The organism is Streptomyces sp. NPDC032745, from assembly GCF_055579465.1.
Map to the genome: position 1 here is coordinate 1 of NZ_JBVING010000027.1, position 51405 is coordinate 51405.

Genomic DNA, 51405 nt, shown 5'->3' on the forward strand with positions numbered 1-51405 from the left:
AGCCCGCACCGCCGCAAGTTCCCCAGCCCTCATACAGCCAGCGAACTACCAGACACCCACCGTGACAAGACCAGCTAACAAAGCACTACTAGGCGTTCAAGGGCCAACCATCTTGCTCAGTGTCCCGTGCCAGCGAAGGTCGCGCTTGTGCAACCGAGGTTTGAGCTGCCCAGTCTCCTTGGCGGTGGCTTCAGCGGTCGGGGGAAATCGAATCGGCCCGGCCGACGGCTCCAAACCTGGTGAGCAGGGCAGTGGTCTCGGGGTGGGGGCCGTTGTTCGCCCACTTCAGCGGGGAACGGCCTGCGCCGTCGCCTTCTCGGAGGTTCGGATCGGCACCATGGGCCAGCGGTTCGCGCACCGTCTCCACGTCTCCCCAGCACGCAGCCGCGCACAGCGGCGTGCCGTCCGCACCGACGCCCCGGCTCTCGGCGTCCGGGGACGCCCCAGCTTCCAGCAGCAGGCGGACGATCTCCGTCCTGCCGCTGACCGCTGCCTCGTACAGCGGGGTGGTGCCTTCAGTGCCTGGCCGCTGCGGGTCGGCACCGGAACGCAATGCCGCACGCAACCGCGAAACATCGCTCTGCATGATCGCTGCGAATAGGTGGCGAGAAAGCTTCTTCTGGCGGCGTCGCTTCACGGCCACGGAGGTTACCGGCCGGGCGTGGGACGTGCCAGCAGGTGGTCTGGCTCCCGACACCGGACACCGGACACCACCAGCGAAATGACCTGCAGGCCAATGGACTGCGGAGAGAAAAGTGGTACGCAGGGTGCATGAGTTGCGGCGTATTCCGCTGGGTGAACTCAGTCCGGCGGATCTGTGGACTCTCATCTCGCAGCAGGTGGCGCTGCCGTACCTCCTTCCGCTCGCGGTGCGCTTGTTGCTTGAGGAGCCGCTGGTCGACGCCTACTTCTACGAGGGTGACCTACTGCTTGCCACGGTCATTGTCCCCGCCTCGGCGTGGTACCTGCTACCAGACCTCGGCGCGCTGCTGCGTACCGTGATCACGACGTTGCCGGAGGCAGCAGTCGCCAGCCTGCCCCGCGGCGCCGCCGAGGACTTCGCCCGCTTCGTCGCTCGCCCGAATCGCTTCGCTGACCGGCTGAAGGCATGGGTGAAGAAACCCGCCATGGGCTCATGATCCGAACCAGAGACTCGCTGGCAGTAGGCGGCGACCTTGTCAACGATCTCGTCGGCGGGATTCGTCCAGACGAAGGGCCTGGGGTGTTCGTTCCAGTCGGCGAGCCATGTCTCCGCAAATCCCAGCCCGGCTGCGACTCGCGGATCTGCTCGGCGGTCAGGCCCTCGTAGCCACCGTAGTCCCACTCCAACAGGTCGGGATCGGGCTCGGCGCCGGTCAGACCGGCGAGCCCTGCCGTCCGCATGGCGCGGCTCAGCGGGCTGCTGAACACGGCGACCAGGCGGCGGTTGACCAGCCTCGGGACAAGACACCTGGCCGCCGCCTCCCTCGTGTCGGCCAGCCAGACGTCACTCCGGCCGACGTGCCGATCCGACAGGCTCCGCTCGGTCTGGCCGCGCCAACCTCACCCCTGACCAGCAAGAACGACAACAACCTGCGATGACAACTACCACAGCAGCCAGAGACAATCACCCTCGGCGTCGCAACCAGGCTCGGGCCTAAGAAACTCCGCAGGTCAGACGGCTCAGACTCCCGGAACCTCCGCAGATCCGGTGGGCGGTGTCAGCCTTCATCTCCGACAAGCTGGTGGGCATTCAGCTGGATCATGCTGCTGCCCTCGGGGACATTGGGCATATCACCGCCGCCGGGCAAGCTCGAGGCCAGCAGGCTCCAGCCGGACTTCCGATAGGTGAGGATGTTGCCTTCCACCCGGCCCGGCTTCCAGCCCGCCCGCTCCAGTTCGGCCCCCATCTTGGGAAGGGCCTGCTCCGCCTCGCCGGACTTCACGACGGCGAACCAGTCGACCATGTCCGGGCGCTTCACGCCGTTACGCTCGGAAGTGGTCATCCCCCTCGCAGGGTCCAAGCCCGCCTTGGCAAGCGCCTTGCGGAAATCCCCGTCCACGGCATCCCGACCGAGGACCGCACCGCCCTTCCCCAAATCAGTCTTCCCGGAACCCGAACCGGATCCCGAAGACGAGCCCGGGCCCGCCGGCTTCGCGCCGGCCTCCCCACCCGCGACGCTGCATCCCGCCAGCGCCAGGACCGCCGCAATAGCGATCGCCGCAACCACCGCCGAAGACCTCATGCGTACGTACATGCGGAACCCCCAATGATCAAAGTGAGATTCTCGCACGCATGGACCAGCACGCCGACTGCGTTTCGAGTGCGCGACCCGGCCTGTGCCAATCGGCCGTCGAATACCACGCGAGAAGCCGCCTACCGGACGGGAGTGGACGCCATTTCAGTGCCACGGCAGTCGGCCGAGGCGGGTGTTGCCTCAGACCCGTCGAGGGTTGATGTGGCTCGTTGGAACGGCTACTCCCTGCTTGGGTATGACCCCATACCCGCTCACTGGATCTCGCCATCGATACGGCACTTGACCTGCCGCCGGGTGCCACAACGAAGGGGCTGCCCAACAGCCAGCAAGTGATCGCTCAAACCCGCCGATCCCCCACAGCCACCACGGCCAGTACACGGCCGACACCGGATCACACCGACCGCCCCCACGGCGAGGCACTGTGAGCATCACGCAAGGTGCTGGACGCCGGAGCGGCCGAATCGTGATCCACAAGATCTTCGATCACTCATACGATGCCTCGTGTGATCACCGCTTCCGTGGACCCCACCTCGCACGCATACGCTGCCGGCCAAGTAGCCGGAACCTTGCTCGTTGCCGTTGTCGCCATCGTGCTGCTCTGGCGGCTGACCCGCTCCTGGCGCTCGCCGTCAACCCCGGCCGGCAGTGACCCTGCCCAGACCCTCCGCGAGGAAAGCAAGCGGCGCCTGCTCATCATCGGGGTGACGGTGCTGATCGCCGTCGGTGCCGGGGTGAAGGCCACTGCCTCGTACGACCCGGAACTCCCCGCCTCCGAAGACGGCGGGGGTGCGGGAGGCAGCGCACCGCGCAGCGTCGTGCTGCCGGACAGCTTCGCGGACTTCCGGCAGCTGACCGGTCTGGCCGCGCAGCAGGCCGAGACCGAGGTGTTGGGGGGCCGCAAGCTCCCTCCTGAGGCGAAGGCCGGCTACTACGACAAGGACGGGGACGGGAACGTCGACCTCTTCGTCGCCGTCCACAGTACGGAGTGGGACCCCAAGATGTACGAGGACAAGGCCACCAAGTCGATCTCGCAGGAGTTCCGCAACTTCTTCGCCGGCGCGAAAGCCCACGGCGTGACCTCCTTCGACGCGGGCCAGTACGGCGGGGGCCTGAGCTGCGGCTCCGCACCAGGCGAGGACGGCGACCAGGCCATCTGTGCCTGGAGCGACGCCACCACCTTCGCCGCGGTACGGCTGCTGCCGCAAACCCGCCTCGCCGACGCCGCACAGACCACCCTCACACTCCGCAACGCAGCCGTGCACTGACCACCTCACCGGCAAGAAGTCCGGACGCGGACCATGCCCTGAGGCAAAGCGCCTCCGAAGGCGCTCAGGAGAGCCGGATGCCCCGAAAACCTCGCAGTGTGAATGTGCTCAGCTGACGCATTGAGGCGGAAGCGCAGAGCCGTACGCGGGTCCCTCTCCGCCGACAGGTGACCGAAGGGTTCATGCAGCCCGCCCACAGGCGGCAATAGCTTCCCTACCAGCCCAGTCCGTCGCACGCCCGCGAGGCTGATTCGGAGTGGAAGACAGGCTCCACCCGCTGCTCCAAGTGGCTCTGGGAAGACCAGAGACCGGCAGACCGAGGGATCGCGCCGAGCGGGCATGACTTCGCGCACTGGTGCAGGAGTTGACTCGAGCGCACCAAAAGGACATCTGATCAACGTTCATGCGGTTGTGAACGAGAAGTCCGTTTCAATTCGCCAGGTTGGTGACGATTCTCCGGTGAGCTCACGGCTCATTTTGTTAGCCATGGCCAGTGGATCACCGTTCGGGATCTCTGCGGCAGGGCTTCGTAGTCACGCGCCAGACTGCGGTGCTGCATCAACCAGCCGAAAGTTCGCTCTATCACCCACCGCTTGGGCAGCCGCTGGAAGCCCTTCACGCGCGGTCGCTGGACTACCTGAACATCGATCCCGAGGCCGACGCCATGCTGCATCGCGCTGGTCTGGTACCCGCCAGTCGGCCCACACCGTGATCACGCTCGGATGGGCTGCTGCCAACTCGGTCAGAGCCTGCTTGCCGCCGACGGAGTCGTGGACCGAGGCTGCGCTGACGAGGACGGCCAGGACCGGTCCGAGGGTGTCGGTGATCAGGTGCCGTTTACGTCCTTTGGTCTTCTTGCCGGCATCGATGCCTTGACTGGCTTCGGATACATTGCTCGAGGTCTTCACGCTCTGCGCGTCCACCACCGCCGCGGACGGCTCCACGTTTCGGGCCTTGGCCCGGCGGGTTCTGTCCCGCAGCAGGTCGTGGACCTGCTTGGTGGGTTCCGTCCGCCCCCCACTTAGCGTGGTAGTCGTAAACGGTCTTGAACAGCGGGAAATCGTGCGGCAGGTAATCCCAAGGAATCCCCGTGCGGTTGACGTAGAGGATCGAGTTCACGATCTCTCTCAGGTCATGCACCCGCGCCGCGGCCCCGGGTCCTGAGCGGGCAGCCCGCCAGGCAGCGAACACCGGCTCGATCAACGCCCACCGGGCGTCAGAGACATCACTGCGATACGCACGCCGGGCTGTCATAACCCTGAAAACGACCACCGACGCTCGCAGTCACAAGAGCATCCCAAAACACCAACTGCCTAGATCAGATGCTCTCTAAAGCGTCTCAGCGAAGCCCCGCAGGGCAGCACTCTCTCGCAGAACACCCGGCCGGACCGCAGCGCGGATAGCCTCGATCACTAGGCGTTGGTCACCCGGCCGCATTGCGGTCAGCGAAACCTTGAGCTCCGGTTCGCCGGTCTGACGACAGCGGATCACATACCCGTGGCGCCCCAAGTCCTCCACGTCGACGCTGTCGAGGCCGGACAGCGGTAGCCGCCGTATCGTGAAGCCCCGGCGCACGACGACCCACCCGTCCGCCACCGAGACGGCGACAAGCCAGTACAGGACGAAGAAGAAGACAGCGGACGCGGCCCCGAGGACAAGCCAGACCGACCTCGGCAGCAACTTGCCGTGGCCGCTGAGACCCTGCGTGAGCGCCACGAGAACGGCGGCCACGGAAAGGACCAGAAAGCGACGCCAGTCGGGGCGGACCAACACCGCCTCGCCGTGTGCATGCATGAAAGGGCTCTTCCCTCGGTGGTCTGGTGCGAGACCCACTCTGGGCCGACCGGCCCAACCTTCCGCTACACACAGGGCCTGGTCAAGATCTCACCTGTCATCGGGACCTCCCCCGGCCCGCCCGCATCGCAGTCCCTCGCGGGGAATCACAAGCTTGATCGCCTGACCCGGACCTGCCGCCTCCGCAGAGACCTACCGAACACCCCTGTCGGAGGAAACGCTCCTTCAGAGGCGCGGCATACGCTGCACGGGCGGAAGGGGGGAACCGTTCACGCATGGATGCGTGTCTCCGAGCACACAGCATGACGTGTCCGGGCGCGCCCGGCTCGATCCTCAGGGGGGATCTTGACTTCATCGCACCGCGGACGACTGCGTGCACTGGCCGCCGGGGGCGTACTCGCCCTGGCCGTCGGCGCCCTCTCCGCCGCACCGAGTTCCGCCGCACCGCAGCACCTCGCACCCGGATCCGCCGTCGCACCGCCCTCGCCCGCCCTGGCACCGGAGTCTGCCTCCGAGGCCGCGCCGGGCCCCGTCGGCGAGCACCCGACCGTTGTCATGCCCGGCCGCGCCACGCCCTTCGCGGGGGCGGCCGCCGCCGCCAAGCCGCGGCACGACCTCGACGGCGACGGCATCAGCGACATGATCGTCATGGAGTACGACCAGAGCACGGCCGTCTACCTGTCGTCGAACTCGTCCTGGAGCGACTACGCGATCTACAAGACCGACCGCGAGGCCTCGTTCAAGGACCTGCTGCCGATCGGCGACGTCGGCGGCACGACCAAGGCCGAGCTGCTCTCCCTCTCCTTCGACGGCGTGCTCACGCTCTACGAGACCGGCTTGCAAGGCACTTCCGCACCTCTGTGGTCCGGCAGCGGCTGGCAGAAGTACAACCACCTCGTGGCCACCGGCGACGTGACCGGGGACCACCACCCCGACCTGCTGGCCCGCGACCACGCCGGCGACCTGTGGCTGTACACCGGCACCGGAACCGTCAGCAAACCCTTCAACACGCGGGTCAAGGTCGGCTCCGGCTGGGGCGTGTACGACCAGATCGTCGGCGCGAGCGACGTCGACGGCGACGGCCTCGGCGACGTCCTCACCCGCACCCTGACCGGCGAGCTGTGGTTCCACAAGGGATCCGGCAGCGCCACCGCCCCGCTCAAGCCCCGCGTCAAGGTCGGCACCGGCTGGAACACGTACAACGTGATCAGCGGCCCGGACGACGTCGACGGGGACGGCCTGAGCGACTTGATCGCCCGCAACCGCGACGGCGTGCAGTACTTCTACAAGTCGATCGGTGGCGGCAAGTTCGCCGCCCCCACCTACTACGGCAGTGGGTGGGAACGGAACAAGTTCATGGTCGGCGCCGGCACCACGCAGCTGTACGGCAAGTCACAGAACCTCATGACCGAGGCCAACAACACCCTCGCAAAGTACTACGCCCTGGCCAACGGCACCTATCTGACGCCGCCGACCAACGTCGGCACCGAGACGCCCGGCTCCCGCAACACCTACGCCACCGGGCTCAACAGCCACAACCACGCCAGTTACGTGCAGAACATCGGCAGCGACCTGTACATCCGCGACCAGAAGGTCAGCACGACGTGGAACTACACGCTCATGGTCGGCCCAGGTGACCTCACCGGCGACGGCAAGGGCGACCTGCTCAGCCGCGACTCCGCCGGCGCGCTGTGGCTGCACCCGGGCGACGGCGCGGTGAACACCAAGCTCGGCGCGCGCATCAAGGTCGGCACCGGCTGGAACGCCTACGACACGCTCGTCGGCGCCGGCGACTACTCCGGCGACGGGCGCCCCGACGTGCTCGCCCGGGACACCAGCGGCCGGATGTTCCTGTACAAGGGCACGGGGACGTCCACCGCGCCGTTCGCCGCCCGGGAGCAGGTCGCCACCGGCTGGAACGTGTACGACACGCTGCTCGTGCCGGGTGACATCGACGGCGACGGCAAGGGCGATGTACTCGGCCGCCTCCCGAACGGCGACATGTACCTGTACACCTCAACGGGCAACGCCGGCACCGCGACCTTCACCGCCCGGGTGAAGTTCGGCGTTGGCTGGAACATCTACAAGAACATGATCTGAGTCCTGCGGCCGCCCGTCGGCCAGTCCGTGATGAGCGACGGCGCGGGCCCGTCCACCGGCACCAGCCGGTCGGCCGGGCCCGTGTCCGCCGCCGGCACCGCACCCAGGTATGAACAGGCAGCCCAGGAGTTGCCGCAGTGGCAGTCGCCGGGCAAGCGTGGCTGCTCTTCCGCGGCCTGGCGGCCGCGGCCGGTCCAGGCCACTGCTGCCGCGTTCCCGCCTTCTGCCCCCGAGGCCTCGCGCGTGACCACCCCGCCTCCTCGCAGCCCGAAAGCCGACCGCGAGGCCGCAGGTACCGTCCCGAATACCTGCCATGCGAGCTGATCGTGGTCCGCCACATCGGCATGCTGCCCGCCGGCGACTACGCGGCAGAAGCGTTCCACCGGATCGTCGACGCGCAGAGCGACAGCTGGCCACGAGCGCGTCAGGACGCATGGGGCTTCGTGAAGGGCATCGGTGCTGGCGGCGCCGACGCCTGCCTTCCGGCCCATACCAGGCCTGCGAGCAGGCAGGCGAGCCCGAAGCAGACCATGGGAAGCACGGCCCCGAACTCCACGTCCATGCAGAGCAGCAGACCGAGGTTGACGAGGGCATGGAAGCCGCCCGCGAGCAGCAAGCGGTACGTACCGCCCGTGCCGTCGAGCGCAACACCCAGCACGACCGACATCGCCACGGTGGCGACGAGGAACCCCGCGGCGTAGGCCGGGGCCTGCGCAAAGACCGGCACGTGCCAGGCGCCCCACACCACACCCACCGTCACCGACGAGACGAGCGTCCCGACCCGGGTCCGCAGCAGCGGCTGGAGGAAGCAGCGCCAGCCGATCTCCTCACCGCACGCCCCCACCAGTTGCGCCGACGCGATCAGTACGAACGGGTGGTGCAGGGCTCCGGGGTGGATGAAACCCACATCCCCGGAAGCCAGCCAGTACGCAAGGACGCTGACCGCGACGATCAGCCCGGCCGTCGCGAGGAGGGCCACCGCACGGCCGGCGCGCCGTTCGCCCCCGCCCCGCAGCAACTCGCGGGTCTGCCTGCGCCAGTACAGCGCGACCACGCCCACCCCGACAGCAGGCCCGAACTGGGTCAACTGCACGACCTCCGGCGGCACACCGGCAACCGGCTGCACCGCCCCCAGTGCACCGGCCGCCACGAAGGCCACCGCGGTGAACACCATCGCCGCACCCCACGCCTTGGGGCGCTCCGCCCGTTCCACGCCACCTGCAGTCCCCATGACCACCTCGCCCGTCTGCTCGAACCCGTATGCAGACGACGATGCCGGGCCGGGCACCCTTGGCCAATGCATCTGGCAACCGGGCACGCTACCCGGATACACCCCTGCTTCCCGGCCCGGGGGAGGGGGCTGCGGCGGGGCCTCATCACGCCCAGGGGAATATCCCCTCGGGCCGGGTCACAACGCACCGCTCTCCCCTGTTCGTTCGTGATCGGTCCGAGCGATGGGTTCGGTCTCCACGCCGGAGAATGGGTGCCGCTGCACGCCAGGCATCGAAGGATCGGTGGAAGCCCTGGCGCTGGCGGACCACCGCCCGCAGGTATGCACAACACCAGCGCCAGCACCGCCCCGGCCACTGTCCGCCCACCAACGACACGTATCCGAACCGAACCACGCGATCCCAGTCAGAGCGCCGTACGCCGAGCCGCTGCGCGGCCTGGTCCGGCCCCATCGGAACGGCCTCGGCCGGCAGCCGGGCCAAATCCGGGTGCGCGGCAAGGGCGGCGACCGGGTCCGGCTGGAGCGCCGGCTGCGCCGGATCGCCGGAAGGGTCGGTGAGAAACCCGGCCTTCACCATCTCCCGCACCGCGAACACGGTCACCACCGCCGAACCCGCCCCCACGCTCGGATTCGAGGTCCCCAAGGCCTCCGCGAGGGCGTCGGCCGCCCGCGACCGGACAGCGAGTCATCCGGCAGCCCCGCCCGGATCGCATTGGCGTCCATCGACTCCATCGCGGCCCGGGACCACAGCCCCGGCCCGGCGTCGGGGTCGGTACCACCCACGTGCGCACGGCCCACCGGAACACGGGCCGGGTCACCCGCAGACGCCCCGCAGCCTGGCCCTCGTCGCACTCCAGTCGCTTCCCACAGCTGATCTCCTCCTCGGCACGGCCCCCCTAGGCAACACCTGAAAAATGCTGATTGATTGCGAAAAGTGTCAAATATCCATTGATTAACCATAGTTGGGGCGTATGCACCCCGGCTGCGCCTGCGTACGCGAGGACGGATTCACCCGCCCGGAGGACAGCCGGCACCCGGCTTCGGACACAGCGACGCGGGGCCGTCACCGGTCGGTGACGGCCCCGCTCGAAGTACTCACAACACCCAGCCTGCAGAACGAGTGCACCGTCCTGACCTGGGAAGACAGGCTGTGAGGCGCACAGCCCCTTGGTGATGATCTCGAAGAGCTTCTCGATCTTGCTCTCCATGGCGAAGATCGACGTGCGGACCTCAACTCTTGACGGCCTCCGCGATCTGCAGGGCGGCCTGGGCGGGCGTGAGGTGCGTGGTGTCGACGACCTCGGCCTCACCGTGCAGCCACGTGCGGGCCGCCTCGGCGTAGGGCTCGAGGTGCGCGAGACGGAACGGGGAAGGACCAAGGTCAGTGTCCCCCTCGATGCGCCCGCGGAGGGTGTCCTGGTCAGCATGGAGAACGAAGTGCCGTACCGGAATCGCATGCTGGGCGAGGCCCGAGCTGATCTCGCGCCAGTACTCCTCGACCAGGACAGTCATGGGCATCACCAAAGCGCCACCGGTGTAGTCGAGTACGCGGCGGGCGGTCTCGACCACGAGCGGCCGCCACGGCGACCAGTCCTGGAAGTTGCCCGTCCAGGGCAGCCCCGGCTTGATGTCCATGAGCGTCTCGCCGACCTTTTCGGCATCGAACACCCGTGAATCCGGGATCAGCTGCTGCACGAGTGCACCGGTCGTCGTCTTGCCTGCGCCGTGGGTGCCGTTGAGCCATACGATCATGGAACCAACGCTAGCGCCGCGCGAGACGCAAGTGGTCTCAAACCACCAAGATCAGGTTCCACCTGTCACGAAAAGGTCGCATCGACTGGGCATGCCGCCCAGTCGATGAGAAAAGCCTGCCCCAGTGCCAACTATCGTGTTTCGGCTCAACCGGGGTGGTGTCTTCTCCACCACCTGGTTCGGATCAGAGGTTCACGTCGATGTAGTCGATGTCCGTCAACTCCACCAGCAGCCCCTAGGCGCGGCCGCCGCTTTCATTGAAGTAGACCTCTTGCAGCCCCTCAGCGGCGATCTGCTGCAAACTCGGCCTCGGAGGCTCCGGCGTCCTGGGCGGCCAGCGGCCGCGGCCGGACCCGCCCGGTCTACCGCCCGGTCGGCGCTGGTCTCCGCCACCAGGTCGGGCCGGACCAAGAGCGCGGCAGAAGACGTCGCGGGACCCCCACGCCGCGGCAAACCGCACTCCCGTCCACGGGTGGGCGGGGCCGGCCGCGGCCAAGTGCTCGGCGACCTACCGGGACGCGTCGGGGCGCAGCGGTACCCTCCGGCCGACCGCGCACAGCTGGCCCGCGGGGTCGTGGCAGCCGAGGACGAGGAGCTGGGGGCGGGGCAGGGTGCCCGTGATAGCGCCGATGATCGCTTCGGTGGTGTCTCTGCGGCGGATCTCGTACCTTCTCTGCACCAACACGCGGGGTGTGACGGACTGGTCGACCGAGTGCCCGCGAGGCACATGACCGCCGCGTTCGCCCACCCCGGCATGGCACGATGCCTGGGTGGAGAGTAGAGAACGTGCAGAGAGCCTGTCTGAGCTCGGCGACCTGTTGAAATCGCTGTCGAACAGGCCCGTCGTCTCCGTGCGGTACGGCCGATTCCCGGGTGGCGCGACGCCTGGTCATGGGCTGGGGACCCTTGCCGGCCAGGTGCACGACCTCGTCGCCGAACTCCACCCGAAGTGGAAGCGATACCTCCCCAGCGGGGCCGAGCCCCCGAGCGCTTCGCAGATCGAGGCTCTCCTGGAGCCACTCAGCGCCGACGCGGCCGTGGAACTGATGACCACGCTCGCCGCCGACGACCTGGTATGGCCCGGCTCGAAACTCATGAACCGCGAGATCGCCCACGACACGGTGACGCGCATCGTGAAGTGGCTCGGGCCCGGCGCGACTTGGTGGACCAACCGGCAAGGCAACTCCTGGGATCCTGTCACTGCCTGCACTTTCGATGGCGTGGTTGCCGGAAGCGACGGCGAGTACCTTGCGATCCTGATCCAGGTCGGGGAGGACTGAGCCCACAACCGCCCCGACATCACTCGAGCCGATCATTCGTGCTGATGGCGGGTTTGGGCATCCCGGAATCAGCACTCCGCAGTCCTCGACACCAGCCGCCGCCGAGTCGAACCGCTCGACGGCATAGTGCAGTCAACTGACCAGCCGCGCGCCGAGGGCCGGTAGGGCTGGCTCATGCCCTTGACCACCACACCTTGTGCACATTCGGTCACCGACCATATACCTGGCGCCATGATTGTGAACGCGTGGCGCGTGCGGGCCACGGCGGAGGAATTCGGCATCCCTCCTGACGGAGTGCCCTTCGATGTACGGCTGCTGACGGAGGGACGGGAGGAGTGGCTGCGTGAGGTGGGCATGGAGGCAGGGACACCCTTCCTCGTCTCACCGGTGTTCGAGTACGACGTCGTCCTGAACCGCTTCTTCCAGCCACCGGGGATGTGGATGCACGCGGTGAACACCCAGTTCGGCTACGCCCGGGACCTTGCGGCGTTCCTGACGTTGCTGTGGGTGTCGCGGCGCAGGAAGGGCTGGCGGGACGCGGCCGATGAGGACCATCTCGCCTACCTGGCCTGGCGGCGCCGGGACGACGACGGGCCGCGCATCGCCGGATCCACGTGGAATCGCGAAGTCTCGGGGGTGAATGCCTTCTATCGGTGGGCGTTGCGTGCAGGCACGTGCCGACGAGCCCGGTCCCGCAGGTGGTCAGGCGCCCGCGGGTTGGCGGGCAATTGTCGCGCCGGACGGCAGACGAGCAGCGGCCGGCGACATACGCGCGGGACACCGGGGCAGTGCGGGTGGAGTGGCTGCCGCCGGTCTCCTACCGGGTGTGGCGGGATGTGGGGGTGCGGGGTTTCGATGGGGCGGGCCTGCCACGGCAGCGCGGTGGCGCAGGCCCTGGGTGGTGGAGGAGCCGGGGAGGCCGTGGGCGCGCCGGGTCGGCTCGGCGTCCAGGGTCAAGGTGGAGCAGCCGGGCGCGCGCGAGCGGCGCCTGCTGTTGGTCGAAGTCCCGGCCGGGCTGGAGCCGGCGATGTCGTGGCTCGGCGAGGGCGGGCAGCCGTTGTCGGTCTCGGCGTGGAAGGAGATGTTCGCGGCCTCGAACCGGCGGTGCATGGCGGCGGGCGTGCGACTGGCCTGTCACGCGCACATGCTGCGGCACACCTTCGCCGTGGTGACGCTGGAGCAGCTGCAGCGTGGGCACCTGGCGGCTTTGGCCGAGCAGCACCCGCGCCAGCGCGAGCACTACACCAGGGTGTTCGGTGACCCGCTGGACTGGGTGCGGCGCCGGCTCGGACATCGTTCGGTGATCACTACGCTCGTCTACCTGCACACTCTGGCGGAGCTACCGACAACACCCGGGCCCTCGCCAACCAGGCCGAGTGCCTCGACACCCGGCTTCGGGGCCGCCCCGTCCTGCCTTCCCTGCTGCACGCCGACCTCGAACGACGCCGCGACGCGATCCGCACCTTCCTCCCCAAGGCCGCCGGAGGCAACGAGTGAGCGCCCACCACCGGCCAATGCCCGGCCGCGCCGACGTCCGAGTCACTGCTGCCGACGCCCTGGCCTCGGAGACCGGCCGCAGCCCGAGCGTGCTGGCACTGGCCGCCCGGCTTGGCCTCGCCAACACCACCTTCCGCCGCAACTTCCCCGACATCTGTGCAGAGCTGGCAGCCGCCCCGATGATGGCAACCGCCTCGAAGGCCGTCGACAACTTCACCGCTGTGAAGGCCGACAATGCCCGCCTGCGCCCCGACAAACGCCAACCCGAGCAGCTCGAACTCGGCATCGCCGCCGTTCAGCGCCATTCAGCGTGGACAACGACCGGTTGCGAACCGCACCGCACGAAGCACGCTCCATCGCCCCACTACCCCGGCGTCCACGCTGACCGCCCAGTTTGCCGTTTGACCGGCTGCCCATCCTCACCGAGGGATTGCAGGTCCCCGATCAACTCGAAGCGTGGTGCTCAGGCTGGGCCCGCCGAGCCTCGTTTGTCCTCAACGTGGACGACGTGAAGCTCGGTGCCGTCCCGGTGGCGCTTGGAACGTCCGAACAGCCCTACAGCGATGTGTGACTGGTCCTGAGGCTCATCGGGGCCGACATAGGTAAGGACGTCGTTGTGATGCCCGGTGACGACCCATCCCTCGACGTCCTTGAGGTCGATCACCCCAAAGTCTCCTGCCGAAGATCCGGCGTGCGCCGGGCCGAACTTCTGCAGGAGGTCGGTGGCCTGTTCGGCAAGCTCCCCGTCCGGAGCGGTCAGCACGACACAGGTGCCATGCTCGAACAGCACCCACGACTTGCGAGGGTCGGCGAGAAGCTGCTGCCAGACGTCTATCAGAATCTCGGTGTTCACGCCGATCATCATGCCGCAGGGCACCGACACAGGGTGACGATCGGCCGACGGCTCCAACGAATACGCGACTCCTGACCATGCGGGCCTACCAGTCCCAGGCCGGGATGGCGCCCCCACAGTCGGCTGAACCCGGTCGAGCGGTCAGCCGCGAACCCTGTCCACAAGATCCCTTGTCGCTGGTTGTCGTCGGTTGTCCTCCTTAAGGGGGAGGGGACTACGAGTGGACGGGCGGGTCCGTCCCGGAAGCCCCGGCGGATACGCGGATCTTGGGGAAGAGTCTCGGCCACGTGTCCGGATTTCAGGTGGTACGTGCGGGGGACGAAAAGTTGTTCTTGGGAGGGATCCGGTCCGACCCGCTCGTCGAACACAGTGGAGGCGCAAGCGATTTCACCCGACGAACGAACGGGACCACCCGCATGAAACGTCTCGCACCGCTGCTCGCCACCGCCGGACTCCTCGCCACTGCCCTTCCCGGGCTGGCGGCGACATCGGCCTCCGCCTCCGCCGCCCCGACCCCCGTGTACCTGCGACAGACGCCGGCCTGGCACCGCTGCAGCCCCGATCGGCCGGCGGCGTACGAGTGCGCCACCCTCAAGGTGCCGCTCGACTACCAGCGTCCCGAAGGGCGCACCCTGAACCTCGCCATATCCCGGATGAAGAGCGAGAACCCCGCCAAGCGGCGTGGCGTCCTCCTCCTCAACCCCGGCGGCCCCGGGACCTCGGGTCTCTACCGGCCGATTCGGACGGATGCTGCTATGCCCAAGGACGTCCGCGACCGCTACGACCTCGTCGGCTTCGACCCGCGCGGCGTCGGCGAGAGCAGCCCGATCGGCTGTGGTGACCTGAGCGAAGCAGAGGTGGGCGTCGGCGGGGCGTACCGGCCCGAGACCTTCGCCTCGGACGTGTCCTGGGCGCGCGGAATCGCCGACAAGTGCCGTGAGAAGTCGGGCGATGTGATTCCGTACATCACCACCCGCAACACTGCGCGCGACATGGACGTCATCCGCGCCGCACTAGGAGAGCGGAGGGTCTCGTACCTGGGCTACTCGTACGGGACGTACCTCGGCGCGGTGTACTCCCAGATGTTCCCGGAGCGCACCGACCGGTTCGTCCTGGACAGCGGCGTGGACCCGGGGCGCGTCTGGCGCGGCATGATCCAGGCGTGGGGGACCGGAGCCGAGCCCGCCTTCGAGCGGTGGACGCGGTGGGCGGCGGAGCGCTCGGACGCTTATGGGCTCGGCGCCACGCCGGAGGCGGTCTCGGCCACCTTCTGGGCGCTGGTGGCGCGGGCCGACCGGGACCCGATCATCCACTACGGGGAGAAGGTGACGGGTGACGACATCAGGGCCGACCCGTCGCTCTTCTTCGATCCCTACGGTGCCTCGGCCGTCGTCAAGTCCATCAAGGCATCGGCCGACAAGGCGCCCCAGCCGCCGGGTGGCACCGATCCGGGCGCGAGCGGGAAGGGCGCCGACAGGAAGGGGCCCGGCTCGCAGTCGCCGCTCGGCGGCGTCCGGGCCGCCGGCCCGGGCGTCGACGCGGGAGGGGCGTCGGAAGGTCCGGACGCCACTCCCGCCAGCAACGCCACCGCCGTGTACTGGGCCGTGGTCTGCGGGGACACGGACAGCTGGCCCCGCGATCCGGAGCAGTACGCGCGGGACGCGGCGCGGGACAAGGTGAAGCACCCGCTGTACGGGGACTTCGCGTCGAACATCAAACCGTGCGCCTTCTGGCAGCGGCCGCTGGAGCCCGCCACGCCCATGAAGACCCGGGCCGATGTCCTGACTGTGCAGAACGAGTGGGATCCGATGACCCCGCTCGAAACCGGCCAGGGGCTGCACCAGGCGCTCAAGGGGTCGCGGATGGTGCTGGCGCTGGGGGGTCAGGGGCATGGTGTGTATCTCTCCGACCCCACGGCCTGCGCCAACATACCCGTCAACGCGTACCTGTCGACGGGACGGCTGCCCGCGAAGGACGTGACCTGCCACAACCCGCCGCCCACCCCGGATCCGGAGGGTGCCGGAGCCCGCTGACGACAGGGCCCGGCCGCCCGGCCCCGCTGCAATCGGCTGAACCCGGTCAAGCGGTCAGCCGCGAACCCTGTCCACAAGATGCCCTCCACGCCCGACACGTCCGTCCAGGACTCCAACCACTCCCGCGGCTTCGCCAGGTCCGTCGTCATCGGACACAACGTCCACGGGGACGTCAGACCGTGGTCGGCGAACAGGGCCTCGAGCAGGGCCTCGAGCAGGGCGCGGCGCTCCCGGTACGGGCGGGACAACAGCTCCTCCCCGTCCAGCTGCAGCACGTCGAACGCGGAAGCGCACGGGTTCGCGGATTCCCGAGCATCAAACAGCGGGAACTCGCGCCGTCGTGCTGAATTCCTTGGAACCCCGCAGCGGGTTCGCCGCTCATAAGCAGAAGCCTCATATCCACGAACGGGTGGCTCCTCGTAGGGATCGCGTCGTGGCGGTTGTCGCCGTTCAGCAGGACGCACCCGGTGGTGACTAGCTCTCGGGCAGGGGCCGGTCATCGATGACGTTCTTCATGACGAGGGTGGAAGTCAGACGCTGGACACCGGGCAGGCGTGCGAGCTGCCGGTCGTACAACTGCTGGAACGCGGCCAGGTCGGCAGTGGCGACCCGCAGGAGGTAGTCGGGCTCGCCGAACAGGCGCTGCGCCTGTAGCACGTGCGGGACGGCTGCCACAGCCTCTTCGAAGGCCGTGACCGTATCGGTGGTCTCCCAGCGCAGGGTGGCGAACACGAGCGCCTCGAAGTTCAGGCCGACGGCGGTCGGGTCGACGACGGCGCGGTAGCCGCGGATGGCGCCCTCGCGTTCCAGATCGCGCAGCCGACGCCCTGTTGCTGCAGGATGTCCCGGCCGAGCCGAAGTGGGTCTAGCGCCTCACCCATGTCTCGAGCTCGGCATAAGCAACCGGGTCGACCTCCCCCGGCTGTGACCATCCTGGGCCAGCGGGCGGACGAACCGCGGCCGACGCCCGCCCAGGAGAGCGCGGGGCAGTGGTAGTACAGGGGTCTGGGTCGAAGCCATCTGCCGTGGCTTCGGCCCAGACCCACTGGTCATGGCCGGGCGGTGAGGAGGGCCGGGCCGCCTCCGCCATGACCGTGTTCGCGGCGGGATTCGCGCTTACTACCTGTCGACGGCGTCGGTCACACGCTGCCAGCTGTCCAGGTCTGCGATCCGTGCCTCCAAAGCGGGGCGCATGCCCGTCGCGCTGGAGGCTCCAAGGGCCAAGCGCAGCGGGGGGTTGGGGTTGTCGACCGCGGTCCGGATGCCTGCCGCGATCCGCGCCGCGGCGGAGAACGCGGACGCCGGCAGCTCTCCGATGCCCTTCTGAACCTCGCGGACGGTCTGGTCGTAGTCGCCCAGGCCGGCTGCGACATCGAGGTTGGCAAGGAAGGGGGTCGCGGTCAGCCCGGGCTGGATGATCGTGACCTTGATGCCGAGCGGTGCGACCTCGGCCGCGAGCGCGTCCGACAGCCCCTCGACCGCGTGCTTGGTGGCGGCCAGCAGGCCCACGCCGGGATGGGCGGACTGCCCGTATACCGACGAGCCCTGGAGGATGTGCCCGGACCGCTGGGCGCGGAGCACCGGCAGCGTTGTGCGGAGCACGTTGAGCACTCCGAAGACATTGGTGTCGAACACGGCACGGACCTGCGTGTCGGAGGCCTCCTCAACGGCTCCGAACAGTCCGTATCCCGCATTGTTGGCCACCACGTCGATACGACCGAACCGTGCGAGCGTGCCTTCCACCGCGTCCCGGACGGCTTGCTCGTCACGTACGTCCGCCTGGATGAGAAGCAGGCGCTCACCGTGCGCTTCCGCCAGTTCGTCCAAGTAGGAGGTGTCGCGGGCGAGAGCCGAGACGGCATCGCCGTTCTCCAGTGCCTGGAGCGTCAGTTCGCGGCCGATGCCGGACGTCGCGCCGGTGATCAGCCATGTGCGGGGGCGGGTCTGAGGGTTGGATGTTCCGTTCATGTTGCGACCGTAAGCCGTTAGTTCGCAACGAGTCAACCTAGATCGACTGGAAGGTTGCCTGCTAGCTGGATTAGTACCGCTCACACTGATGTACTGTGGGAGGATGATCACTGCGGCAGCCGGATCCCCCAAACCCAGCTCACGCACCGTCACGCCGACGGTGGAGACCGTTCTCGCGTTCGTGAACACGCGCGCGGACGGATCGGGTCGCCGAGAGTTGTTCGGGGACGGGGACTCGTTCGCGGCGTGGCTGGCGGAGCGCGACGAGTTCGGCGGCGAAACCGTGGTGACCGACGCTGACGCCGCGGTCGCGCGCGAGCTGCGTGATGCCTTGGTGACTGTGCTGCTCGCACACTCGGGCGATGAGGAAAGCCTGGGTGAGCCGCTGCTGCGTGCCGAGCGGCACCTGCGACGCGTGGGTTCCCTCTACCCGCTGGCGACGGTGGTCACGGCCGGCGGTGTAGAGCTGGCCTCCCCACAGGCGGGGGTGCCGCGCGTGTTCGGAACCGTACTGGCTGCGGTGACGACGTTTGCGCAGAGCAGCGACTGGAGGCGCATCAAGGCGTGCCGGAACCCCCCATGCCATTTCGGTTTCTTCGACCGCACCCGCAATGGGGGAGGGCTGTACTGCAGTACGGGCTGCGGCTCTCAGGTGTCCATGCGCAAACACCGCCAGCGGCAGCGCGATGGCAGTGGTGCGCCGCCCGAGGCGTGAGACCGCCCTTCCAACGAGGAGGGTGATCATCCCCACCGGCAAGCGCAAGGGCCAGAACCCTGACCTGGCCAACATCTACCGGGCACTCCCCGAGCACGAGAAGCGCCAGGCGTATCCCGAAGCGCTTCGCCGGAGTTTCGGGAGGAGTAGGCCTACCCAAGGCGAGGGCAGGCAGTGGCTGGAGCGATTACACTCGAGCTCGTGATGACCGGTCAATCGGTCAGTCAGAAACTCTGGCTCCAGGATGCCCTCGACGCCGGAGACGTCCGTCCAGTCCTCCAGCCACTCCGGCCTTGGCCGGGTCGGTGGTCATTGGGCACAGCGGTCAGCGTGCGGGCCGCGAAGAGGACCTCCAGGCGTCGGCAGCGCTCGGCGTAGGACAGGGTCAGCGGCTCGATGCCGTCGATCTGCAGGACGTCGAAGACTAAGAACTGCTATCGGAATGACTTCAAGCGCCGCCAGCAGATGAGTGAGCAAGCGAGGCTGAGGAAGGCCTCGTGGATGTCGTCCCGTACTTCCCAACGGATCCGCAGCCTGCGGAACCAGTGGAGATGAGCGAAGGTCCGCTCGACGACCCAGCGGTCGGTGCCGAGGCCGGATCCGTGGGGAACACCGCGTCGGGCGATGACGGGTTTCACGCCCAGGGACCAGGCCAGGCGCCGGTACTTGTCGTGGTCGTAGCCGCGGTCCCCGAGCACCGTGTCGGGCCGCCGGCGGGGCCGGCCGCGCTTGCCGCGGACCGGGGGAACGGCCTGGAGTAAGGGGATGACTGGGTGACGTCGTTGCGGTTCCCGCCGGTCAAGGTGGCGGTAAGCGGAATGCCTGTGGCGTCGGTGATCAGGTGGTGCTTGCTGCCGTTCCTGCCGCGGTCAACGGGGCTTCGCCCTGTCTTGGAGCCCCCTTTAACACGCGTATGTGGGAGCCGTCGACCACGGCCCGCGAGAAGTCCAGGGTGCCGGCCCCGCGGAGCCGGGCCAGAAGGGTTTCGTGCAGCCGGGGCCAGACGCCGGCCTCGGTCCACTCGGCCAGGCGGCGCTCGAACCGCCAGGCGGCAAGGACTGGCTCGATCAACTCCCAGCGGGCATCGGACAGATCACTCGCATACGGACGTCGCTTCGCCATGCTTCCGGCGTACCGCCGCGGACCGAGTGCACCCAGGCGCACATCGACGACAACGGAAGCACACAGCCGCGAAGCCCGGACATCCTGGAATGAGAAGTCCGAATCCTGTCGACAGGGACAAGTTCGGATCGAAGATCCACTCGCTCGCGGACAGACAGCTCCTTGTCCCGGTCGCGCACGAACATCCGATTGCAGTCGGCAGGCAGCCCCTGGTCAACGAGGAGACGCACTGTTTTTGCCGCTTACACCGCTGGAAAACAAGACGGCGCTCGCCATCCGGCGACCCATAGCGTGCCCGACGGGCGGCATAGTCCCTGCGACTCTCCGGCTACGCTCGCGCGGCAGCGCCCCGCGGCGCGTGGCTGCGGGGCGCCTTGAGGGGTTCAGTCGATCTGCTCCCCGTTGTGCGTACCGCCCTGGCAGTAGTTGCCGTCCTGATTGATCGCGGGCGTTCCGCCGCCCTGCTTGCACTCAGAAGGGGTGACGTAGGTTGGGGCACCCTGTGCGGTGGCGGCGGCGGTGGCGGCGCCTGTGAGGCCGAGTCCGGCGAGGGCTGCCGTGGCAATGACGGCGGCGAGGATTCGTCGAATGCGCATTTGGTTTCCCTTTCACGGATTGCCTCGGTTGGGGCACTAGCCAGCTTGATCTTCACCCGTGTGGGTGGCACGTCCTGTTACGCCATTCGGGTGACAGTGGTGTCGGGTGCGGGGTCGGTGACGCGACCCGTCGGGACAGGCCCTAAGCCGGTCCCCGCACGCCTTGAGTCCCCGCCGTCCCGGCCTGCGGACCCCGTCACCCGAGGCCCCTGGTGTCCTGGGTGGTTCCGCCGGACGTTGGCCGGGGTTCGGGCAGCCCGCGCTGATAGGGCGTGCGCGGCTGAGGCCCGGTATCCGGAGCGCTCTGGGGGCCGCAGTACCACCGGGCCGCCTCAAGCAGATGGCCTTCCGTCCCGAATGAGCGCCGCAGCTTCCGGGGCGGGCGCCCCGTTGGGGGTGCGGGGCCCGGCGATCTGTGGCTGCTCTGTGTGGGCGCGAGTGACCGGAGGTGATGTCGCAGGCTGGCGGCCGCGCCCGAGGGCCCCTGCGTGCCCGTCGGGACGGTGCGTCAGATCATGGCGAGCCGGTCCACCAGCAGTTCCGTTCTCCGCTCGGCCTCCTCGGGCGGCAGCCGTCCCGCCCGGGTCAGGGTCGCCAGCCCGTGCAGGGCCGCCCAGAACACCTCGGTGAACAGCCCCGGGGGGACGCCGTCCCCGGCGACCTCGCCGAGGTTCTCCAGCAGGGCGGCGAAGGCGTCCTTCAGAGGTTCTGGTGTGTCCTCCTTCGCGAACGCCAGGCCGCCGTCGAGCTGGAACATCGCGTCGTAGACCGCCGGGTTGGAGTCGGCGAAGTCGAGGTAGGCGCGGGCGAGGGAGGTGACCCGGGCGCGCGGGCCGTCCGCGGCACGGGTCGCGGCCCGCAGCAACGCGGCCATCTCGGCGGCGCCTTCGAGGGCGACGGCGCCGATGATCTCGCGCTTGCCGCGGAAGTGGCTGTAGAGGACGGGCTGGCTGTATTCGATGCACTCGGCGAGCCGGCGGGTGGTGACCGCGTCCCACCCCTGCTGCTCGGCGAGTTCGCGGGCCGTCGCCACGATGAGGCGCTCGCGGTCCGCCCGTTCGCGCTGCTTGCGTTCCTGTACCGACATGATTCGATCCTAGCATCGCTAGACAATCGAGCGGCAGCAGTACTAGCGTTGCCTCATCATCTAGCGGCGCTAGATCCCGGGAGGGGTCATCATGCTCAACGCACTCGAGGTCTTCACCACCGTGGTCGTCGGCGTGATGGTGGGGGTGGAGTTCTCCGTCGCCTTCGTCATCAACCCGATCCTCAACGCCCTCCCGGAGGACAGTGGCCAACTCGGCCGCGCCCACGGGGGCCGGATGCTCGGCGCCGTGATGCCGGTCTGGTACATCACCTCGCTCGTCCTCGTCGCGGTCTGGGCCATCGCCGGATGGCACCGCCACGGCACCGGCCTCGTCGTCACCGCCGGCGCGCTGCTGATCCTCAGCGTGGTCATGTCGATCCTGCTGCTCGTCCCGATCAACAACCGGGGCAAGACGTGGACTCCTGACAACCGGCCCGCCGACTGGAAGCAGCAGATGAACCGCTGGGACCGCTTCCACTACGTCCGCGTCGCCGTCATCATCGCCGCCTTCGCCCTGCTGGTCGCCGCCCTCACCTGAGCCTGTGGGCTCACCCGCCCGGCCGTCAGCCGCAACCGCTCGGCCGTGCGCCCGAAGTACGGCGCCGCCACCTCCGTCCACGTCCAGGACCCCGACACCAACACCAACACCAACACCAACACCAACACCAACACCCTTGAACTCAGCTGGTATCCGCAGGACGCGGGCCCCGGCGACACCCACTGACCGATAGCGAGAGGACGCACCGAAAATGGCCCAGCTGCAGAGTCTTGACCCGCACACGCCGATGTTCGCGCAGTTCAAGGAGAAGACTGGGCCCATCGTCCTGGCCAACACCTTCGTCGTACCGAAGGAGAGGACTGAATCGTTCCTGGCTCTCTTTCGCAGGCAGGCCGAGTTCATGAAGGCTCAGCCGGGATTCGTCTCCCTCCAGATGCACAAGGGAACGGCGGACAGTCAGCTTCTGATGAACGTCGCGGTCTGGGAATCGACCGAGGCGCTCGCCACGGCGTTCGGCAGCCCGGAATTCCAGCGCATGGCGGCCGAGTTCCCCAACGACATCGTCTCGTACCCGCACATCTTCGAGCAGATCGACGTATGACACAGCAGCTGCAGCCACGTGTAGCCCCGTCCCCGAAAGGGAGTCTTTATCGCCCAGCACATGGTCCGGGCGGGTGCGCGGCTGGCCCGAACTACTGTGGCCGACGCTCCTGTCCCGGGTCGGTCTGGAGGCGGACATCGTCCTGCGCGTGCAGGCTGAGCACGAGCGCATTGAGGCCACCCTGACCAGGCTGGACGCCGCGGTCCCGGCGTGGGCGGCTACCGCCGGAGCCGACGAGCGCGACGCCCTCGGAGCCCCTCGCCGATCACCGGGCAGTCCTGCTCGAACACCTCCACGACGAGGAGGCCACCCTCCTTCCGCTCGCGGCCGAGCACATCACCGAAAAGGAAAGGGCCTCCCTGGGCGACCACCTGGTGGCCAACACGCCCAAGCTCACCCTCTTCGGCCTCGTACTGGAGGACGCGAACCCGGCAGAGCGCGCCACGCTCCTGTCCGCCCTCCCCGCCCCGGTACGCGACATCTGGCACGTCATCGGCCGCCCTCGCTACGGCCGCCACATCAGCCGCGTCCGCGCCGCCTGACCAGGCCCCATACGAATCAGCAGGCTCACCAAGCTCACGAAGACTCGCAAGGAGAAGAACAATGTCGCTGAAGAAGGTCAACACCGTCCTGGCCGCCGCCTTCATCCTCTTCGTCCTCTGGTTCGGGCTGGAGTTCATCCTGAGCCCGGAGACGCCGGCGCCGGGCTTCGGCCTGCCGAGCTGGCCGTCCGGCGACGGCGGCGGCTTCCTGATCACCAAGGGAATCCGCGACATCGTCTTGGCCCTGGTCCTGGGCATCCTGCTGGTGACGGGCCACCGCCGAGCGCTGGGCTGGGTGCTGCTGGTGGAGGCCCTCGCCGCGTACGGCGACATGACCACCGTGCTGACCCACCACGGCTCCGTGGCCACCGCACTCAGCGTCCACGGCCTGACCGCGACGCTGATGGTGGTCAACGGCCTGCTGATGATGCGCGAGACCCGCAAGGTCGCGGCCGCTCCGGCAACGCCCGCCCCGCAGCCCGCCTGATCCGATCGGTCCAAGGTGGCCCGGACCCCGACCGGGCCACCTTGGCGCGTGCCGGTATTCGCGTGTCAGCGCCCGCCGGGAAGGCCCAGGCAGACCATCACCTTCCAGTGAGCGACGACCTGACGGCTCAGGCGGCCTGCCGCACCGCCGCGGCCACGGCCACGGCCACGGCCACCTGGACTGGCCGGTAGACCGCTGCCCCGGACCGCTGGGTGCGCTCGGCTCGGGCCCGGTGCAGGGCAGCGGTCTCGGTGGCGGCGAGTTCGCGGTGCCGCTGCAGGACGCCGGCGTCGATCGACGCCAGCTGCTCGTCGGCGAGCTCCTCCGGGTCGGGGAATGCCGACTCCCCGCTCGCGCTGTGCCAGTTGCATTCGCTGCACCTGCTCAGGGGGCTTTCCCAGCTTCCAACCTGGCCCGGGCCCGCTCGATCTCGTTGATATGGGTCTCCGTCCACTGGCGGAGCGCGGTGATCGGCTCCGCGAGGCTGCGGCCGAGCTCCGTCAGGTCGTATTCGACTCGGGGCGGAACGGTGGGATACACGGTGCGGGCGAGGAACCCGTCGGCTTCGAGGCCACGCAGAGTCTGAGTGAGCATCTTCTGCGACACGCCCTCGATGCGCCGACTCAATTCGGTGTACCGCAGGGTGCCTTCGAGGAGGGCGTCCACGACCAGAATGGTCCACTTGCCGGAGATGTGATCGAGGACCTGGCGTGTCGGGCACTTCTCGGAGTAGACATCGGCCTGCAACCCGGACGATTCCACAGTGGTCTTCATGCGGGGAGAGTAACGCACAAAATAGTGCCTTCTTCCCGATGGAGAGTGACTCTCCAATAGTGAGTGACATGACGAGTCCCACGATGTCCGTCGCAGAAGCGATCCGCACCCGCCGCACCGTCCGCCACTACCTGCCCGACCCAATCCCGAAGACCACGCTCGACGCGCTTCTCGGTCTCGCCGTTGAGGCCCCCACCAGCTGGAACCTGCAGGACCGGTCGATCGTTGCGGTATCCGGCGACGAGGGCCGTGCGGGGCTGACATGGGCCACGGGGGGCCAGCCCCAGCCGCAAGAGGCCCCGGTCGTACTGGTCTTCGTCGCCGAGCCTCAGTCCTGGCGTGATGACCACAGCGACGTCTACGAGCAGGCGCGGTGCAGCGGAGCGTGGAACGACGAGTTCGTCGCGATGTTCTCCGTTGCGTCACGGGCGTTCCAAGAGGATCTCGACCAGCGGGGTCTGCTCCGGGAGTACGCGGTCAAGGACGCCATGATCGCGGCGTCCTTCGTGATGCTTGCCGCTACGGAGATGGGCCTGGCGACTTCGCCCATGAACGGCTGGGACGAGGCGAGGGTGAAGAAGGTGATCGGGATCGATGGCCGTGACGACTTGGCCATTGCCCTGTTGGTGTCGGTCGGCTATCCGGCGGAGGCCCGGCGCCATCCAGGTCGGCGTGCGCGGGAGCGCACCATCTTCCACGAATCGTACGGGGCCGGCGCGGCGGGGAATACCGCACGCCAGGAATAGGTGCCCTGCACCAGATGCTTGCCGGCCGGGCCGAGTTCGACGGCAGTCTTCTGGATGATCAGCAGGTGGAGGTTGGCCGTGTTCGGCCGGCGGTTGCGGCGGTGGTCGAGCCAGGCCGACACCATACGGCGGATGAGCTCGTCGAGCGGGCGGACGTGGCCGTCGACGGTGATGCGCCGGTTGCCCAGGTCGACGTCGTCCAACTGCGTAGAAGGCGACCGCCGTGACGTGCGGGGACAGGCTCGGGGTGCTGGCGGCCGCGATGTCCGGGCCAGTGCTCCACTCCCCCACCCTGCGGGCCAACGTGCCCACCGTGGCCGGCACCGCCGAGCACACCGCTTTACGCCGAGCAGCTGCCCGAGGAGGTGTCCGAGGCTCTCCACCCCCGCATCGTCTCGGAGTTCGCCGCCTCCCGGGATGCCCGCGACCCCGGCCTGGTCCTGGCCCTCACCACCGCCCGGGCCGCGCTGGAGGGTGCCGAGGGGGCCGTCGTGCTGCGCGCCGCCGGGCACGAATGGGAGCTCCACTCGTCGGTCCGCCCCGCGCTGGAGGCCCTGGTGTCCGGCGCCCGCCTCACCCTCGGGGACCTGGCCGAGCGCTCCGGCCTCACGGTGGAACAGGTCGCGGCACTCGCCGCCGAGCTGGTATCCAAGGATGCGGCCGCCGCCTCCCACCTGAGGCAGGAACCGCCATGGTCGACGCCCCCGCCCCCGCCCCTGCCCCCGTGGACCGGATGCTGGCCGCCCAGCAGTACGGCGCCGACCAGTTCGGCCTGCGTGCCACCGGCCGCCGGGTGTGGGGGTTCCGGGGCCGGACGCTGTCGTCGGCCGCCGGACCGCACTGGCTTCGCGTGGTCTGCGCCGAGGCCAGCACCGAGGGCGGCAAGCCGTGGAACGGCCCGTCCACGTTCTGCTCGGCGACCAGCACGCCTGGCGCGAGGCACGCCGACGGCTTGCAGTCCGCTACGAGGGGACCGTCCTCGTAGCGGCCATCAATGAGTGGCTGTGACCAGCGGTCATACCAAACCGGCCAGGATGGCAACTGGGCGTCAGGAACCCGTCGCGGCTCGGTCGGACTCGCTCCGAAGAACGCAGAATTCGTTGCCTTCCGGGTCAGCAAGGACTGCCCAGCCAGAGCCATCGGGATTCCGGTGATCGGTGACAAGGGTGGCCCCGAGGCCGAGCAGCCGTTCCACCTCCTGCTCACGCGATGTCTCAGGGCGCAAACACAGATGGATCCGGTTCTTGATCTTCTTAGACTCGGGCACCTGGTTGAAGTACAGCACCGGGCCCTCCGCCAGCAGCACCTGAGTCTCCCGGTCACCCGGTTTGTCCTCCCGATGCAGTGGACAGCCAGTCACTCTGCTCCAGAACTGGGCCAGCTCGTAGGCATCCGCACAGTCAATCGCCACGTTCTGCAATACCGAAACCATGCGTGCGAGCCTTCCTCAGTTCCACTCCAGATGCCACCGAGTTGCGCTCAGCCATCGCGCACAGCTCAGACCCATGGCGGCACTTTCGATACACGCTCTCGTCGAGAACACCGTCCCGGTGCAGTTCCCCGCGCCCCTGACTGACCGCTCCCCTTGCCGTGCGTTTCCGGGTCTCAGTCGAAGATGTCCAGGAGGTCCAGCCAAGAGCCGTCGTCGGCGGCGGGGCGGGGCCGCATCGGGAGCGGATCCGGGTAGGTCTCCGCTGCGGCCCTCGCTCGGACGATGTCCGGCCCGCCGCACGCCGCGACCGCGAAGGCGCCGAAAACCTTGGCGAACGCGGCCGGGTCGCGGAACTCAACGCCGAACGCCCGGCCGTCCCGCAGCGGCACCCACACCACCCGGTCGAACCGTGTCCATTCCAGTACTGACTGGTCGTCCGCGGTCGACCGCCCCTCCAGCCACAGTCGCGCCACGTGCAGCAGGTTCACCTTCTCCATCGGCAGCCGCTTGCGCCGTACCCGCAGTTCACGCGTCGTCAGCGCGACCCGCTGGTCCTTCTTCGGGTACCAGACGACGCCGATCCCGAACGGCACCCACAGCAGAATCCCGATCATCGGCCAGACCAGAGCGTCGCCCCACGACCGGAGCAGCCCGCCGTCCAACAGGTACAGGACCCCGAAGACCAGAACCCACTTCGCCGTCATCCGCCAGAACCCGCTGCCCTGCCGGTACAGGACCCGCCGCTTCTCCGTCATCGCCATCCCCGCACGCTATCCGCCGCCCCGCAGCTCACCGTAGGCGCCCTTCTGCACCGCCGGGGCAAGTGGCGCCACCGACGCCACCCGCCGAGACTCCTCGCCCTGGTCGGTCCGCGACCCGACCCACGTCGACCACGTGCTCGCTCCGGCGCGGCGCGAGCGGCAGCACACCCGCGGAGTCGATGACGAACGTGAAAGGCTCGGCCGGCTCCACTGCCGACGGAGCCGAAGCCCAGTCGTCGAAGTCCGCTGCCGAGTGGATGCGTTGGCCCTCGGCCTCCGGCCGGACAAGGGCCCGCAGATCAGGCGGTCCCACATACCGATAGCTCCACCCCAGCAACTTCACGTCGGCCGACGTAACCCCCGGCCGAGGCCAGGGCCTGGGGAAATACTTGAACTTACTCCGAGGGAAGAACGAGAGGGTTCACACGCGACAACCGATTACGCGAGGTCGCCATTTTCACAGCCCGGGAGGCCCAATCCCCCGCGTCACGTCCTCGGGTACAGCAGCGCCATCCCCAGCAGGCCGACGCTCATGATGAGGACCGTCGCCACGGGATCCGACAACTCGAGGAACCCTGCGCCGACCGCCCCCATCCCGATGGCCAAGGCCAGGCACGCAAGGCACAGCGCCTCCCCTGCCGCACTACGGGCGGGCGGCCCCTGCAGGTGTCCGCAGCCGCAGCCGGTCGTGACGATCTACGGCCGCCAGTACCCGGCCGAGCCCCGCAGCCGCATGGGCCCTGACGGTGGCCGCCCGGCCGGTGCTGCGGCCGTTGTGTCCCCAACGGACGCCGTAGCCATCGGCCCTCTCAGCGGAACACATCGATGTGCTCCGCCAGAAATGCCTCCAACCCGCGCGGGGCGCGCCCCAGTAGCCGGGCGACTGTGTCAGTCGGCGCCTCCGGTCGGGTGACCGCGAGCTGCTGGATCTCCACCACGTGGTTCGCCAACCAGCCCGGCAGTCCACGCTCCGCCCTCAGCTGGGCGCGGAACTGCTCCGGCGGCAGGTCCAGGTAGCGGACAGGCCGCCCCCGCAGTCGGCTCAGCAGCTCGGCGAGCCGGCCGAAGGAGCAGGTCTCTGCGCCGGTCAGGCTGTACGTGTCGCCGGCCAGTTCGGGCCGGGTGAGGACAGCGGCGGCCACCTCCCCGATGTCCCGGCAGTCGACGTAGTTGCACGGCGCCTGGCCCATCGCTCCCACCATCAGGCCACCGTGGGCCACGCTCGGCCCGAGGAGCAGGAGGTTCTGCATGAACGCGTAGGGACGCAGGACCGTGGCGGTGATACCGGCCGTACGCAGCCGGGTCTCGACGGTGTGGTGTCCGCGGGCTATCGCGACCGGAGAGTCCGGCTCGGAGGCCGGGGAGGAGATCTTGACGATGTGTTCGATGCCGCTGGCCAGGGCGGCCTCGATGGCACGCAGCTCGAATTCGATTTGCCGTGGGCCGTTCTCCATGGTGAGGAAGAGCTGTCGGCCGCCGCTGAACGCGGCGCGCAGCGAAGCGGGGTCGGCCGCGTCGGCGGCGTGGACCTCAACCAGTGGGCCGGCTGCCGCGCCGAGGCGGGAGCGCAGTCGCTGCGGCTCGCGGCTGAGGGCTCGACAGGGCACCGCACTGTCGGCCAGGCTGCGCATCAGTGCGCCGCCGGTTGCTCCGGTGGCTCCCATGACGATGATCATCGGTTCCCCTTCAAGGGTCGAGTGGTGAACCCGCCGCGCCAGCGCCAGCCGACGATTGTGGCGGCGAGCGCCGCGGAGAGCGGTAGGTCGAGGGAGAGGCGGTCGAGCCCAGGGCCGCGGGACATCCCAGTCCACTTGGTCCATCCGGTCCATCCGGGCAGCCACCGCTGGGCCGCGCAGGCGCAGGCGAGGGCGAGAGCGGCCGCGAGGGCAGCCCCGGCCAGTGACAGTGCGGCTCGAGGCGCCGGCCCGGTTGGGCGGCGGCGACCGAAGCACTGCAACCAGCCGCCGACCAGCAGGGCGACCACGGCCGAGGTTCCGGCTATCGAGGTTCCGGCGGCCCACAGCAGCTGGGTGTTCCCGCCGACGAGCGCGCCCGCACCCGCCGTCGCCGCGGGCGCGAGGTAGGCCATCGCGACCTCGCGCCAGAGCACGAAGGGCGGCGGACCGCCGGTCCGTTCGCCCGTCCGTTGGTTCGCCTTGGTCATGCGATCCTCCTGAGAACCATTGATTAGCTGCCTAACTATATGGGTGAAAAAAAGCCCGCCGACCAGCGGCGGGGACTGCGTCACTCCGTCGACCTTACTCCTCCACCAGTGCGCCGATACCCTGCGCGATCCGCTCCAGCAGCTCCAGAAACGTTCCGCGCTCGGCCTCGGTAAGTCCTCCGACCATGGCTTCCAGTCGCCGGAAGTGCTCGGGCGCCAACTCCCGAAGCCGCTGCGCGCCGCGCGCCGTCAGCACCACGACGGTTCCCCGACCGTCCTCCCGGGAGGAGCGACGAGCCACCATGCCCTCCCGCTCCAGTCCGTCCACCAGCCCAGTGATCGTGGCTCGCGATACGCCGAGCCCGGCCGCCAGCTGAGACGGCGACTTCTCGCCACCACAGTCCTCGAGGTCGGCCAGCAGCCGGTAGCGGCCCACGGAGAGACCGAACCTGCCGAAGTGCACTTCGCTTGCCTGTCCGAGCCGGGCGCCGGCGGCCATCAGTCTGACCGCAACCAGAACGGCTTGCGGATCGGCAGTCAGCCCATAGTGCCGGATCTGACGTGTGGCCTGATCCAGTGTCGGTTGGGCGAAGTCGCGATCGGCATCCTGGGGCATGTAAGTAATATGGCAGCTAATCACTGTCTTGGTCAAGCGGGTCCACAACCCGGTTCCAGGGCGTCGCCAACGGCGGAAGGACCTCGCTCGGCGAAGCGGCCGCAGACGGCAACCTGATGGGACTGGTAGGCCCGATGACGCTCGTAGCGGTGGTTGAGACTGCGGTATCCGGTGAGCCGGGACGTGGTCCGCCCGATCACCCACCTGCGGCGTCCGAGCCGTTCGGAGGACTCGATTCCTTTGCGGGTGATGCGGGCACCGATCCGCTTCCCGCGGAGCCATTTCCGCAGTTCAGGTATGACGTAGGCCTTGTCGGCGTGCAGGCGTCGGGGCTTGAAGCGGCATCCGCGGTGGGGTCTTTTCTCGTTTGGTGACCGAGCACCATCGGCTTCAGCGCTTGGCTGTCGTGGGCGTTGGCGGCCGAGATGCCGACGAGGAGGGGCAGCCCGTTCGCGTCCGACAGGACGTGCATCCCGGAACCCGGCTTTCCCCGGTCCACGGGGCTCGGACCTGTGAGTTCGCCCCTCTTCGGCGCGGACGTGTCCGGAGTCGAAGACTGCGCGGGAGAGACCAAGGAGCCCGGCATCGTCGAGCCGGTGACGGTCGGGCGTCTGGGCGCCTGGGCGAGGTATGCGTCATGCGCCTGCTGGTCCTGGTCGTGGAGGGCAACGAGGACGGCACCGCGCGGCTGGCCTCACTCAAGCGGGACCCGGGCGCGGTGGGGCTGGGCTCGCTGCTGACGGAGATCACCAAGCTGACCGAAGTGCGCGCAAGCTCGGGCTGCCCGTGGGGCTGTTCGCGGACTGCTCGAAGAAGCTGGTGGAGCTGCCGGTCGCCCTGGTCCACGAGATCAATGCCCATGCCGAGCGGCGGGTGGAGAAGCAGCTGACGTCCGAGCTGAAGAAGGTCCGGGGGCAAGGAGGGCATCCTCTTCAAGCTGACGACAGCCGCGGTCGACAAGCCGGACGAGGTCGTACGGCGGGCCCTGTTCCCCGTGGTGAGCGAGAAGACGCTGCGCGAGCTGGCCGCCGAGGCAAAGGCGAACGAGAAGGTCTTCAAGGCCGAGGTGCGCACCACTCTGCGCTCCTCGTACAGCTCGTACTACCGGCAGATGCTGCCGCCGTTGCTCACGACCTTGGGCTTCAAGTGCAACAACACCACCTGTCGGCCGGTGATGGACGCACTCGCACTGTTGGAGAAGTACGCCGAGGCCGACGGCAAGATCCGCTTCTACGACGGCGCCGAAACCGTGCCGATGGACGGCGGGGTGCGCAAGGACTGGCGTGAGGCGGTCGTCGACGACAAGGGCCGCATCGAACGCATCCCGAAGAACCGGCGGACCGTCAGCCGGAGAACCACCCGTCGGCCCCCGATCGGGCGGTCCGCCAACCGCCGTCTGTACGTGCTGTGCACACGCGACGCCGACACACCGCACTCCGGACACGTCACCGCCCGCTGCCCGGCATGCTCATCAATCGCGACGGTGCCCTCGACCACCTCCCCCGTCAGCGACGACCCCGTCGACGTCAGGCCACACCAAGTCCCAGAACCGCTGTTCGCACCTCGGCGGGCCAGGTGCCATGCTCAATGAAGTACGCCACTGCATGGCCGGCGACTTCGAAGGCGACAGTGTCCCGGTCGACGTAGCTGTCGACCTGGCCATTCGACAGCACGTAGCCATCAGAGGAACCTTCGCCGCGCGGATCGACGAGACGCTCACCAGGGTCGCCTTCCCCGTCCAGCAACACGACCGTCGCGCGTTCGCCGTTGGTGACCACGGCCAAGAGCCGCCCCGCGTCATTCTCGAACCACGTCTCCTGGCTCCCCCAGTCCCACCGATGTCGAAGCAGCTGTCGAGCTTCCTCGCCGGTGTAGCCGTGACCAGCAGAGCCATGCAGATCCCGCTGTCCGTTGACGTTCAACTCAGTCGCCGTGTCATCGACCCAGCCGCGGATCTGCTTGACCTTGGCGTGCCAGGATGCCGGGACACGACCGTCAGCACGTCGACGAACAGGGGCTAGCCGTGATCAGCGGTGCACATGTCATCCTCTACAGCCAGGACGCCGAGGCGGACCGTGCTTTCATCCGTGACGTCCTCGACTTCCCCGGCGTCGACGCGGGCGGCGGCTGGCTCATCTTCAAGTTGCCCCCGGCCGAAGTCGCCGTACACCCGGCCGATGGCCCACCCCGGCACGAGTTCTACCTGATGTGCGACGACCTTGATTCCCAGCTCGGCGAGTTCCGCACCAAGGGCGTCGAGATCACCCGCCCGGTCAGCGAACAGCGCTGGGGCAAACTGACTGCGGTCCGGCTTCCCAGCGGCGCCGAACTTCCGCTGTACGAACCGCTGCACCCCATCGCCCACGGCTTGTGACCTCACAGCACTCAATTCCGCCCATCGCGCGACGCACAGATGCTGCGTCAACGAACTCAGTCGTTGCAGGTCAAGGCATCGCCACCGACTCACTTCAATGACACCGGACACCCGCACTGCCCGGAGGACCTGGCCGCCGTCGAACAGCCAGGCCGTCGACCACGCCGCGACCAGGACCCGACCCGCGCAGCGCCAGCCGGTGACGGAACGTCACATCACCGGTGAACGGGCAGACCAGCTACGGGCACGCCGTGCAGCGCACCGGCAGCGCTGACCAGTCTCAGCGGAACGCGGCGACATTGCGGACGGCCCAGTCGGCGAACGGGCGCGGGGTACGGCCGAGGATCCGCTGGACATCCGGGCTGATGCGCAGCTCGGCCGGGCTCGGGGAGCCGAGGATGTCCAGGGTGTCCTCGGCGAGCTCGGCCGGCATGCTTCGGGCCATGGCGGCCTTGGCCTCGTCGCGGGTGAGGTCGTGAAACCGTACTGGCGAGCCCAGCGCGGCGGCGATGGCCTGCGCCTGCTGGCGCGGTGTGATTGCGTCCGGGCCGGTCAGCTCGTACACGCCGCCGGTGTGCCAGTCGTTCAGCAGGCAAGCCGCCGCGACCTCGGCGATGTCCGCCGGGTCGATGATGGGCACCCCGACGTCGCCGAAGGGGGCGGCGGCGACGCGCCGCGCGCGGATGGACTCGGCCCACCACAGGGAGTTGGAAGCAAAGCCGCCCGGTCGCAGGATGGCCCACTCCAGGCCGGACTCCCGCAGCACATCCTCCACCGCGCGCACCGCGATCCGTGTTGGGCCGAAGGGCCTGGTCGCCACGGCCTGCGAGGAGAGCAGGACGACCCGGCGGACCCCGCTGACCGCGGCTTCGGCGATGATGCCGGCCGGGCCGGCTCCAGCGGCATGCATGTCGCCGGACAGCAGCACGAATAGAGCCTTCGCCCCGGCCAGCACGGGCTGGAGGCTGGTCGGCTCGGCGAGATCGGCCGCCACATGACGCACGCCGTCCGGTACCGCTGCCGCGTGCCGTGACACCGCCGTCACCTGCTCGCCCGCCTCGGCCAGCGCCCGCGTCAACGGCCGTCCGACGTTCCCGGTGGCTCCGGTTACCACGATCATGATCAGCTCCTGCTCCGATGTCCTGTGTGGCCCTTCACGCTAGGAGCCGGGCTAACTTCTGGTAAGGACATACCTTTGGGTAAGCTCCTCACATGGCGGAAGGCGTGCAGCTCACACAAGCCGAGGCGGGGAAGAGGTATGACGTGTTTCACACCGACTGCCCCGCGCGCGACGTGGTCGACCACGTGACCAGCAGGTGGGGGGTCTGGGTATTGATTTCCTTGCGGAGCAACAACCTCCGGTTCTACGAGCTTCGCGAGAGCATCCAGGGCATCAGCGAGAAGATGCTCGCCCAGACCCTGCGCGTGCTGGTCCAGGACGGCCTGGTGTGGCGAGAGGTCGAGCCGACGACGCCGCCCCAAGTCACCTACGGACTGACCGATTTCGGCCGGGACGTCGGCGAGCCGCTGGAGGAGCTGTTCGACCGGATCACCCGGCGGATGTCGCCCCGACGGGACGCGGGATAGCGCGGTGCCGGAGCCAGGTCGAAGTGAGCGGCGATGCGTGCGCAGCTCAGCGGGGCGGAGACGGCCGATGCGACGCCGGGGTGACCGCGACGACCGCTGATGCGGTCAGTGCGACGGCTGCCGCGGCGGGCTTGGCCAACATGTTCTTGAACATGGTTCCTTCACTGTTTTCAGACACGCGGCAGCGGCACGCCGACGCGCGGGGGTCGGGGGATGGCTTCGGCCGGAGGGCTCGTGCACCAGGCTGCTTGGGGCGGCCGCCGGTGGCTGCCCGTACCTGGGTGGGTGGAGGGATGGACGGGCGCTCGCGGATTTCTGCCCGGCAATGCTGTGGTGTGTGCCGGGTCAGCCGGACCCGGCCCGCCTCTGTCCCCACCGGTCCGCCGCGTTCCCACGGCGGACCCTGATTGTCGTGTGCCGAGCCGGCCGGGTCAGCCGTTGTAGGGAGCGGTGACGTCCAGGACCCAGGTGACGCCGAAGCGGTCGGTGAGCATGCCGTACAAAGGCGCCCACTGTGCGGCCTCCAAGGGGCGCACCACCATGGAGCCATCCGACAGCTTCTGCCACAGGGCGCTGATCTCGTCGGCGTCGTCGCCGCGCACGGAGACGAAGAAGGGGTTCTCGCCCCGGTTCCAGGGCAGCTGGGAGGGCACGTCGTAGGCCATGACGTGGAAGCCGTCGTCCCCGACCACCTCGCCCCACATCACCCAGTCCGCCTCGTTCTCGTTCTGAAAGTTGCCGGCGTCCTTGTAGGTGACGGCGACGGTGCGTCCGCCGAAGACGGACTGGTAGAAGTCCAGCGCCTGACGCGCGTCGCCCCGGAAGTTCAGGTGGGTGGTGGTCGTGACGGACATGCCTGCTCCTTGTTGCCTTGGGTTCGTCGAACGCGCGCCGCTCCATGAGATGCGGGCACGGCGCGGCCACCGTGTGTGACCTGGGGCAATGTGCCCCCTCGGTGGCTCTGATCCCACGATTGCAGGGCTAGCGGACAGGTTGTGTCCTGTACTGCGGACAGAATGATGGCCGTGCACAAGACTTCCTCGCGACTGCTCGCGCTGCTCTCACTGCTCCAGACGCGTCGTGACTGGTCCGGCGAGGAGCTCGCCGAGCGGCTCGACATCACCCCGCGCACGGTTCGCCGCGACATGGATCGCCTGCGGGAACTCGGCTACCCGATCATGGCCTTCAAAGGACCCTCCGGCGGATACCGCCTGGATGCCGGCACGCATCTGCCCCCACTCCTGTTCGACGACGACCAGGCCGTCGCCCTGGCCCTCGCCCTGCAAACCGCCGCTACCGGCACCACGCTCGCCGAGGACGCGGCCCGCGCCCTCGCCGCGATCCGCCAGGTCATGCCGCCCCGGCTACGCCACCGCATGGACACGATGCGCATCACAGCCGTCCACCCTCCGGAGAACGGGGACACCCCACAGGTCACCGCCCAGGTCCTCACGGACCTGAGCACCGCCATCCACACCCATGCGGAACTCCGCTTCGACTACGCCGCAGACGGCACCGCGGCTAGCGAGCAGCGCCGCCGAGCACAGCCCCACCACCTGGCCACCTTGCGCGGCCGCTGGTACCTCCTGGCCTGGGACCTCGACCGCGAGGACTGGCGGACCTTCCGCGTCGACCGCATACAGCCGCGCACACCCACCGGCCCCCGCTTCAGCCCACGCGAACTCCCCGGGGGCGACGTGTCCGCCTTCCTCATGAGCCGATTCCGCGGCTCCGACGGCACCGCCACCGACTGGCCGTGCCAAGGCCAGGTCGTCCTCGACCTCCCCGCCATCACTGTCGCCCCCTTCGCCCAAGACGGAATCGTCGAAGAACTCGGACCCAGCCGCTGCCGACTCACTCTCGGCTCCTGGTCATGGACCGGCCTGGCCGCCACTATCGGCCGCTTCGACACCGACATCGAAGTCATCGGCCCACCCGAACTCAACGACGCATTCGCACACCTCGCCACCCGCTACGCCAACGCCGTCCACAACACCACCCCGCCCTCTCCTCCCCGCCCCGGGGCTGGCGTTGGGGCTGCGGACCACCACGCCTCACCGACGCATGCCGCACCGGGACCGGACTCACCCTGACGACACCACAGCTACAAGGTCAGTAGCCGACGGTTTCGGAATCCTCAATTCCGGGGACGGTGTCCCAGCATCGCCGTGCTTGTCCCCCGCGCCATGACGGCGCCTGACGCGACAGTTGAGGGAGACCATGGGTTGGAAAGGCACACGTCGGACGGCAACGTCGGCCGCTCTTGCCGGAGTGGCCGCCTTCGTCCTGGCGGCTCCGCCCCCGGTCGGCACCGAGCCCCGGACCGGGACCGGGACCGCGCCGTCGTTCGGGACCGTGGCCGCGCGGCAGGCCGTCTCCCCGACGCCGCCTCCGCCCCGTCTCCCCCGCAACTTCCGCGGCAAGGGCAAGTGGATCGTCCAGGACCTGGGCATCACGGTCCCGTTCACGTGGGAGGGCAGGGACGGCGACAGCCAGATGACCGCGGGTGGCCCGCAGTACCCGATCTGGTTCACCAACCTGATCTACCGCGACACGCTCTACACACTGACGTACAAATGGCCGGGCCTGAACGAACATCCCTGCTCACGCATCCCGGGCTTCAACCTGGAGGCGTTGAACCAGGGGTTCGAGAACGCCCGGTTCGTCGGGCCGGAGACCCTGCGGCACACCCACCCGCAGCGGCGCGTGAACCACTGGAGGGTGGGCGTGGTCTTCCCGGAGCTGCCTCCCGGGAACTACCCGCGTCTGCCGCTCGCGCTCGGCGACATCTACGTCGACGAGCACAACCGGGGCACCTTCTGGCAGGTGCTGCAGTTCGGTGTCCAGAACCTCTACGACCCCGAGCTGGACGAGTGGCTGGTCATGGACACCTTCGAGCACCGACCCGGGACCGTGACGCTTCCCCAGATCTGCGAGCCGCCCCGCTGACCGTGGCCCCGCATCAGGCCGACAGCGCCGTCAGGCACGGCAGCGGCGCCGCGTCATCGCGCAGCAGCTGCTCACCACCGTTCACACCGATCAGCTCTCCAGCCCTGGACGCCCACCGGAAGGCCCTCCTGGCCGACGGCGCACGCCTGTCGAACATCGCGCCCAGAGTGACGCGGCCGGCGAGGACAGCCACCACGTCATGCAGGGCTACTTCGAGGACCCTGCCCCGCCTCGGCGAGGCCGGCAAGGCGCATGCGGTGCGCCGCCCCGGCTCCACCCTCACCGCCGACGACCTGATCGCCTGGTCCCGCCGGGGGTTGGCCAACTGCGAGGTCCCGCGGACCGTCGAGTTCGTCGCCGAACTGCCGCGCAACGCGAAGGAACGGTCCTGCAACCGGAACTGTGCGGCGGGCTCTGCGCCAAGAGAGGGAGTTGTCGGCACGGCACGCCGCCGATCGTGACCGGTGGGCAGGTCCTTCCGATAGACACCGCCCGTGATCAACAGCTACCGCAGAACAGCTGTCGCCCGCTGCCGACGCGCGGGCAGTACCGGACTTCCGAACGCTGCTGAAGGGGGGAGCCCGTGTCGATGCGACGGCCTCTCCGAATGAACCGACGGGTGATGCGCGCTGCGCGCGGCTGGCCGCGTGCGCTCCTGCTCGCTCTCGCCGTGACGCTCACGGTGGCCGCGCCGGCCGGCGCGGCGCTCGCCGACCCGCGGCCCAGTACCCCGCCCTCGGCCGGCTTCCCCTCGCCTTCGGGGGGCGAGGGGAAGCTGTCGCGGGCCGAGGTGAAGCAGCGCGTGGACGTGCGCGCGCTGCCCCGGCCGAAGCGCACCGCCGAGCCGCAGACGCGGCCCTACCTCGCCCCTCCGAAGCGGCGGGCGCCCGTGGGACCGATGCGGCAGCCGAGCCTGCCGGTCACCACTGCGGCGCTGACTCCGAAGGGCGCGACGCCGCGGAAGGCGGCGCCTTCCTCGGCCGTCGTGGAGCAGCTGAAGACATTCCCCACGCTTGGGAACATCGACACCATCACTCCCTCCGACACCAATCTCGCGGTGGGGCCCACCTACATCGTCCAGGTCGTGAACCACTCCGGCCAGATCTACGACAAGGCCGGCAGCGCGGTGGGCGCGCCCTTCGACCTGGGTGCCTTCTTCGGATTCGCGGCGGACACGGGCGGGGATCCGCGCGTGCACTACGACGCGGGGTCCGGCCGGTTCTTCGCCTCGTACGAGGGGATCCTGTCGAACGGCGATGAGGTCGACGTCGCGGTCAGCGACAGCTCCGACCCCCGCGGACACTGGACCGTGTACAACATCGGAAGCAACAGCTCCAACGTTCAGCAGGACCGGCCGCTGCTCGGGTACAGCAACGACAAAGTCACGCTGAGCTGGAACAACTTCGACCTCGCAGCCGACCCCGAAGTGTTCCTGGGCGCGGTGAACGTGGTCGTCAACAAGGCGGACCTGCTGGCCGGCGGCACGATCAGCTTCACGACGTTCGCGCAGGACACCAGCCTGGACGACGTCGTCCCGGCCACCTCGCTGTCGGGGATCAACGATCAGCTCTCGATGACGCACCAGGGCACCAACGTGATCGTGTCCACGATCACCGGCGTGCCCGGCGTCAGTGCGGTCAACCGCGCCCTGAACACCATCGCCATCGGAACCGCGCCCCCACCACCGACGTGTGGCGGCGAAAGGGGATGCGCGGCTCAGCCGCCCGGGGGCGACGCCACCATCGCGACGAACGACGACCGGATGCTCTCGGTCGCGTGGCAGAACAACCACCTGTGGGGCGTCTTCAACGTCAGCTGCACCCCCCTCGGCGACACCGCGGTCCACACCTGCCAGCGCTACGTCCAGATCGCGACCGGTGGTGGCCAGAGCCTGGCGACCAACCTCGATCTCGGCCTCGTGGGCGGAGACATCTACTACGGCTCGTTGACCCTGAACGACGAGGACGACCTGTTCTCGGGCTTCACCGCATCCTCGTCCACGATGTTCGCCACTGCCGTCGCGATCGGAGTGCCGGGCGGCAACTTCCCGGCCACCACCTTCGGCGACTTCTACGCCGCGGGCACGCAGGCCTACGCCTGCCGCTGCAACGGCGACAGCCGCTGGGGCGACTACTCCGGCACCGCGCGCGACCCGAGCAACCCCAAGGACGTCTGGACGGTCCAGCAGATCGGAGCCACCGGCGACACCGGGATCTTCGGCGGCGACTGGGGCACCGCGATGGACCGCGTCACGCTGTCCCCGCCCACCGTCACCAGCGTCACCCCGAACCACGCTCCCGAACTCGCCCAGTGCGTGAACACCGTGACCGTGCGCGGTACGGAATTCCCGACGAGCGGCACCACCGTGAGCTTCGGCTCAGTGGCCGCCACGAACGTGAACGTGAGCGGGCCGGAGGAGCTGACCGCGCAGGTGCCGCCGCAGGCACGGGGAACGGTGGACGTCACCGTGACCACCCCCAACGGCACCAGCCCGATCACCGCCGCCGACCAGTTCACCTACGATCCGGACACGACCGCACCGACCGTCTCCGCGAGCATCTCCCCCGCACCGAACGGCGCGGGCTGGAACACCACCAGCCCGGCCACCGTCAACATCAGCGCCAGTGAGGGGGCCTGCGCCTCCGGCGTCCAGAAGATCACCTACAGTGCGAGCGGCGCCCAGCCGATCGCATCCACCATCGTCTCCGGCGCCAGTGCCGCCGTCCCGGTCACGGTGAACGGCGTGACCACGGTGACGTACACCGCCACCGACAACGCCGGCAACACCTCTGCGCCGCAGACGATCACCGTGCGGCTCGACACGGTGGCGCCGTCGATCACCATCGTCCGGCCGGCGGCCGGCACGTACCTGTACCGGCAGGCGGTCACCGCGTCCTATTCGTGCACGGACGCCACCTCCGGAGTGGCGAGCTGCGTCGGCACGGTGCCCAACGGCAGCGCGGTCAACACCTCGACGCTCGGCTCGCACACGTTCACGGTGAATGCGAAGGACGTCGCCACGAACCCGTCCACCAAGAGCGTCACCTACACGGTGGCGTACCGGATCTGCCTGCTCTACGACCCGGCCCGGCCGGTCCGCCTGCTCGGCCAGGTCGTGCTCAGCCTGCGGATCTGCGACGCCAACGGCAACAACCTCTCCAGCTCGAACATCACGCTGACGGCCGTCCGGGTCACCGGCCCCGTCACCAGGCCGGTCACTGGCCGGTTCGCCTACAACCCCGTATTCGCCAGCTACGGGCTCCCGGTCAGCACGAACGGGCTGCCCAACGGCAACTACAACCTCGAGTTCACCATCAGCGGAGCAGACACCACCACCCACGTAGCACCCTTCACCCTCCGCTGACACCCACAACCCATCGAAGCGTGCCGGCCCTGCCCCGACCCCGGAGCCGGGCCGGCACCCAACAGGACGAGACGTCCGGCAGCCGGCCCGCCGCCGACCGTACGGCGATGAGCGACCTCGGTACGGCGACGTGGACCACCCACGTGCAGGGCGAGGGCACCGAACTGTCCGCCACCGTCGTGGCGTGAGCTCCTACCGCATCGCGTGCGCCCCGGCCGCCGAGGCCTCACTCAACGGCATCGACGCCCCGACCCGGGAGAGCTTCACGAAAGCCCTCGCGGTGCAGCCCGCGACCCGTACGCAGCCGGCTCCCCGTCTACCACGTCTGCACGGCATGAGCGCCCTCTCAGCTACCGGTCTTCCACCGCCTGCAGTTGCCCCTGCCAGTACGCGAGGTCCGACCGAGTACTGACCGTGTCGGGGTGCGTGGGACCGAGCACATCGATCATGTGGGCCCGCAGCTTCTGCGTCGTCTCCACGATGCCTCGCAGCTCCTGCCTGCGTACGGCTGCCGACTTCCACTCCTGGTAGCCGTACCAAGCGGCCGCCATCGCATCGACAGTGGCGCGTCGCAGCCGGGAGAGCTCCTCTGGGTGAAGGCTGTCACGGGTCGCGTGCTGGACCAGTTGGTGAGCCCCTGGTGTCTCTGCGTCGCCGCCAACGGCGTCGCGCGGGCGTGGAGCTGGGAGCCACGGGTCCATCGCGCTGGACCGAACCGAGGTCCTGCTCGCACGGCTCCAGCCCTTCCCGGCGGCCGACATCACCACATGAGGGAGGCCATGGCCATGACTCCGAGCGGGAACGGGGTCCTGGGAGCCGTCACGGACGCCGGGAACGGAGCATCGTCATCGACACGATCGGGCTCCTGCTCACGGTGCTGGTCACCGCGGCGAACGTGCAGGACTCCGTCGCCGGCACCCAGCTCGGTGTGTTTCGGTCAGGCCCAGCCGGCACGGGCGGCGCCAGAAGCACGACCGCACCGAAACCGGAGTGCCGGGGCGGCGCCGCTTTGTAAGACTAGCTCCATGATCGACATGCCTGCTGCTGCGCTGGACTCGTTGTCCGGGCTCGCCTTCGGTGATGCCTTCGGTGACCGCTGGTTCGGCATTCTTCGTCGCGAAGGCCCCGCAGCCTTGGAGGCACGGATCGTGCCCCCGGAGCCCCTGTGGCCGTGGAGCGACGACACCGCCCAGGCGCTCGTTCTCGTCCGGGAACTCGCCGATGGCGGCGACACCATCGACCAGGACCGCCTCGCCCTCCGCCTCGCCGCCGCCTACGCCGACGACACGCACCGCGGCTACGGAGCCTCGATGCACGACGTGCTCCGCCGGATCGGCGCGGGCGAGCCCTGGCGGGAGGTGGTGGCCGGACAGTTCGGCGGCCAGGGCTCCTGGGGCAACGGCGCGGCCATGCGTGTCGCCCCGCTCGGCGCCTGGCACGCCGCCGACCTCGACGCCGTCGCCGAACAGGCCGCCCGCCAGAGCACGGTCTCGCATCACCACCCGGAAGCGGTCGCCGCGGCGGTCGCGGTAGCCCTCGCCGCAGCGCTGGCAACGCGCAGCCGCGGCGGGCCCGCCCCAGCACGTCCGGACTTCCTCCGGGCGGTCGCCGCACGACTGCCCGACAGCGACGTACGGTCGGGACTGCGGGTCGCGGCCCGAATGCCCGCACGCACCTCGGTTCAGCACGCTGCCAAGGTCCTGGGCTCCGGCTACCGGATGTCAGGGCCCGACACCGTCCCCTACGCCCTCTGGTGCGCGGCAGGACACCTCGACGACCTGCACGAGGGCCTGTGGTTCACCGTCGCCGGGCGCGGCGACATCGACACCACCTGCGCCATCACGGGCGGGGTGATCGCCGCTCGTACGGGTGTCACCGCTCTCCCGCCCGCCTGGCACACGGCCCGCGAACCGCTGCCCCCGTTCGGGTCGCAGTAGAACCTCGGCAGGTACGGCCAACAGCCGGCCCAGCACGGCGGGTCAGCGGCGTTGACGGTGGAGGCGCGTCTTGCGCCGGGCGAGCACGATGCCGGTGTAGAGGGCGGCGGCGCCGATCCCGACCTCGAACACGGGTCCCCCGTCGGGCCGGTGCCAGACGGTGCCGGCCGTCAGGCCGAAGACGAGCAGGCCCCCTGGAGTTCGAGGACGACTCGGCGAAGGCGCCGCCGGCGGTGCCGGTGGCGGGGTGCGGGAGGTTCCGCGGCCGGCCGTCGGCGCTCCCCCGGCATCGTCGGGACGTCCGGGCCCGGTTGCTGGCAGCGCGTGGCTTGAGGGAGCCGGGCCGGGTGGTGCTGCTCGCCTGCCGTCGGTCAGGCCTCGACGAGCGGGTCCTGCCGGTCGCCAGAGGTTGCGGGAGGGAGGGGCGCGGAAGAGCGTGGCGATCCCGGCTTCATCCCGCAGGAGGAGTGACCCGGCCAAGGCCTGCGCCTCGGGGCCCGGAAACTGTTCAAGAAGGTCCATGACCGATGCGGCCCCAGCATGTTGACGAGCCGCCACCGCGCAAGGAGGATGCTCCCCCGTTCGCTCACCACCGCACGACCGGAAAATCGGCACTGGGTACTGCCACGCCCCCGGCAACGGGAGTTCGAACCAGACCGCCTTTCCGCTGATCGGCCGGGTGGCGGGCCTCGAGGTTCCGGTCCCCTGTGGCGAACTGAAGAAGGCCGCCGCCGGACCCCGTCCGGCGGCGGCCCCTTGCGGGTCAGCTGAGCCGGGTCGTGGCGTAGGCCTCGATGGCGTCCCGCTGGTAGGCGGCCAGCCCGGGTGCGATCGCCTCGTACGCGGCGCGCCATTGCTCGTTGTCCACGCAGGAGCGGCCGATGGCGCGGTACTCCTCGGCGGACACCGCGCGCAATTGCATCAGGGCTCGGTACTGGGCGTCGATCTGGGCCTGGACGGGTTCGGCGTCGGCCGGGAGGCCTGCGGCCAGGAGCTCGGCGAGCCGGATCATCTGTGCCGTGCGCTCGCGCTGCCCGGCCTCGACGTCCTGCGGGGTCATCGCGGCGATCTTGCGGCCGATCTCCGCGGCGTGCTCGGGGAAGTCGCGCAGGCTCTCCTCGTACTGGGAGGGCTGCACGCCCTCGAACAGATTTTCCGGTCGGTTGATGGCGGTCATGGCCGTGCCGTCCTTTCTGGACCGCTCCAGTTCGGCGATCGTGCGGGAGACTGTCCTGGCGAGGGCATCGAGCCGGTCCCGCTCGGCGAGCAGCCGCCGGTGGTGGCCGCGCAGGGCCTCCACTTCGTCGACCTTCTCGGCCAGGATCCGGCCGATCTCCGGAAGCCCCAGGCCCAGCGCCCTCAGGACGAGGATCTGCTGCAGCAGCAGGAGCTCGTGCTCCTCGTAGAAGCGGTGGCCGCCTGCGCCGATCCGAGCGGGCGACAGCAGGCCGATCGCGTCGTAGTGCCGCAGGGTCCGGGCGGTCACGCCTGACATACGGGCGACCTCCGCGATCGGCCAGTCCATCGCCGTCTCCCTCACGAACGCGTCACCGGGCCGGTCTTTCCGGCCCTGTCCACGACGGTAGAAGCTGCCGCAACGACAACTTCAACCCCGGAACCAGGATCCGATCCGGGATTCGCACCCTTCACAGCCGCGGTGGCGACGACCTCGCTGTCGGTGGGCGGCCGGAGCTGGGTGACCGTCTCGAAGCCGTAGTACGTGATCTCGGACGGCTGCCGACCGGTCTCGGTGCGCTTCGGCAGGTAGGGGCGGCCCTGCGCTGCGATGTAGTCGGTGGCGGTGCCGCCGTCCGTCCCCGGGTACCTCAGCACGATGGCCGGTTGTCCATCGACGGTGGCCGTGCCTCCCCTTCTGACCCCGAAATTCTCCGGGTCCAACAGGATGGTCGGGTTGGTGAGTCCGCATGCGTAGGAAATGCGATCGGCGTCCGAGAGATCGGCGCCCAGCTTCATCCAGCGGTCAGCAGCCCGCTCGACCGCCAGGTCTTCCTGGGCCTTCGTCGCGTTCAACGCTGCCCGCAAGGCATCGGCGTCGCGCAACCCTGGATGACTACGGATGGTCACCAGCGTTTCAGGACCCGTCAGAGTCAGGGCTGTCCTGGTCGAGCTGCCGGACGGCTCGGGTGAGGTTGCGCAGCAGGGTTCGGGTGGCGGTGATGTCGGCCTCGGGGATTCGGGCGGTGATGCGCCGGTGTGACGCGCGTGCCCGTGCGGTGATGGCTTGCAGGACCTGATGGCCGTCGGGGGTGAGGGTGAGCAGGGGGGAGGTGCGGTGGTCGGGGTTGTCCGTGAAGGCGGCCAGGCCGTCCTTGGTGAGGTCGTTGGCGATGCGCTGGACGTTCTGGCGGGCCACTCCGAGCCGGCGGGCCGCGCTGGGGACGCTCATGGGCTGCTCGGAGACCACGCTGAGGACCTGCCAGCGGGCCTGGGTCTGGCCTTCGGCTGCTGCGGTGGCCTCCCCGGATCTGCGCAGTACCCCGGCCGCCTCGTAGATGTCGGCGACCAGCAGGGCCATCTCGTCGGACATGTCCACACCCTTCAGATTGACATCATGATGTCTAGATGGAATTCTAGTGTCATCTTAGCGGGCCTGCCCGGGATCAGGCAGGCCCGCCCCCCACCAAGGAGCATGCAATGAGCACCGCGATCGAGAACCTGAACGCGGCCCGTGAGCGGGCGGCGGCCGTCCGTCCGAAGGCCGGCGGATTCCCCTACCTCGCCGAGGCCCTGCGCCAGGCGGGCGTGAGCACGTTCCGCTGCACCGTGCCCGCCGGCACCAGCGTCTACGTCACCGACGCCGGCCCCGTGGTCACCCAGACCGCGCCGATCGTGGACGGCATGGCGGACATCGCCCCCTGGGACGAGGAGGCCCTCATCGCGGCGATCCGGGCCGACCAGGCGGGCCGGACCAGCTATCCGGAATTCGTGAGCGGCTGCTGGAGCGCCGGCGTCCTCCACTACGAGGTCGATCTCGCGGCCCGCACCTGCACCTACCACGGCCCCCTGGGCGACTCGTACACCGAGTCCTACCCGCAGGTCAGCATCTGATCCGAAGAGCACCACACGGACAGGATCGCTGCCATGGCGAAGCGCAACCCTCACACCGCGGACAACACCGACACCCCGCAACCGCCCGGCACGGCCCTGCGCCGGTGCGCGTGGGCCGAGGGCGGAACCCCGGCCGAGCAGCAGTACCACGACCAGGAGTGGGGCGTCCCGCACCACGGTGACGCGGCACTGTTCGAATTCCTCACCCTGGAAGGAGCCCAGGCCGGGCTCAGCTGGTCCACCATCCTGATCCGCCGCGACGGATACCGCCGCGCCTTCCAAGGCTTCGACGCCGACACCATCGCCGCCTGGGGCCCCGACCAGGTCGACCGCCTGGTCCAGGACCCCGGCATCATCCGCCACCGAGGGAAGATCACCTCCGTCCTCGCCAACGCCCAAGCCCTGCGCGCACTGCGCGAGGACGGCACCGACCTCGACACGTTCCTGTGGTCCTACACGGACGACGCACCGCTCCAGAGGACGCCCAGATCGTGGGCATCCACACGCCCGCGCCCATCAAGCTGCTCCTGAGCAGCACTGCAACTCAGGGCGACCTCAGCGCCATCCATACGACCATGGCCGCAGGAGCGACGGCGCCTTCCCTCACACCCACCGCCATTCCTGCGAACTCTCCTACGTCACCGACGGCCAGGTCGACATCCTTGCCGGAGACGCCGTCGTCACCGCCGGTCCGGGCGACCTCGCCTTCGTCCCTCCCGGCCTCCCGCACGCCTTCGCCGCATCACACGGCAGCACGGCCGAGCTCCTCATCGTGATCACCCCCGGCATCAGCCGCGGGCTGCTCCTGCTCGAGGAAGCGGCGGCTACCGCCGAGCGGCGCACGGTAGACCCCGTGCGCGATCGGCCCGGGCCGATCGCACTTCCCCGGCCTTGGGAAGTGCACGCGTACTTCTCGAACTCCACGTCAGCACGACGAAGCTCCCGCCGCGAAGGGGGCTCCTCCGTCGAGGCGCCCCGTTCAGGTGCTCGGCACCGGGACCGGCCTGGCCAGCACCTGGTCCAGGACCTCGGTGAGGAACCGCGCCGGATCCTTCGCCGACGCCGTGGCGCGCATCGCGACGATCGCGTCCGGACGGACGAGCAGTGCCCCTTCCTCGGGGAGCCACGGGGCCGCGACGCGGTGCGCGGGAAGCCCGACGTCCGCCGCGGCGGTGAGCCAGCGGTCGCCGGCGACGCCCGCCAGCAGGGTCCACCGGGACGCCACCAGGTCGAGCGTGGAAACCCCGTCGATCCAGGCGTGGGGCACCCGTGAACCCGGCGACCCGTCCAGCACCAGGTCGAGTGTGGACGGGAGTTCCGGCTGCGGGTCGACAACGGCGGCCGAGTCGTACCTCTGGCCTAGGTGCACGACCGGCGCCGCCCACACCCCTGCCGCCGCCCTGGCGGCGTCGGCCTCGGGTCCGCGCCCCCAGTGCAGCTCCGGATCGGCGAGCCTGCGCAGCGCCTGGTCCAGCGTCGCCGCGGCGACCGGTTCACGTTCGTGCGCGTAGGTGTCGAGCAGCCCGGCCCCGGCCTCGCCGTGGTGGACGGCGGCCAGCTTCCACGCCAGGTTGTGCGCGTCGGCGACCCCGGTGTTGAGGCCGAACGCGCCCAGGGGCGACACGGTGTGCGCGGCGTCGCCCACGAGGAACACGCGGCCGACGGCGAAGCTTTCGGCCGCTGCGCTCCGGGGCCGCCACGAGAGCACGCTGCGCACCTCGACGTCGAGGCCGGGATCGCCGACCGCCAGCCGGACGACCGCGGCGCAGCGCTCGTGCGTGAAGTCCTCGGGGCGTTCGCCGCCGTCGACGTCGCAGGGGACGTGGAAGACCCAGTTCGTCTCGCCGTCCACCGTGGCCAGCAGGCCGGGCGCCTCCGGCGTGGTGATCGTGCAGGTGGCGAAGGACATTCCCCGCAGGTGCGGTCGGAGGTCGGCGCGGAACAGGATGTTGATCATCGACTTGCCCAGGTCGCCCGGCCCGGAGGTGCCCACGCCGAGCGCGGTCCGCACGGTGCTGTGCGTGCCGTCGGCGGCTACTACGCGCGCGCACCGCAGCGAGTAGCGGCCGTCGGGTCCCTCCAGTTCGACGTCGACCCCGTCGGCGTCCTGCGCGATGCCGACCAGGCGGGTCGACCAGCGCAGGTCCGCTCCGCGGCGTGCCAGGTCGGCTGCTACGACGGCGTCGAGCCGGTCCTGGGCGCAGACGCCGCGCAGTCTGAACGGCGTCACGTCCGGTTCGCCGGCGGACGGGGTCGGCATGGGCACGGTCACGACGTCGCCCGCGCCCATCTCGACGACGGTCCGCGCCACCGCCTTGCCCGCGGCGCCCCGGAGGTCGACCGCGGCCGCGTCGACGGCGGCGTCCAGGCCGAGTTCGCGGAGGATCTCGACGGTGCGCGGTCCGATGCCGGTGGCACGTGGGTGCACCGACGGCCCGGACCGGCGTTCGACGAGCACCGCGGGGACGCCGTGGTGGCTGAGCAGCGCCGCGGTGAGCAGGCCGACGCTGCCGCCTCCGACCACGAGCACCGGCACTTCTGGATACGCTGTCTCTGTCATGGATACACCGTAGCCAGAAGGTAGGATGCTGGTCAACGAGGAAAGGAACCGCCCCGATGACCGAACCCGTTCCCTCGTCGGTGTGGACCCGGCCGCGCCCCGAGCCGCGTCGACGCGCGCCTGGGGTGGACCAGTACGTGGCCGCCGCGCTCGCCGTCGCGGACGCGGAGGGATTGGCGGCGGTGTCGATGCGGCGGGTCGCGGGTGATCTCGGTTCCGGGACCGCCTCGCTCTACCGGTACATCACCAACCGGGACGAGCTGGTGGACCTGATGGTCGACGCGGCGCAGGGCGAGGATCCACTGCCCGAGTCCACTGAGGACTGGCGTGCCGATCTGGGGGCGGTCGCGCACGCGTTGCGCGCGACGCTGCTGCGGCATCCTTGGCTGGCGGGTGAACTGGCGGGGAGGCCCGCGCTCGGCCCCAACTCCTTGCGGCGGTCCGAGTCCGCGCTGCGCGCCGCCGTCGCGCTCACGCCCGACATCACCCTGGCCTCCCAGGCGCTCGGCGCCGTGCACGCGTACGTGCTGGGTTCGGTCGCCGCCCAGCAGGCCCTTCGACGCGCGGAGCAGCGCACCGGGCTCAGCGAGGAGGAGTGGCAGCGCAGCGTCGGCCCCTACATCAGCGAGGTCCTCGCAGCCGGCGAACACCCGATGCTCGCCCGCCGCGTCCTCGAAGCCGAGGAACTCGACCCCGACGTCGAGTTCACGTTCGGCCTGGACTGCGTACTCGACGGGCTCGCGGCCCGGCTGGGTCGCTGAGCGGTCAGTACGCAGCGGTGACCGCGACGGTGCCCGCGATCGGTACCCAGCGCTCGCGTTCACCTGCCTGGCGACGACGATCGAGGCCCGGGGGATATTTGAACCTCCCCTGCTCGGTGGTGTCTTCGGAGTTGCACAACTTGATTCCCCAGGCGGACCCGCGCTGACCTGGAGGGGCCTCGATGGCTACGCGCCGGATCAACCAACGTTCACCCGCCCACGAGGGGACGGCACGTAGGCGCTGGCCGGCGCCTGCAACCGTGCGTCGAGCTGCCACGTCCAGAGGGCATGAGCGAAAACACCCCAGAGCGGACCGGCATGAAGCCGAAGGACGTGCGCCGGGCGGGATACTTCCTCGCCGGCCTCGGTGCGGCGACCGGGCTGGTTGTCTGGGCACCACGGGCCGCGTTCAGTATCGACGGGGGATTCGAGGGCCACGCCCGCGATCTGAGCGTGGTCTTCGTCGACCTGCCGCTCATCCTGCTCGGCGGCGCCCTGGTGCCGCTCCTCTCCTGGGCCTTGGCCGTCAGGCGGGTGCCGCCTTGGGCTGCGGCAGTCGCGGCCTTGGCCGCGCTCGCGCTCGGGGGGTGGGGTCTTACCGAGTGGTGGACCCCCCGTCAGCATCCAGACCCCGGCTACGACATACCCGGAATGTGACGGCGTCCACTTGTCGCCACACTCCCGTCGGCAGGGCGAGCCCTGCCCGATGCGGCACTAGCCGGCACCAGGGCCGTGGTCCAGTCCCGGGTACCCGCAGCGCATCGCGTGAGCGACGCCGAAGGCGTCCTTCGGGCAAGCTCGGCCGGAACGCTGGACGAGCGGGCGCCCCTCGCTCAACGGCCTGCCGCTCACCGGACTTCCCCAGGCCTCGATAGCCGGACCGCGTGGGGCGAAGGGTCTGCAGGATTCCCGAGCCCATGCATACGGCATACGGCATACGGCCCGTGAGCTGCGCCCCGGCTGCTGTACCAAGCCCAGGTCGGTTGGGCGGCCGACCACGGATGCTCCTCCTCAGCCCTCCGCCCAGGCTTCTTCCTCCGCGCGCGCCGTGTCGTAGGCCCGGCGGGCGGTGGTGACCTGGGCCAGGTGGGCGTCGGACCAGCCGGCGATGGCGTCGAAGACGGGTACGAGGGTGCGGCCCAGCCCACTGATGGCGTACTCGACCCTCGGCGGGATCTCGGCGTGGTAGGTGCGGGTGATCAGGCCGTCGCGTGCCAGCTGGCGCAGGCGCTGGGTGAGCACCTTCGGTGTGATCGTCGGCAGGAGGCGCTGCAGTTCGCTGAAGCGCGAGCGTCCGTGGTGTTCGAGGGCCCACAGGATCGGGGTGGTCCAGCGACTGAACACCAGCTCCACCACGGGGTTGATCGGGCACGCCTGCTGCACCGGATCGGTCACGGCACTCTTCCTTCCGCTCTCGCCCGCAGTCCCCGTAGGCAGCGGCAGGGGCACTTTCCTGAAGGAAACCACTATCCACAGGATACTAGGTTGGTGGTGTCAGCAAGCGGGCCGGCAGTCAGCCGGACCGCTCGGCGATCGGCTGGCTGCCCGTCCTGCCGACGGGCCGTCCGCACCACCGGAAGAGGCACCACCATGACGTTCCCCGCGCTTCCCGAGCGTGCGGGTGACCGGCCCGACACCGGGCCCGAGGTCCCGCACCTGCAGCTCACCCAGCCCAGCCCGCCGCAGGTCAAGGAGGCACTGCGGCGGTGGATGGCCACCGCGCTGCCCGGCACCGTCTCGGGCCGCAGCGAGATCTCCGTCCCCAGCACCTGGGCGGTGTTCCTCGGCGCTGCCGCCCCCGCACGCGATGCCCGGCTGTTCCTGCCGCGCGGGAACGCGGAGTTCGTGCACCTGCACGCCGACGGCAGCCTGCACCTGGCCCTGGACCCGGCCGACCACGCCACGTTCCTGACCTCCGGATGGGGCGAGAAGCACCCGCTCTACGACCGTGGTGTCAATGTCGTCATGCTCTACGCCCCGCGCGACGAGGCCGAGCTGGAGGTGGCGAAGAAGGTCATCGCCGCCGCCTACCGGTACGCCACCGGTCACGCACCGAGCGCCGGGCCCGCCTCGGCCTGACCGCTCTCCCCGCCCCGCACGAGCCCAGCCTGCGGCTCCGCCCTACCCATTCCCCTGCGCCAAGCCGCAACGGCAGGCACACCCGCTGCCGGTCCACCGGGGCGTGAATCCCTGGGCTTCGTTCAAGATCCATTGAAGCAGTCGAGTTCTTTCCCAGCAGGCGTAGCGCCAACCCTGCGCAGCAGAGGAACAGCGCAGGCCGGAAAACCGCCTCCTCACCATGCGACACCGTCGAGGAGTAATACTCCGCGGTTTGGGACTGCACTCGTGGCCGCCGCTGCGGCTTCCCGGACCGCACGCACCACACAGGACCGGACTTTTATCAAGATCGGCCCTCGGCGTCAAGCCACGTATTCAAGGGGCGTGACGCACACTCCCCCACAGGGTTTATTTGAAGTACGCCCTCACCGGGGAAACCCGGCCGGAGAACAGCAGGCCAAAGGATTTCCCCGGCCTATTCCGCGGGGCAGCTCACAATCCCTTATTAATTCCGAATGGAGAATTCCCATGTTCGAGCGTTTCCCGACCCGCCGTATCGTCCTCGCCAGCGCTTCCCTGGCACTGCTCGGCGGC

The 51405-nt window shown here is 69.3% G+C and carries 56 protein-coding genes and 9 pseudogenes; 31 read left to right on the top strand and 34 right to left on the bottom strand.

Annotation, left to right across the window (positions count from 1 at the left end):
* Positions 1–190 precede the first annotated feature (190 nt).
* Positions 191–637 (bottom strand): ankyrin repeat domain-containing protein, encoded by a 447-nt coding sequence (locus ACZ5WG_RS39470; protein ID WP_468729483.1) that lies wholly within the window; start codon positions 635–637, stop codon positions 191–193.
* A gap of 118 nt (positions 638–755) precedes the next feature.
* On the opposite strand from ACZ5WG_RS39470, the gene ACZ5WG_RS39475 reads away from it, so the two are divergent.
* The gene (locus ACZ5WG_RS39475) at positions 756–1139 is read left to right on the top strand and encodes a contact-dependent growth inhibition system immunity protein (protein WP_468729484.1); all 384 of its coding nucleotides are present in this window, start codon (positions 756–758) and stop codon (positions 1137–1139) included.
* Positions 1140–1275: 136 nt separating this feature from the next.
* Here the strand turns inward: ACZ5WG_RS39475 and ACZ5WG_RS39480 are convergent.
* Together ACZ5WG_RS39480 and ACZ5WG_RS39485 are read right to left on the bottom strand one after the other, a co-directional pair.
* A pseudogene (locus ACZ5WG_RS39480) lies at positions 1276–1515 on the bottom strand (histidine phosphatase family protein); the annotation flags it as partial.
* Between the two features lie 185 nt (positions 1516–1700).
* Positions 1701–2237, bottom strand: a complete 537-nt coding sequence (locus ACZ5WG_RS39485) for a hypothetical protein (protein WP_468729485.1) — start codon at positions 2235–2237, stop codon at positions 1701–1703.
* Positions 2238–2740: 503 nt separating this feature from the next.
* Between ACZ5WG_RS39485 and ACZ5WG_RS39490 the strand changes: the two genes are divergently transcribed.
* Positions 2741–3502, top strand: a complete 762-nt coding sequence (locus tag ACZ5WG_RS39490; protein ID WP_468729486.1) for a hypothetical protein — start codon at positions 2741–2743, stop codon at positions 3500–3502.
* Positions 3503–3903: 401 nt separating this feature from the next.
* On the opposite strand, the pseudogene ACZ5WG_RS39495 reads toward ACZ5WG_RS39490, so the two are convergent.
* Both ACZ5WG_RS39495 and ACZ5WG_RS39500 read right to left on the bottom strand, forming a co-directional pair.
* Positions 3904–4756 (bottom strand): annotated as a pseudogene (locus tag ACZ5WG_RS39495) (IS5 family transposase).
* A 75-nt stretch (positions 4757–4831) separates the two neighbouring features.
* The gene (locus tag ACZ5WG_RS39500) at positions 4832–5296 is read right to left on the bottom strand and encodes a hypothetical protein (protein ID WP_468729487.1); all 465 of its coding nucleotides are present in this window, start codon (positions 5294–5296) and stop codon (positions 4832–4834) included.
* A 345-nt stretch (positions 5297–5641) separates the two neighbouring features.
* Here ACZ5WG_RS39500 and ACZ5WG_RS39505 point away from each other — a divergent pair, with 345 nt between their 5' ends.
* Positions 5642–7396, top strand: a complete 1755-nt coding sequence (locus tag ACZ5WG_RS39505; RefSeq protein WP_468729488.1) for an FG-GAP repeat domain-containing protein — start codon at positions 5642–5644, stop codon at positions 7394–7396.
* Here ACZ5WG_RS39505 and ACZ5WG_RS39510 read toward each other — a convergent pair.
* From ACZ5WG_RS39510 to ACZ5WG_RS39525, 4 genes are all read right to left on the bottom strand, one after another.
* The gene (locus ACZ5WG_RS39510) at positions 7378–7647 is read right to left on the bottom strand and encodes a hypothetical protein (protein WP_468729489.1); all 270 of its coding nucleotides are present in this window, start codon (positions 7645–7647) and stop codon (positions 7378–7380) included. The two genes, ACZ5WG_RS39505 and ACZ5WG_RS39510, sit on opposite strands and share 19 nt — an antisense overlap.
* A 173-nt stretch (positions 7648–7820) precedes the next feature.
* Entirely contained in the window at positions 7821–8627 is an 807-nt protein-coding gene (locus ACZ5WG_RS39515) for a CPBP family intramembrane glutamic endopeptidase (RefSeq protein ID WP_468729490.1), read from the bottom strand.
* A gap of 1230 nt (positions 8628–9857) precedes the next feature.
* Positions 9858–10379 carry a P-loop nucleotide/nucleoside kinase family protein gene (locus ACZ5WG_RS39520; protein WP_468729491.1) on the bottom strand — a complete coding sequence of 174 codons (522 nt, stop codon included), beginning with the start codon at positions 10377–10379 and terminating at the stop codon, positions 9858–9860.
* Positions 10380–10887: 508 nt separating this feature from the next.
* A complete protein-coding gene (locus tag ACZ5WG_RS39525; RefSeq protein ID WP_468729492.1) occupies positions 10888–11061 on the bottom strand; it encodes a hypothetical protein in 174 nt (57 codons plus the stop codon).
* An 88-nt stretch (positions 11062–11149) separates the two neighbouring features.
* Between ACZ5WG_RS39525 and ACZ5WG_RS39530 the strand changes: the two genes are divergently transcribed.
* Positions 11150–11659, top strand: coding sequence for a hypothetical protein (locus tag ACZ5WG_RS39530; RefSeq protein ID WP_468729493.1), 510 nt, complete (start codon positions 11150–11152; stop codon positions 11657–11659).
* A gap of 441 nt (positions 11660–12100) precedes the next feature.
* A complete protein-coding gene (locus tag ACZ5WG_RS39535; RefSeq protein WP_468729538.1) occupies positions 12101–12919 on the top strand; it encodes a site-specific integrase in 819 nt (272 codons plus the stop codon).
* Between the two features lie 700 nt (positions 12920–13619).
* On the opposite strand, the gene ACZ5WG_RS39540 is transcribed toward ACZ5WG_RS39535, so the two are convergent.
* Positions 13620–14021: a hypothetical protein gene (locus tag ACZ5WG_RS39540; RefSeq protein ID WP_468729494.1), complete on the bottom strand. Its 402-nt coding sequence runs from the start codon at positions 14019–14021 to the stop codon at positions 13620–13622.
* 404 nt (positions 14022–14425) lie between these two features.
* On the opposite strand from ACZ5WG_RS39540, the gene ACZ5WG_RS39545 reads away from it, so the two are divergent.
* A complete protein-coding gene (locus ACZ5WG_RS39545; protein ID WP_468729495.1) occupies positions 14426–16042 on the top strand; it encodes an alpha/beta hydrolase in 1617 nt (538 codons plus the stop codon).
* 212 nt (positions 16043–16254) lie between these two features.
* On the opposite strand, the pseudogene ACZ5WG_RS39550 reads toward ACZ5WG_RS39545, so the two are convergent.
* The 3 genes and pseudogenes from ACZ5WG_RS39550 to ACZ5WG_RS39560 all read right to left on the bottom strand — a co-directional run.
* Positions 16255–16542, bottom strand: a pseudogene (locus ACZ5WG_RS39550) (ATP-dependent DNA ligase); the annotation flags it as partial.
* Positions 16517–16867, bottom strand: a pseudogene (locus ACZ5WG_RS39555) (Lrp/AsnC family transcriptional regulator); the annotation flags it as partial. The pseudogenes ACZ5WG_RS39550 and ACZ5WG_RS39555, both read right to left, overlap by 26 nt.
* A 294-nt stretch (positions 16868–17161) precedes the next feature.
* Entirely contained in the window at positions 17162–18010 is an 849-nt protein-coding gene (locus ACZ5WG_RS39560; RefSeq protein ID WP_468729496.1) for an SDR family NAD(P)-dependent oxidoreductase, read from the bottom strand.
* Between the two features lie 103 nt (positions 18011–18113).
* Between ACZ5WG_RS39560 and ACZ5WG_RS39565 the strand changes: the two genes are divergently transcribed.
* Positions 18114–18725: a CGNR zinc finger domain-containing protein gene (locus ACZ5WG_RS39565; RefSeq protein ID WP_468729497.1), complete on the top strand. Its 612-nt coding sequence runs from the start codon at positions 18114–18116 to the stop codon at positions 18723–18725.
* A 434-nt stretch (positions 18726–19159) separates the two neighbouring features.
* Here ACZ5WG_RS39565 and ACZ5WG_RS39570 read toward each other — a convergent pair.
* From ACZ5WG_RS39570 to ACZ5WG_RS39580, 3 genes and pseudogenes are all read right to left on the bottom strand, one after another.
* A pseudogene (locus ACZ5WG_RS39570) lies at positions 19160–19847 on the bottom strand (IS5 family transposase).
* Positions 19848–20230: 383 nt separating this feature from the next.
* Positions 20231–20443 (bottom strand): hypothetical protein, encoded by a 213-nt coding sequence (locus ACZ5WG_RS39575; RefSeq protein ID WP_468729498.1) that lies wholly within the window; start codon positions 20441–20443, stop codon positions 20231–20233.
* Positions 20444–20951: 508 nt separating this feature from the next.
* Positions 20952–21530, bottom strand: a complete 579-nt coding sequence (locus tag ACZ5WG_RS39580; protein WP_468729499.1) for a TetR/AcrR family transcriptional regulator — start codon at positions 21528–21530, stop codon at positions 20952–20954.
* 91 nt (positions 21531–21621) lie between these two features.
* On the opposite strand from ACZ5WG_RS39580, the gene ACZ5WG_RS39585 reads away from it, so the two are divergent.
* From ACZ5WG_RS39585 to ACZ5WG_RS39605, 5 genes are all read left to right on the top strand, one after another.
* Positions 21622–22068, top strand: coding sequence for an anthrone oxygenase family protein (locus ACZ5WG_RS39585; protein WP_468729500.1), 447 nt, complete (start codon positions 21622–21624; stop codon positions 22066–22068).
* Between the two features lie 45 nt (positions 22069–22113).
* On the top strand, positions 22114–22254 hold the full coding sequence (locus tag ACZ5WG_RS39590) for a hypothetical protein (protein ID WP_468729501.1): 141 nt from the start codon (positions 22114–22116) through the stop codon (positions 22252–22254).
* 25 nt (positions 22255–22279) lie between these two features.
* The gene (locus tag ACZ5WG_RS39595) at positions 22280–22630 is read left to right on the top strand and encodes an antibiotic biosynthesis monooxygenase family protein (RefSeq protein WP_468729502.1); all 351 of its coding nucleotides are present in this window, start codon (positions 22280–22282) and stop codon (positions 22628–22630) included.
* Between the two features lie 374 nt (positions 22631–23004).
* Complete coding sequence (locus ACZ5WG_RS39600) at positions 23005–23172, top strand: hypothetical protein (protein ID WP_468729503.1); 168 nt, start codon at positions 23005–23007, stop codon at positions 23170–23172.
* A 61-nt stretch (positions 23173–23233) separates the two neighbouring features.
* Positions 23234–23659, top strand: coding sequence for a DUF4267 domain-containing protein (locus ACZ5WG_RS39605; protein WP_468729504.1), 426 nt, complete (start codon positions 23234–23236; stop codon positions 23657–23659).
* Positions 23660–24043: 384 nt separating this feature from the next.
* Here the strand turns inward: ACZ5WG_RS39605 and ACZ5WG_RS39610 are convergent, their stop codons facing one another.
* Positions 24044–24433, bottom strand: a complete 390-nt coding sequence (locus ACZ5WG_RS39610) for a winged helix-turn-helix transcriptional regulator (RefSeq protein WP_468729505.1) — start codon at positions 24431–24433, stop codon at positions 24044–24046.
* Between the two features lie 68 nt (positions 24434–24501).
* Here ACZ5WG_RS39610 and ACZ5WG_RS39615 point away from each other — a divergent pair, with 68 nt between their 5' ends.
* The 3 genes from ACZ5WG_RS39615 (at position 24502) to ACZ5WG_RS39625 (ending at position 26164) form a co-directional block, all read left to right on the top strand.
* On the top strand, positions 24502–25179 hold the full coding sequence (locus ACZ5WG_RS39615) for a nitroreductase family protein (protein WP_468729506.1): 678 nt from the start codon (positions 24502–24504) through the stop codon (positions 25177–25179).
* A 14-nt stretch (positions 25180–25193) separates the two neighbouring features.
* Entirely contained in the window at positions 25194–25406 is a 213-nt protein-coding gene (locus tag ACZ5WG_RS39620) for a hypothetical protein (RefSeq protein WP_468729507.1), read from the top strand.
* A 464-nt stretch (positions 25407–25870) separates the two neighbouring features.
* Positions 25871–26164 carry a hypothetical protein gene (locus ACZ5WG_RS39625; RefSeq protein ID WP_468729508.1) on the top strand — a complete coding sequence of 98 codons (294 nt, stop codon included), beginning with the start codon at positions 25871–25873 and terminating at the stop codon, positions 26162–26164.
* 63 nt (positions 26165–26227) lie between these two features.
* Here ACZ5WG_RS39625 and ACZ5WG_RS39630 read toward each other — a convergent pair whose 3' ends face one another.
* The 8 genes and pseudogenes from ACZ5WG_RS39630 to ACZ5WG_RS39665 all read right to left on the bottom strand — a co-directional run bounded on the left by ACZ5WG_RS39630 (position 26228) and on the right by ACZ5WG_RS39665 (position 32074).
* Entirely contained in the window at positions 26228–26611 is a 384-nt protein-coding gene (locus ACZ5WG_RS39630; RefSeq protein WP_468729509.1) for a VOC family protein, read from the bottom strand.
* Between the two features lie 173 nt (positions 26612–26784).
* Positions 26785–27372 (bottom strand): hypothetical protein, encoded by a 588-nt coding sequence (locus tag ACZ5WG_RS39635; RefSeq protein ID WP_468729510.1) that lies wholly within the window; start codon positions 27370–27372, stop codon positions 26785–26787.
* A gap of 809 nt (positions 27373–28181) precedes the next feature.
* Positions 28182–29048 carry an NmrA family NAD(P)-binding protein gene (locus tag ACZ5WG_RS39640; RefSeq protein ID WP_468729511.1) on the bottom strand — a complete coding sequence of 289 codons (867 nt, stop codon included), beginning with the start codon at positions 29046–29048 and terminating at the stop codon, positions 28182–28184.
* Positions 29045–29536, bottom strand: a complete 492-nt coding sequence (locus tag ACZ5WG_RS39645) for a hypothetical protein (RefSeq protein ID WP_468729512.1) — start codon at positions 29534–29536, stop codon at positions 29045–29047. Before ACZ5WG_RS39645 ends, ACZ5WG_RS39640 begins: the two co-directional genes overlap by 4 nt.
* A gap of 94 nt (positions 29537–29630) precedes the next feature.
* Positions 29631–30152, bottom strand: a complete 522-nt coding sequence (locus ACZ5WG_RS39650; RefSeq protein ID WP_468729513.1) for a MarR family winged helix-turn-helix transcriptional regulator — start codon at positions 30150–30152, stop codon at positions 29631–29633.
* A gap of 134 nt (positions 30153–30286) precedes the next feature.
* Positions 30287–30751 (bottom strand): annotated as a pseudogene (locus ACZ5WG_RS39655) (transposase); the annotation flags it as partial.
* Between the two features lie 631 nt (positions 30752–31382).
* Complete coding sequence (locus ACZ5WG_RS39660; protein ID WP_468729514.1) at positions 31383–31649, bottom strand: transposase family protein; 267 nt, start codon at positions 31647–31649, stop codon at positions 31383–31385.
* A gap of 29 nt (positions 31650–31678) precedes the next feature.
* Positions 31679–32074 (bottom strand): hypothetical protein, encoded by a 396-nt coding sequence (locus ACZ5WG_RS39665; protein WP_468729515.1) that lies wholly within the window; start codon positions 32072–32074, stop codon positions 31679–31681.
* 101 nt (positions 32075–32175) lie between these two features.
* On the opposite strand from ACZ5WG_RS39665, the gene ACZ5WG_RS39670 reads away from it, so the two are divergent.
* Positions 32176–32526: a VOC family protein gene (locus ACZ5WG_RS39670; RefSeq protein ID WP_468729516.1), complete on the top strand. Its 351-nt coding sequence runs from the start codon at positions 32176–32178 to the stop codon at positions 32524–32526.
* Between the two features lie 280 nt (positions 32527–32806).
* On the opposite strand, the gene ACZ5WG_RS39675 is transcribed toward ACZ5WG_RS39670, so the two are convergent.
* A complete protein-coding gene (locus ACZ5WG_RS39675) occupies positions 32807–33646 on the bottom strand; it encodes an SDR family oxidoreductase (protein ID WP_468729517.1) in 840 nt (279 codons plus the stop codon).
* Positions 33647–33738: 92 nt separating this feature from the next.
* Between ACZ5WG_RS39675 and ACZ5WG_RS39680 the strand changes: the two genes are divergently transcribed.
* The gene (locus tag ACZ5WG_RS39680) at positions 33739–34113 is read left to right on the top strand and encodes a winged helix-turn-helix transcriptional regulator (protein WP_468729518.1); all 375 of its coding nucleotides are present in this window, start codon (positions 33739–33741) and stop codon (positions 34111–34113) included.
* Between the two features lie 431 nt (positions 34114–34544).
* Here the strand turns inward: ACZ5WG_RS39680 and ACZ5WG_RS39685 are convergent, their stop codons facing one another.
* On the bottom strand, positions 34545–34967 hold the full coding sequence (locus ACZ5WG_RS39685) for a VOC family protein (RefSeq protein WP_468729519.1): 423 nt from the start codon (positions 34965–34967) through the stop codon (positions 34545–34547).
* A gap of 171 nt (positions 34968–35138) precedes the next feature.
* On the opposite strand from ACZ5WG_RS39685, the gene ACZ5WG_RS39690 reads away from it, so the two are divergent.
* Complete coding sequence (locus tag ACZ5WG_RS39690; RefSeq protein ID WP_468729520.1) at positions 35139–36206, top strand: helix-turn-helix transcriptional regulator; 1068 nt, start codon at positions 35139–35141, stop codon at positions 36204–36206.
* A 178-nt stretch (positions 36207–36384) separates the two neighbouring features.
* Positions 36385–37062, top strand: coding sequence for a hypothetical protein (locus tag ACZ5WG_RS39695; RefSeq protein WP_468729521.1), 678 nt, complete (start codon positions 36385–36387; stop codon positions 37060–37062).
* A gap of 13 nt (positions 37063–37075) precedes the next feature.
* Here ACZ5WG_RS39695 and ACZ5WG_RS39700 read toward each other — a convergent pair whose 3' ends face one another.
* Positions 37076–37219, bottom strand: a complete 144-nt coding sequence (locus ACZ5WG_RS39700; RefSeq protein ID WP_468729522.1) for a hypothetical protein — start codon at positions 37217–37219, stop codon at positions 37076–37078.
* Between the two features lie 67 nt (positions 37220–37286).
* Here ACZ5WG_RS39700 and ACZ5WG_RS39705 point away from each other — a divergent pair.
* The 3 genes and pseudogenes from ACZ5WG_RS39705 to ACZ5WG_RS39715 form a co-directional block, all read left to right on the top strand.
* Positions 37287–37523: pseudogene (locus tag ACZ5WG_RS39705) on the top strand (AMP-binding enzyme); the annotation flags it as partial.
* 161 nt (positions 37524–37684) lie between these two features.
* Positions 37685–40426, top strand: coding sequence for an OmpL47-type beta-barrel domain-containing protein (locus tag ACZ5WG_RS39710; protein ID WP_468729523.1), 2742 nt, complete (start codon positions 37685–37687; stop codon positions 40424–40426).
* A 20-nt stretch (positions 40427–40446) separates the two neighbouring features.
* Positions 40447–40614, top strand: coding sequence for a hypothetical protein (locus tag ACZ5WG_RS39715; protein ID WP_468729524.1), 168 nt, complete (start codon positions 40447–40449; stop codon positions 40612–40614).
* A 162-nt stretch (positions 40615–40776) separates the two neighbouring features.
* Here the strand turns inward: ACZ5WG_RS39715 and ACZ5WG_RS39720 are convergent, their stop codons facing one another.
* Positions 40777–40977: a hypothetical protein gene (locus ACZ5WG_RS39720; RefSeq protein ID WP_468729525.1), complete on the bottom strand. Its 201-nt coding sequence runs from the start codon at positions 40975–40977 to the stop codon at positions 40777–40779.
* A 278-nt stretch (positions 40978–41255) separates the two neighbouring features.
* On the opposite strand from ACZ5WG_RS39720, the pseudogene ACZ5WG_RS39725 reads away from it, so the two are divergent.
* Both ACZ5WG_RS39725 and ACZ5WG_RS39730 read left to right on the top strand, forming a co-directional pair.
* Positions 41256–41351, top strand: a pseudogene (locus ACZ5WG_RS39725) (IS5 family transposase); the annotation flags it as partial.
* Between the two features lie 100 nt (positions 41352–41451).
* On the top strand, positions 41452–42363 hold the full coding sequence (locus tag ACZ5WG_RS39730) for an ADP-ribosylglycohydrolase family protein (protein ID WP_468729526.1): 912 nt from the start codon (positions 41452–41454) through the stop codon (positions 42361–42363).
* 763 nt (positions 42364–43126) lie between these two features.
* Here the strand turns inward: ACZ5WG_RS39730 and ACZ5WG_RS39735 are convergent.
* From ACZ5WG_RS39735 to ACZ5WG_RS39745, 3 genes are read right to left on the bottom strand one after another with little or no spacing between them, the layout of a single operon-like run.
* Positions 43127–43888 (bottom strand): MerR family transcriptional regulator, encoded by a 762-nt coding sequence (locus ACZ5WG_RS39735; RefSeq protein ID WP_468729527.1) that lies wholly within the window; start codon positions 43886–43888, stop codon positions 43127–43129.
* A gap of 11 nt (positions 43889–43899) precedes the next feature.
* Positions 43900–44448 (bottom strand): hypothetical protein, encoded by a 549-nt coding sequence (locus ACZ5WG_RS39740; protein WP_468729528.1) that lies wholly within the window; start codon positions 44446–44448, stop codon positions 43900–43902.
* 7 nt (positions 44449–44455) lie between these two features.
* Positions 44456–44911, bottom strand: a complete 456-nt coding sequence (locus ACZ5WG_RS39745; RefSeq protein ID WP_468729529.1) for a MarR family winged helix-turn-helix transcriptional regulator — start codon at positions 44909–44911, stop codon at positions 44456–44458.
* 107 nt (positions 44912–45018) lie between these two features.
* On the opposite strand from ACZ5WG_RS39745, the gene ACZ5WG_RS39750 reads away from it, so the two are divergent.
* From ACZ5WG_RS39750 to ACZ5WG_RS39760, 3 genes and pseudogenes are all read left to right on the top strand, one after another.
* Entirely contained in the window at positions 45019–45432 is a 414-nt protein-coding gene (locus tag ACZ5WG_RS39750) for a DUF1398 family protein (protein WP_468729530.1), read from the top strand.
* Positions 45433–45465: 33 nt separating this feature from the next.
* A complete protein-coding gene (locus tag ACZ5WG_RS39755) occupies positions 45466–45963 on the top strand; it encodes a DNA-3-methyladenine glycosylase I (protein ID WP_468729531.1) in 498 nt (165 codons plus the stop codon).
* 79 nt (positions 45964–46042) lie between these two features.
* Positions 46043–46195 (top strand): annotated as a pseudogene (locus ACZ5WG_RS39760) (cupin domain-containing protein); the annotation flags it as partial.
* 216 nt (positions 46196–46411) lie between these two features.
* Here the strand turns inward: ACZ5WG_RS39760 and ACZ5WG_RS39765 are convergent.
* Complete coding sequence (locus tag ACZ5WG_RS39765) at positions 46412–47992, bottom strand: FAD-dependent monooxygenase (protein WP_468729532.1); 1581 nt, start codon at positions 47990–47992, stop codon at positions 46412–46414.
* Between the two features lie 56 nt (positions 47993–48048).
* Between ACZ5WG_RS39765 and ACZ5WG_RS39770 the strand changes: the two genes are divergently transcribed.
* A complete protein-coding gene (locus tag ACZ5WG_RS39770; RefSeq protein WP_468729533.1) occupies positions 48049–48753 on the top strand; it encodes a TetR/AcrR family transcriptional regulator C-terminal domain-containing protein in 705 nt (234 codons plus the stop codon).
* Positions 48754–49041: 288 nt separating this feature from the next.
* On the top strand, positions 49042–49410 hold the full coding sequence (locus ACZ5WG_RS39775; protein WP_468729534.1) for a hypothetical protein: 369 nt from the start codon (positions 49042–49044) through the stop codon (positions 49408–49410).
* A 354-nt stretch (positions 49411–49764) separates the two neighbouring features.
* Here the strand turns inward: ACZ5WG_RS39775 and ACZ5WG_RS39780 are convergent, their stop codons facing one another.
* The gene (locus ACZ5WG_RS39780) at positions 49765–50148 is read right to left on the bottom strand and encodes a winged helix-turn-helix transcriptional regulator (RefSeq protein ID WP_468729535.1); all 384 of its coding nucleotides are present in this window, start codon (positions 50146–50148) and stop codon (positions 49765–49767) included.
* A gap of 195 nt (positions 50149–50343) precedes the next feature.
* On the opposite strand from ACZ5WG_RS39780, the gene ACZ5WG_RS39785 reads away from it, so the two are divergent.
* Together ACZ5WG_RS39785 and ACZ5WG_RS39790 are read left to right on the top strand one after the other, a co-directional pair.
* Positions 50344–50832, top strand: coding sequence for a luciferase domain-containing protein (locus tag ACZ5WG_RS39785; RefSeq protein ID WP_468729536.1), 489 nt, complete (start codon positions 50344–50346; stop codon positions 50830–50832).
* Positions 50833–51195: 363 nt separating this feature from the next.
* On the top strand, positions 51196–51405 hold a 210-nt coding region (locus ACZ5WG_RS39790), incomplete at its 3' end, for a hypothetical protein (RefSeq protein WP_468729537.1).

Coding starts and splice junctions, on each gene's coding strand:
- ACZ5WG_RS39485 (WP_468729485.1), bottom strand. CDS start 2,237: ATGTACGTACGCATGAGGTCTTCGGCGGTGGTTGCGGCGATCGCTATT.
- ACZ5WG_RS39500 (WP_468729487.1), bottom strand. CDS start 5,296: ATGCATGCACACGGCGAGGCGGTGTTGGTCCGCCCCGACTGGCGTCGC.
- ACZ5WG_RS39515 (WP_468729490.1), bottom strand. CDS start 8,627: ATGGGGACTGCAGGTGGCGTGGAACGGGCGGAGCGCCCCAAGGCGTGG.
- ACZ5WG_RS39520 (WP_468729491.1), bottom strand. CDS start 10,379: ATGATCGTATGGCTCAACGGCACCCACGGCGCAGGCAAGACGACGACC.
- ACZ5WG_RS39535 (WP_468729538.1), top strand. CDS start 12,101: ATGCACGCGGTGAACACCCAGTTCGGCTACGCCCGGGACCTTGCGGCG.
- ACZ5WG_RS39540 (WP_468729494.1), bottom strand. CDS start 14,021: ATGATGATCGGCGTGAACACCGAGATTCTGATAGACGTCTGGCAGCAG.
- ACZ5WG_RS39545 (WP_468729495.1), top strand. CDS start 14,426: ATGAAACGTCTCGCACCGCTGCTCGCCACCGCCGGACTCCTCGCCACT.
- ACZ5WG_RS39560 (WP_468729496.1), bottom strand. CDS start 18,010: ATGAACGGAACATCCAACCCTCAGACCCGCCCCCGCACATGGCTGATC.
- ACZ5WG_RS39565 (WP_468729497.1), top strand. CDS start 18,114: ATGATCACTGCGGCAGCCGGATCCCCCAAACCCAGCTCACGCACCGTC.
- ACZ5WG_RS39575 (WP_468729498.1), bottom strand. CDS start 20,443: ATGCGCATTCGACGAATCCTCGCCGCCGTCATTGCCACGGCAGCCCTC.
- ACZ5WG_RS39580 (WP_468729499.1), bottom strand. CDS start 21,530: ATGTCGGTACAGGAACGCAAGCAGCGCGAACGGGCGGACCGCGAGCGC.
- ACZ5WG_RS39585 (WP_468729500.1), top strand. CDS start 21,622: ATGCTCAACGCACTCGAGGTCTTCACCACCGTGGTCGTCGGCGTGATG.
- ACZ5WG_RS39595 (WP_468729502.1), top strand. CDS start 22,280: ATGGCCCAGCTGCAGAGTCTTGACCCGCACACGCCGATGTTCGCGCAG.
- ACZ5WG_RS39605 (WP_468729504.1), top strand. CDS start 23,234: ATGTCGCTGAAGAAGGTCAACACCGTCCTGGCCGCCGCCTTCATCCTC.
- ACZ5WG_RS39610 (WP_468729505.1), bottom strand. CDS start 24,433: ATGAAGACCACTGTGGAATCGTCCGGGTTGCAGGCCGATGTCTACTCC.
- ACZ5WG_RS39615 (WP_468729506.1), top strand. CDS start 24,502: ATGACGAGTCCCACGATGTCCGTCGCAGAAGCGATCCGCACCCGCCGC.
- ACZ5WG_RS39620 (WP_468729507.1), top strand. CDS start 25,194: ATGCTTGCCGGCCGGGCCGAGTTCGACGGCAGTCTTCTGGATGATCAG.
- ACZ5WG_RS39625 (WP_468729508.1), top strand. CDS start 25,871: ATGGTCGACGCCCCCGCCCCCGCCCCTGCCCCCGTGGACCGGATGCTG.
- ACZ5WG_RS39630 (WP_468729509.1), bottom strand. CDS start 26,611: ATGGTTTCGGTATTGCAGAACGTGGCGATTGACTGTGCGGATGCCTAC.
- ACZ5WG_RS39635 (WP_468729510.1), bottom strand. CDS start 27,372: ATGGCGATGACGGAGAAGCGGCGGGTCCTGTACCGGCAGGGCAGCGGG.
- ACZ5WG_RS39640 (WP_468729511.1), bottom strand. CDS start 29,048: ATGATCATCGTCATGGGAGCCACCGGAGCAACCGGCGGCGCACTGATG.
- ACZ5WG_RS39645 (WP_468729512.1), bottom strand. CDS start 29,536: ATGACCAAGGCGAACCAACGGACGGGCGAACGGACCGGCGGTCCGCCG.
- ACZ5WG_RS39650 (WP_468729513.1), bottom strand. CDS start 30,152: ATGCCCCAGGATGCCGATCGCGACTTCGCCCAACCGACACTGGATCAG.
- ACZ5WG_RS39675 (WP_468729517.1), bottom strand. CDS start 33,646: ATGATCGTGGTAACCGGAGCCACCGGGAACGTCGGACGGCCGTTGACG.
- ACZ5WG_RS39680 (WP_468729518.1), top strand. CDS start 33,739: ATGGCGGAAGGCGTGCAGCTCACACAAGCCGAGGCGGGGAAGAGGTAT.
- ACZ5WG_RS39685 (WP_468729519.1), bottom strand. CDS start 34,967: ATGTCCGTCACGACCACCACCCACCTGAACTTCCGGGGCGACGCGCGT.
- ACZ5WG_RS39700 (WP_468729522.1), bottom strand. CDS start 37,219: ATGTTCGACAGGCGTGCGCCGTCGGCCAGGAGGGCCTTCCGGTGGGCG.
- ACZ5WG_RS39710 (WP_468729523.1), top strand. CDS start 37,685: ATGCGCGCTGCGCGCGGCTGGCCGCGTGCGCTCCTGCTCGCTCTCGCC.
- ACZ5WG_RS39720 (WP_468729525.1), bottom strand. CDS start 40,977: ATGGCGGCCGCTTGGTACGGCTACCAGGAGTGGAAGTCGGCAGCCGTA.
- ACZ5WG_RS39730 (WP_468729526.1), top strand. CDS start 41,452: ATGATCGACATGCCTGCTGCTGCGCTGGACTCGTTGTCCGGGCTCGCC.
- ACZ5WG_RS39735 (WP_468729527.1), bottom strand. CDS start 43,888: ATGGACTGGCCGATCGCGGAGGTCGCCCGTATGTCAGGCGTGACCGCC.
- ACZ5WG_RS39745 (WP_468729529.1), bottom strand. CDS start 44,911: ATGTCCGACGAGATGGCCCTGCTGGTCGCCGACATCTACGAGGCGGCC.
- ACZ5WG_RS39750 (WP_468729530.1), top strand. CDS start 45,019: ATGAGCACCGCGATCGAGAACCTGAACGCGGCCCGTGAGCGGGCGGCG.
- ACZ5WG_RS39755 (WP_468729531.1), top strand. CDS start 45,466: ATGGCGAAGCGCAACCCTCACACCGCGGACAACACCGACACCCCGCAA.
- ACZ5WG_RS39765 (WP_468729532.1), bottom strand. CDS start 47,992: ATGACAGAGACAGCGTATCCAGAAGTGCCGGTGCTCGTGGTCGGAGGC.
- ACZ5WG_RS39770 (WP_468729533.1), top strand. CDS start 48,049: ATGACCGAACCCGTTCCCTCGTCGGTGTGGACCCGGCCGCGCCCCGAG.
- ACZ5WG_RS39775 (WP_468729534.1), top strand. CDS start 49,042: ATGAGCGAAAACACCCCAGAGCGGACCGGCATGAAGCCGAAGGACGTG.
- ACZ5WG_RS39785 (WP_468729536.1), top strand. CDS start 50,344: ATGACGTTCCCCGCGCTTCCCGAGCGTGCGGGTGACCGGCCCGACACC.